Annotated in this window: 41 protein-coding genes, 7 pseudogenes and 1 riboswitch (1 of these 49 running past the window's edge); of the genes and pseudogenes, 19 read left to right on the top strand and 29 right to left on the bottom strand. The window is 66.4% G+C overall.

Going from position 1 to position 57671, the window contains the following annotated elements:
* The 4 genes from BST40_RS00235 to BST40_RS00220 all read right to left on the bottom strand — a co-directional run.
* A protein-coding gene (locus tag BST40_RS00235) for a PPE family protein (protein WP_083153083.1) crosses the window boundary here: on the bottom strand, window positions 1–819 show its 5' portion. The gene continues 288 nt to the left of window position 1, outside the view; 819 of the gene's 1107 nt are visible here — the first part of the coding sequence; its start codon is at window positions 817–819; the stop codon falls past the left edge of the window.
* Window positions 820–831: 12 nt separating this feature from the next.
* Window positions 832–1131, bottom strand: a complete 300-nt coding sequence (locus BST40_RS00230) for a PE family protein (protein WP_083153081.1) — start codon at window positions 1129–1131, stop codon at window positions 832–834.
* A 392-nt stretch (window positions 1132–1523) separates the two neighbouring features.
* Window positions 1524–2621 (bottom strand): glycosyltransferase family 2 protein, encoded by a 1098-nt coding sequence (locus BST40_RS00225; RefSeq protein WP_083153080.1) that lies wholly within the window; start codon window positions 2619–2621, stop codon window positions 1524–1526.
* A 9-nt stretch (window positions 2622–2630) separates the two neighbouring features.
* A complete protein-coding gene (locus BST40_RS00220; RefSeq protein WP_083153078.1) occupies window positions 2631–3767 on the bottom strand; it encodes an aminotransferase class I/II-fold pyridoxal phosphate-dependent enzyme in 1137 nt (378 codons plus the stop codon).
* Between the two features lie 245 nt (window positions 3768–4012).
* Here BST40_RS00220 and BST40_RS00215 point away from each other — a divergent pair, with 245 nt between their 5' ends.
* Window positions 4013–5224 (top strand): Rv1453 family transcriptional regulator, encoded by a 1212-nt coding sequence (locus BST40_RS00215; protein WP_083153077.1) that lies wholly within the window; start codon window positions 4013–4015, stop codon window positions 5222–5224.
* Window positions 5225–5364: 140 nt separating this feature from the next.
* Here the strand turns inward: BST40_RS00215 and BST40_RS00210 are convergent, their stop codons facing one another.
* The 4 genes and pseudogenes from BST40_RS00210 to BST40_RS33095 form a co-directional block, all read right to left on the bottom strand.
* Window positions 5365–6867 carry a Gfo/Idh/MocA family oxidoreductase gene (locus BST40_RS00210; RefSeq protein WP_142276694.1) on the bottom strand — a complete coding sequence of 501 codons (1503 nt, stop codon included), beginning with the start codon at window positions 6865–6867 and terminating at the stop codon, window positions 5365–5367.
* Window positions 6868–7210: 343 nt separating this feature from the next.
* Window positions 7211–8992, bottom strand: coding sequence for an N-acyl-D-amino-acid deacylase family protein (locus BST40_RS00205; protein WP_083153074.1), 1782 nt, complete (start codon window positions 8990–8992; stop codon window positions 7211–7213).
* 601 nt (window positions 8993–9593) lie between these two features.
* Window positions 9594–9812, bottom strand: a pseudogene (locus BST40_RS33100) (PPE family protein); the annotation flags it as partial.
* Between the two features lie 59 nt (window positions 9813–9871).
* Window positions 9872–9946, bottom strand: a pseudogene (locus tag BST40_RS33095) (PPE domain-containing protein); the annotation flags it as partial.
* 346 nt (window positions 9947–10292) lie between these two features.
* On the opposite strand from BST40_RS33095, the gene BST40_RS00195 reads away from it, so the two are divergent.
* A complete protein-coding gene (locus BST40_RS00195) occupies window positions 10293–11945 on the top strand; it encodes an amidohydrolase (RefSeq protein WP_083153166.1) in 1653 nt (550 codons plus the stop codon).
* A 29-nt stretch (window positions 11946–11974) separates the two neighbouring features.
* Here the strand turns inward: BST40_RS00195 and BST40_RS00190 are convergent, their stop codons facing one another.
* Window positions 11975–12283, bottom strand: a complete 309-nt coding sequence (locus tag BST40_RS00190) for a WhiB family transcriptional regulator (protein ID WP_023371166.1) — start codon at window positions 12281–12283, stop codon at window positions 11975–11977.
* A gap of 663 nt (window positions 12284–12946) precedes the next feature.
* On the opposite strand from BST40_RS00190, the gene BST40_RS00185 reads away from it, so the two are divergent.
* The 3 genes from BST40_RS00185 to BST40_RS00175 all read left to right on the top strand — a co-directional run bounded on the left by BST40_RS00185 (window position 12947) and on the right by BST40_RS00175 (window position 15289).
* Window positions 12947–13759 (top strand): hypothetical protein, encoded by an 813-nt coding sequence (locus BST40_RS00185; protein WP_075547123.1) that lies wholly within the window; start codon window positions 12947–12949, stop codon window positions 13757–13759.
* Between the two features lie 80 nt (window positions 13760–13839).
* The gene (gene sigD / locus BST40_RS00180) at window positions 13840–14415 is read left to right on the top strand and encodes an ECF RNA polymerase sigma factor SigD (RefSeq protein ID WP_075541136.1); all 576 of its coding nucleotides are present in this window, start codon (window positions 13840–13842) and stop codon (window positions 14413–14415) included.
* The gene (locus tag BST40_RS00175; RefSeq protein WP_083153072.1) at window positions 14408–15289 is read left to right on the top strand and encodes an anti-sigma-D factor RsdA; all 882 of its coding nucleotides are present in this window, start codon (window positions 14408–14410) and stop codon (window positions 15287–15289) included. The genes sigD and BST40_RS00175 overlap by 8 nt, the downstream gene beginning before the upstream one ends.
* A gap of 22 nt (window positions 15290–15311) precedes the next feature.
* Here the strand turns inward: BST40_RS00175 and BST40_RS00170 are convergent, their stop codons facing one another.
* The gene (locus tag BST40_RS00170) at window positions 15312–15725 is read right to left on the bottom strand and encodes a DUF5319 domain-containing protein (protein WP_023371174.1); all 414 of its coding nucleotides are present in this window, start codon (window positions 15723–15725) and stop codon (window positions 15312–15314) included.
* 176 nt (window positions 15726–15901) lie between these two features.
* Between BST40_RS00170 and guaB the strand changes: the two genes are divergently transcribed.
* The gene (gene guaB / locus BST40_RS00165) at window positions 15902–17521 is read left to right on the top strand and encodes an IMP dehydrogenase (RefSeq protein WP_075547181.1); all 1620 of its coding nucleotides are present in this window, start codon (window positions 15902–15904) and stop codon (window positions 17519–17521) included.
* Between the two features lie 9 nt (window positions 17522–17530).
* Window positions 17531–18658 (top strand): GuaB3 family IMP dehydrogenase-related protein, encoded by a 1128-nt coding sequence (locus BST40_RS00160; RefSeq protein WP_075547125.1) that lies wholly within the window; start codon window positions 17531–17533, stop codon window positions 18656–18658.
* 71 nt (window positions 18659–18729) lie between these two features.
* On the opposite strand, the gene BST40_RS00155 is transcribed toward BST40_RS00160, so the two are convergent.
* Both BST40_RS00155 and BST40_RS00150 read right to left on the bottom strand, forming a co-directional pair.
* The gene (locus BST40_RS00155) at window positions 18730–18930 is read right to left on the bottom strand and encodes a hypothetical protein (protein ID WP_075547126.1); all 201 of its coding nucleotides are present in this window, start codon (window positions 18928–18930) and stop codon (window positions 18730–18732) included.
* Window positions 18931–18937: 7 nt separating this feature from the next.
* Window positions 18938–19054, bottom strand: a pseudogene (locus tag BST40_RS00150) (antitoxin); the annotation flags it as partial.
* Between the two features lie 70 nt (window positions 19055–19124).
* On the opposite strand from BST40_RS00150, the gene BST40_RS00145 reads away from it, so the two are divergent.
* Window positions 19125–20861, top strand: a complete 1737-nt coding sequence (locus BST40_RS00145; protein ID WP_075547127.1) for a GMC oxidoreductase — start codon at window positions 19125–19127, stop codon at window positions 20859–20861.
* A 12-nt stretch (window positions 20862–20873) separates the two neighbouring features.
* Here the strand turns inward: BST40_RS00145 and BST40_RS00140 are convergent, their stop codons facing one another.
* A complete protein-coding gene (locus BST40_RS00140; protein WP_075547128.1) occupies window positions 20874–21764 on the bottom strand; it encodes a TauD/TfdA dioxygenase family protein in 891 nt (296 codons plus the stop codon).
* A gap of 58 nt (window positions 21765–21822) precedes the next feature.
* Between BST40_RS00140 and BST40_RS00135 the strand changes: the two genes are divergently transcribed.
* Window positions 21823–22386, top strand: a complete 564-nt coding sequence (locus BST40_RS00135; protein ID WP_075547129.1) for a TetR/AcrR family transcriptional regulator — start codon at window positions 21823–21825, stop codon at window positions 22384–22386.
* An 8-nt stretch (window positions 22387–22394) separates the two neighbouring features.
* On the opposite strand, the gene BST40_RS00130 is transcribed toward BST40_RS00135, so the two are convergent.
* From BST40_RS00130 to BST40_RS32800, 5 genes and pseudogenes are all read right to left on the bottom strand, one after another.
* Window positions 22395–24758 carry a glycoside hydrolase family 65 protein gene (locus BST40_RS00130; RefSeq protein ID WP_075547130.1) on the bottom strand — a complete coding sequence of 788 codons (2364 nt, stop codon included), beginning with the start codon at window positions 24756–24758 and terminating at the stop codon, window positions 22395–22397.
* Window positions 24755–25545: pseudogene (locus tag BST40_RS00125) on the bottom strand (beta-phosphoglucomutase family hydrolase). Before BST40_RS00125 ends, BST40_RS00130 begins: the two are co-directional and overlap by 4 nt.
* Before the next feature lie 289 nt (window positions 25546–25834).
* The gene (locus tag BST40_RS00120) at window positions 25835–26671 is read right to left on the bottom strand and encodes a methyltransferase domain-containing protein (protein ID WP_075547182.1); all 837 of its coding nucleotides are present in this window, start codon (window positions 26669–26671) and stop codon (window positions 25835–25837) included.
* On the bottom strand, window positions 26668–27483 hold the full coding sequence (locus BST40_RS00115; protein WP_075547132.1) for a class I SAM-dependent methyltransferase: 816 nt from the start codon (window positions 27481–27483) through the stop codon (window positions 26668–26670). Before BST40_RS00115 ends, BST40_RS00120 begins: the two co-directional genes overlap by 4 nt.
* 50 nt (window positions 27484–27533) lie before the next feature.
* A pseudogene (locus BST40_RS32800) lies at window positions 27534–29086 on the bottom strand (MFS transporter).
* A gap of 79 nt (window positions 29087–29165) precedes the next feature.
* Between BST40_RS32800 and BST40_RS00105 the strand changes: the two are divergent.
* Together BST40_RS00105 and guaA are read left to right on the top strand one after the other, a co-directional pair.
* Complete coding sequence (locus tag BST40_RS00105; protein WP_083153070.1) at window positions 29166–29813, top strand: winged helix-turn-helix transcriptional regulator; 648 nt, start codon at window positions 29166–29168, stop codon at window positions 29811–29813.
* Window positions 29814–29924: 111 nt separating this feature from the next.
* Entirely contained in the window at window positions 29925–31505 is a 1581-nt protein-coding gene (gene guaA, locus BST40_RS00100; RefSeq protein WP_089024953.1) for a glutamine-hydrolyzing GMP synthase, read from the top strand.
* Between the two features lie 92 nt (window positions 31506–31597).
* Here guaA and BST40_RS00095 read toward each other — a convergent pair whose 3' ends face one another.
* Complete coding sequence (locus tag BST40_RS00095) at window positions 31598–32251, bottom strand: hypothetical protein (RefSeq protein ID WP_371686876.1); 654 nt, start codon at window positions 32249–32251, stop codon at window positions 31598–31600.
* A gap of 109 nt (window positions 32252–32360) precedes the next feature.
* Here BST40_RS00095 and BST40_RS00090 point away from each other — a divergent pair, with 109 nt between their 5' ends.
* On the top strand, window positions 32361–33023 hold the full coding sequence (locus BST40_RS00090; protein WP_075547135.1) for a hypothetical protein: 663 nt from the start codon (window positions 32361–32363) through the stop codon (window positions 33021–33023).
* Window positions 33024–33025: 2 nt separating this feature from the next.
* Window positions 33026–34603, top strand: a complete 1578-nt coding sequence (locus tag BST40_RS00085; RefSeq protein ID WP_162877409.1) for a DNA polymerase Y family protein — start codon at window positions 33026–33028, stop codon at window positions 34601–34603.
* On the opposite strand, the gene BST40_RS00080 is transcribed toward BST40_RS00085, so the two are convergent.
* The 4 genes from BST40_RS00080 to BST40_RS00065 form a co-directional block, all read right to left on the bottom strand.
* Window positions 34594–35757, bottom strand: a complete 1164-nt coding sequence (locus BST40_RS00080; RefSeq protein ID WP_083153069.1) for an alpha-hydroxy-acid oxidizing protein — start codon at window positions 35755–35757, stop codon at window positions 34594–34596. The two genes, BST40_RS00085 and BST40_RS00080, sit on opposite strands and share 10 nt — an antisense overlap.
* Before the next feature lie 670 nt (window positions 35758–36427).
* Complete coding sequence (locus tag BST40_RS00075) at window positions 36428–39583, bottom strand: FAD-binding and (Fe-S)-binding domain-containing protein (protein WP_083153067.1); 3156 nt, start codon at window positions 39581–39583, stop codon at window positions 36428–36430.
* Window positions 39580–41400 carry a thiamine pyrophosphate-requiring protein gene (locus BST40_RS00070; RefSeq protein WP_075547138.1) on the bottom strand — a complete coding sequence of 607 codons (1821 nt, stop codon included), beginning with the start codon at window positions 41398–41400 and terminating at the stop codon, window positions 39580–39582. Before BST40_RS00070 ends, BST40_RS00075 begins: the two co-directional genes overlap by 4 nt.
* Window positions 41401–41547: 147 nt before the next feature.
* The gene (locus BST40_RS00065; protein ID WP_083153163.1) at window positions 41548–43344 is read right to left on the bottom strand and encodes a glycoside hydrolase family 15 protein; all 1797 of its coding nucleotides are present in this window, start codon (window positions 43342–43344) and stop codon (window positions 41548–41550) included.
* Window positions 43345–43376: 32 nt separating this feature from the next.
* Here BST40_RS00065 and BST40_RS00060 point away from each other — a divergent pair, with 32 nt between their 5' ends.
* Window positions 43377–44489, top strand: coding sequence for an enolase C-terminal domain-like protein (locus BST40_RS00060; RefSeq protein WP_075547139.1), 1113 nt, complete (start codon window positions 43377–43379; stop codon window positions 44487–44489).
* A 67-nt stretch (window positions 44490–44556) separates the two neighbouring features.
* Here BST40_RS00060 and BST40_RS00055 read toward each other — a convergent pair whose 3' ends face one another.
* Together BST40_RS00055 and BST40_RS00050 are read right to left on the bottom strand one after the other, a co-directional pair.
* Complete coding sequence (locus BST40_RS00055) at window positions 44557–44916, bottom strand: hypothetical protein (protein ID WP_240316579.1); 360 nt, start codon at window positions 44914–44916, stop codon at window positions 44557–44559.
* Entirely contained in the window at window positions 44913–45863 is a 951-nt protein-coding gene (locus BST40_RS00050; protein WP_089024959.1) for a nucleoside hydrolase, read from the bottom strand. The genes BST40_RS00055 and BST40_RS00050 overlap by 4 nt, the downstream gene beginning before the upstream one ends.
* A 33-nt stretch (window positions 45864–45896) precedes the next feature.
* On the opposite strand from BST40_RS00050, the gene cmaA1 reads away from it, so the two are divergent.
* Window positions 45897–46760, top strand: coding sequence for a cyclopropane mycolic acid synthase CmaA1 (gene cmaA1 / locus BST40_RS00045; protein WP_075547141.1), 864 nt, complete (start codon window positions 45897–45899; stop codon window positions 46758–46760).
* Window positions 46761–46810: 50 nt separating this feature from the next.
* On the opposite strand, the gene BST40_RS00040 is transcribed toward cmaA1, so the two are convergent.
* Together BST40_RS00040 and BST40_RS00035 are read right to left on the bottom strand one after the other, a co-directional pair.
* Window positions 46811–48817 (bottom strand): SDR family oxidoreductase, encoded by a 2007-nt coding sequence (locus BST40_RS00040; protein ID WP_083153161.1) that lies wholly within the window; start codon window positions 48815–48817, stop codon window positions 46811–46813.
* Between the two features lie 41 nt (window positions 48818–48858).
* The gene (locus BST40_RS00035; protein WP_075547143.1) at window positions 48859–49584 is read right to left on the bottom strand and encodes a histidine phosphatase family protein; all 726 of its coding nucleotides are present in this window, start codon (window positions 49582–49584) and stop codon (window positions 48859–48861) included.
* A gap of 93 nt (window positions 49585–49677) precedes the next feature.
* Here BST40_RS00035 and BST40_RS00030 point away from each other — a divergent pair, with 93 nt between their 5' ends.
* From BST40_RS00030 to BST40_RS00015, 4 genes and pseudogenes are all read left to right on the top strand, one after another.
* Window positions 49678–50547 carry a MaoC family dehydratase gene (locus BST40_RS00030; protein WP_075547144.1) on the top strand — a complete coding sequence of 290 codons (870 nt, stop codon included), beginning with the start codon at window positions 49678–49680 and terminating at the stop codon, window positions 50545–50547.
* A 327-nt stretch (window positions 50548–50874) separates the two neighbouring features.
* Window positions 50875–52211, top strand: a pseudogene (locus tag BST40_RS00025) (HNH endonuclease signature motif containing protein).
* Window positions 52212–52623: 412 nt separating this feature from the next.
* Window positions 52624–52804: riboswitch (cobalamin riboswitch) on the top strand.
* Between the two features lie 142 nt (window positions 52805–52946).
* Window positions 52947–54650, top strand: coding sequence for a PPE family protein (locus tag BST40_RS00020; RefSeq protein WP_083153064.1), 1704 nt, complete (start codon window positions 52947–52949; stop codon window positions 54648–54650).
* A 95-nt stretch (window positions 54651–54745) separates the two neighbouring features.
* Window positions 54746–55270, top strand: coding sequence for a bifunctional adenosylcobinamide kinase/adenosylcobinamide-phosphate guanylyltransferase (locus BST40_RS00015; protein WP_075547146.1), 525 nt, complete (start codon window positions 54746–54748; stop codon window positions 55268–55270).
* Window positions 55271–55336: 66 nt separating this feature from the next.
* Here BST40_RS00015 and BST40_RS00010 read toward each other — a convergent pair whose 3' ends face one another.
* Together BST40_RS00010 and BST40_RS29950 are read right to left on the bottom strand one after the other, a co-directional pair.
* Entirely contained in the window at window positions 55337–56764 is a 1428-nt protein-coding gene (locus BST40_RS00010; RefSeq protein ID WP_255246029.1) for an APC family permease, read from the bottom strand.
* Window positions 56765–56897: 133 nt separating this feature from the next.
* Window positions 56898–57671, bottom strand: a pseudogene (locus BST40_RS29950) (PE family protein); the annotation flags it as partial.

Raw genomic sequence — 57671 nt, 5'->3', positions numbered from 1 at the left:
ACCCGGCATTTTGATCGGAAAGCTGGTGGCCGCCTGCGCCAGCGGTCCCGCGGCCTGTGCGGCGGCCTGCCCAATCGACAGGAACGACCTCAGGACCGACGTGATGGACATCGTCGCCGACGTACTGCCCATGACGACCTCGACGGGGGTCAGCATCCCTTCTTCCACCGTGACCACCCCGGCGATCAACGGACGGGTGGCGAACCACTTCAGCAACGGCGGCACGGTGCTGATCAACTGTGACAACTTCACCGCGTTGCTGGCGGCCGCGTGACCGGCCGTCCGGCCGGCCACGTGGGCGACCTCCGGCGCTACGGCGAACGGGGTCAATCGGGTTGCGGCCGCCGCGGCGGCGGCATAGCCGTACATCGCGGCGGCGTCTTGGGCCCACATCGTGGCGTAGTGGGCCTCGGTGGCCGCGATCGCCGGCGTGTTCTGGCCCAGGACGTTGGTCGCCACCAGCGCCATCAGCAGCGCGCGGTTGGCCGCGATCTCCGCCGGCGGCACGGTCATCGCGAACGCCGCATGGTAGGCGGCCGCGGCTGCGGTGGCCTGCCCGGCGGTCGCCTCGGCCTGCCCTGCCGTGACGTTCAGCCACGCCAGGTAGGGGGCGGTCGCGGTCGCCATCGCCACCGATGCCGCACCTTGCCATGGCCCGCCAACCAGCCCCGAGATCACCGACCAGCACCGAGCGGCGGTGGAGTACAACTCGGCAGACAGCCCGTCCCAGGCCGCCGCCGCAGCCAGCAGCGGCCCGGAACCGACCCCGGCATACATGCGCGCGGAGTTGATCTCCGGCGGCAAAGCTGCGTAGTCCATCGCGGCCCCCGATCAGCCGAACGCAGCGGTGTTGGCGGCTTCGGCGGCGCCGTACGAGGCGGCGCTGGTGCCCAACGCGGTCACCAACTGGTCGTGAATGGCCGCGGCGTGGGCGCTGATCTCCTGGTACAGGACGGCGTGCGCGGCGAACTGAGCGGCGATCAGTGCGGAAACCTCGTCGGCAGCGGGTGGCACCACCGCGGTGGTCGTGGCTGTCGCGGCCGCGTTGTGCGCGTTCATCGCCGAGCCGATACCCAGCAAATCGGCTGCTGCGGCCACCAGCGCCGGTGGCTGAGTGGTCACGAAAGACATGCGCTTACCTCCCTCTGAGTTGACCTGTGAGCTGGTCCCTGAACTGGCCGGGTACTGGCCACGTGCTCTCTATGATCGAGACCACAGCACCGCCGCCCAAGGGCGAAATGACCCAACCCACCTCGATGGATGGTGCAAAAGTGTGCGCACACCGCACGAGCGGCGCCGACGTGGTCGCCGCCCGCGGATGCCGCAGGCCTGTGCCCACGCCCTGCGGTGTCTGGTCCGGTTGCGGGAATTCTCGGACTTCGTTGTCACCCTCGATGCGGCCTATCCGGCCGCGGCCACCAATCCCGTTGCACCGCTGTGCGATTCATTACAGTTACATCGCCCACCGCGCGGCGCTAGGGTGATTTCCGGTTCTTACCGGAATCCGTGCCACTACCCAGGTCTCATGGCAAAGACCCCGAATACGTCGGCTTGCTGAGCACTATCGGCCCCGCCCGAGTGCCGGTCCCGGCAGTGTCGGCCACACGTTGTTCCGCGGTGTGCCCTGCCGGCAACGCGTCCCCGCACCCGCACTGCGGCGTCGTGGCTGTGCGGCCAAGCTTGGCGCGCAACTTCGACAAGGTGAATCGATGGTTCTCGCCGTCGTAATAGAACCGCACCGGTCGGAACAGCAAATACACCAGCAGCAAAATGGCCATCGTCAGCAGCGCCGTCCAACTCTTGACGCCATGCGCCGTTGTCGTCCTGGTATACCGCGTGATGTACCGGTAAAAGTCAAGCACCGGGGCTTCCAACCGCCGGCCTGATATGCCTGCGACCATTGTCGGTTCGTACGCAATCTTCAAATCGTTCTTGAACAAGGTCAGGGCGAGGTCGATATCTTCGTGCAGTAGATCTTCGGGATCCCGATGGGCCAGCTGACGGATCGCTCGCCACGCCGAGTTCCGGATTGCCATATTGGCGCCTAGCAGAAACCGCTGATCTGTTGAGTGCCTCTCCAGATAGCTGCGAATCCGGTGGTCTCCCCAGAAACCGAACCTTCGCAAAGGCATGTCGTGATAGAAAACCGGACCGGTCGCCGCGGCCACGGCCGGGTTGGTGAATCGGCGGCGAAGTGTCTCGACCCAGTCGGCGGCGATGATGGTATCGGCATCGATACGGCCGATGACATCACTGCGCGCATGGTCGAATCCATGGTTGCGGGTCGGAATGAGCCCTTGATGCGCATTCTGTTCGAGCACCCGGATGTTGAGCTGCCGGTGGTGTTTTTGATATCGGCGCACCACCGCCAGGGTATCGTCGGTTGATTTGTTGTTGACCACGATGATCTCGTCGGGCGCGGATGTCTGGGCAATGCATGATTCCAGGCATCGGCCGATAATTCGGCTCTCATTATAGGCAGGGATAACTATTGCCACGGACGGCCGCGGCGACACGACGGGGGGCCGGATTTCCGCGACATGCGCGGGTCGGACGGCGGACAGCTGTCCGCCGTCCCAGTCATCCCGTCCGCGCGTCAATACCAACTGTGCAGCGCTCACGACATCTTCCTAACCTATAGCGATCTTGCCGAGATCGAGCAAATTGCTGGTCGCCTCCAAAAACTGGTCGTTTTCGTGTGGCAATCCGGCGGAAACGCGCAGATAGTGTGACAAACCCACGTCGCCGAGAAAGATGCCCGCGTTTGCATAGGCTTCCCAGACTGCATGCGCATCACCCAATTTCCCCAGGAGAAAGAAGCTGGTGTCGCTGTGGGGAATATCGAATCCGGCCATCCGGAGGGCGGTGACCATCCGGTCACGTTCCAGCAGAAGCTCGGGAACTTTAGCCAGGATCTCGTCGGCGCGATCAATGATCACCGCTGCCGCGGCTTGCGTCATCGATGACACGTGGTACGGAAGTCGCGTCGCGAGCAGCGTATTAATAATGTTCGGGGCAGCGATCATGTAGCCTAATTTGCCGCCGGCGAACGTGAACGCCTGGCTCAGGGTCCGGCAGATCACAACCTTGTCCGGGTACCGGTGTATGAGCTGGACCGCACTGTCTTTGGTCGACATTTCGATGAAGGCCTCGTCGATGACAAGTATTCCGGACCGTAGCCGGGACAGCACTTCCTCGAACATATCCATGCTGAAGCTGTCGCCCGTGGGATTGTTTGGATTCGCGATCACCACGACATCGGGCTGGCATCTTTCTATGGCGGTGAGGGCAGCGTCTATGTCGCGCTGCGGAAAATCGCGGGACGGCACGCTCCGCCATTGGGCGCCGACCCCTTCCGCGATCACCGGGAAATATCTGTACGACGGTTCCAAACCCAGTACGGTTCCGCTCGGCCCCGCGAACGCGCGAAAGATCTGCTGCAGTATTTCGTTGCAGCCATTGGCAACCCAGATGTTTTCGGCCGACACTGCGCTACGCACATGATTGGAGATGTATTCGGCCAATTTCGTTCGCAACACGGTCGCGTTACTGTCGGGATAGGTGTTGATGGCTGCGATTTGGCCTCGGACCGCTTCGATGACCGCGTTCTGGATGTGTGGTGCCAACGCGTACGGGTTGACCGGACAGTGCAAGCCGATCCCGCCATATCCGAGTAAGCCCGGAACGGGCCGTCTGAGTATGTGAATTCGGTCCGGTGATGTCGTCGTACCGCCGGGAATGTGCAGCGGAAGTGATGTGGTTTTCATATTTCCCCATTGGGTTACTCGGCGGCGGTCGGAAAGACCTCGATGGCGGAGCGGCCACCATCACACAATGCGCGCTCATCGCCGTGCCCGTGCCCGGCAAGTTGCTCACCACCGCCGCAGACGGCTATGGCTGCCGACGATCTGTGATCCATCATCGTTATCGGGCCGTTGCCGTCCAAGGGCTAAACCTCCCAATCGGGTCGGCAAATGGTGCAAAAGTGTGCACACGGGTCTAGGGTGAGTGGGTGGTATGGCAAAGTCCGTCGCCGCAGGTATGCGAGATGATTGGGCAGGGAGCGCGGATTGTCCTCAACGCTCCCCCCGAGTGGTTTGACGAATACGACCGGCAAACCATGGCGGCCAACCCGTCCATAGCCGTCGATCCCGTCCTGGCAGCGGCCGCCCGACGGAGCATTCGGTCCAGCCTGATGCATTGGGCCGCAGCCAATGTCAGCAATCCGGGCGCTCCGGTGCCGCCCAATGTGGGCCCCGAGCCACTGAGCATCGCCCGGGACATGGCGCGCCGCGGCCTGGAGCCGTTCACTTTCCGTCCGGCACTGACCGTGGGCTGGCGGCTCTGGATGGATATCGGCTTCCAGCTCGCCTCCGACCCCGACGAGCTGCGCGAGCTGCTCGATGTGTCCTTTCGGTCCATCAGCAACTTCATCGACGCCACGGCTGCCGGCATCGCCGCCCGGGTGCAACAGGAACGTGACGAATTGGCCCGCGGCACTCATGCCGAGCGCCGCGAAGTGACCGCCCTGATTCTCGACGGCGCCCCGATCAGCCGCCAGCGTGCCGAAGCGCGACTTGGCTACGCCCTCAACCGCGCCCACATCGGCGCGGTCATCTGGAGCGACGAACCCGACGGCGACCTCAGCCAGCTTGACCGCGTCGCTGACGCCTTCGGCGACGCCGCCGGTTTCGCGCGGCCACTGACGGTGATCGCGAGTGCGGCCACCCGATGGGTGTGGGTGCCCGAGTCCGCCCTCGATGTCGAGCTGGTTCGCCGGGCGGTCGAGGGCACTCCCGGCGCGCGAATCGCCATCGGCACGATCGCGAAGGGAATCGAGGGCTTCCGGCGCAGCCACCTCGAGGCGCTCACCACCCAGCGCATGGTGGCCGGGCTGCAATCCCACCAGCGGGTGGCGTTTTTCGCCGATGTCCAGTTGATCGCATTGATCACTCAAAACCGGGAAGCCGCAGAGGAATTCATCAAGAACACGCTGGGCGACTTCGAGTCGGCCGGGCCCGAGCTGCACAAGACGGTGCTGACGTACATCAACGAGCAGTGCAGCGTCGGGCGCACCACGAAACTTCTTTACACACACCGCAACACGCTGCTGCGTCGACTCGAGCGCGCTGAGCAACTCCTGCCTCGACCCCTGGAGCACAGCAGCGTTCACGTCGCCGTCGCACTCGAGCTCCTGCAATGGCGCGGCAAGCCAACCACCTAAGCTGCGTCGGGCGGTGGTGCCGGTCAATGTTGCTTATCTGGCGGATTCGGATCGGTGGCCACGGCGGTGCGGTGGATCGCTTCGACTGGTGAGCGGATTCGGGCTGGCGGCGGCGCGGTGCGCACTATCGGACAATTGGTCTATAGAATATCGACGGCATTGAAAGAAACGAATGGCGTCTCGCCTTTTGACTGACGGGCATGGTTTTTGTAGATTTCCGACAGCAATTTGTTCGCAGGCAAGTGATTCCGCAGCTCATTTTGCGAAGGAAGATCCTGCAATAGCTCGTCGAGCGTCTGTCTCCTGGCGTATTCATTCTGACCCATATATAGCTCGGCCTCATGTCCTTTCAGATCCATTTCCCCAAATTGAATCTTCTCAAATGCTTTGCCGCCGATGAGATTTGAATTTCGGAAGATGTAAATGTCAAAATGGTTTGCGCCGCCCGTATCATAGTGAGACAGACCTTGCTGCTTTGATTGCTGCGATTGGTACGAGTGAATTTGCACTGACGCCAACGGCCCGACATGTATGTTGATATATTCGTGCCGCAATCGTCCATTTGACTTGTATGTGTCGTCGGGCAGGATCGGCCAGGCACGCTGTGAAAATCCTGTCTGGATCAGTGATAACTGCGCAGTCGTCAATATTTTTCCGTGCTTCATCGCCTGCAACTGAGAATAGCTGTCAACTTCGCCAAATTCATGCAGTTTCTGATCGTGCATGTAGTCGCTGAACGCGGCGGCCGTCGCTTTCCCAAAGAAGCGCTCGTAGGTATCTTCAGTGATGGCTGTATGCTGATCGCCAGGACGAATGTACTGAGAAAACAACGTTATTGTATCAGGGGTTTTGCTGCTCGCCTGGCTGCTTAATCTAAGCAGGAGCGTCAGCAGGTCCACAAAATGATATCCAGAATGCATCAGTTTGCCATAACCATACTTATATGGGTGATTTTCGCGGTGCACAAATTCGTCCGGCATGTTCCACATACCATCGGAGTGATGGATAGAAATATATGTAATGGGAACGTCGTACTCTTTTATTAGAGCCTCCAGGACGTCAAAGACCTTTCGGTAACCAGCGTGGTTCCGACGCTGACTTTGCACCAAAACCCGTGAGTTTGGATGCTGGTCTGTCATCTCTGCCAAACGAGCAACATCGTTATAAATATTTTCCGCTGCCTCGATTGACGTCACCAGGCCAACTGGAGCTGTAACCGGCTTGTCGGTCATTACGTGAATACCACGCTTTATGCACTCCTCGATATATACTTTATGCGCTTTGGGTTCGGTTGCGATAAGGGCCTTGTTAATTTTGTGTTCTTTAAGACTGGCGGCCGCCAGCGGATCAATCGTTCCCGATCTGAGCTGAGTGTCTGCATCCAAGAATTCGACTCGCTTGGGTTGGATTTTCTGCTTTTCCAGGAATGCTGCAGCGGTTTCTTGCTGCGTCTTTAGCTCAACCAGCAGCTCAAAGCTTGCCGATGGATCGCCCTGGAAATATTCCGACAGATACGGGTAATACACCTTTCTAGCATGCGGTCCCAATCCGATCAGTGCGACTCGGTTGTTCATCGATCCTCCAACGTCAATAATTCCTATAACCCGAGCAATGCCGCGGTCACGCTTGGTCGGCGCAGACACGCCATCATCAAGCTTTCCGATCTACGATTGCGGTACTAGATCTGACCGGTCCACGAATTTCGCCAATTTGGCACAGCGAACCGATGCTGCCGGGCGGTCCCAGCAGCTCCGAATGGGGGGCCATATGGTCGGTAGTGCTCACCGTGTGCCGGAGGTCCACCCGGTCCGCCCGGCCCATGCCATCCGCCGCGTCCACATTGGTGTCGTGAGTATGGCGAAATTCACCACGCATTGGTGTAGCTCGTTGGTCCGGATTCAGTTGGTGCCCAATCCACGTCGGCCCGGCTGATCCTGGTGCGGCTCATCGTTGACAGGCTTGCGTCGTTATCTGTTGTGGTCGGCATCAATTCGTGTGGGTGGACGGCAGAAACGTCCCGTAGGCCGCAGACTGTCCGAGATCGGTTGCATACCCTGATGTTTGGGTGTAGGCGGTGCGGCCGTTGATGAGGACGGCGTGTACGGCATCGTCGTTGCGGTTGACCACGCGGTCCAGCCCGAAGGCGTCGGGGGCGGGCGCCTCGGAGACCTCGAAGACCTGGTCGGTGAGCCCGTCTGGGTCGACCACCACCACGTCCGCGCGTGCGCCGATGCGCAGCCGGCCGGCCTCGACACCCCACCAGTCGGCCAGATCCGAGGTCAGTTTGCGCACCATCTCACCGACGGTGATCTTGGGGCGCGGCGACTGTTCGGCCCGCTTGGCCATCGTCAGGGCGCGCAGCCCGAAGTTGTAGTTCGCCAGGCTGCGCAGGTGCGCGCCGGAATCGGCGAATCCAATATGGGTCCCGGGGCTTGCCAGCAAGTCGAGCACGATGTCGGGGCGGTGGTTGCCCACCACGGTGTACCACCGCAACTTGTCCCGCCAGGCGGCGGCCAGATCCAGGAACACCTCGGCGGGGTGCTGTCCGCGCTCGCGGCTGAGGTCTTCGAAGGTGCGGCCTACCACCGAGACATCGGGGCAATCGATGATGACGGCATCGTCGAAACGCCGGTTCCACAGGCCGTTCATCATGAATCCGCCCATGTCCTTGATGAACTGGGCGCGGAACTTCGGGTCGGTCAGCAGCGCGTACTGATCGTCGGCGGTGCGCAGGTTCCGCAGCGTGATGCCGCTGCTGAACTCCTCGAAGGCCGCGAAATCCACGCCGTCGCAGAAGATCGTCATCGGGCCGGGCAGTGCCTGAAATCGCATGTCGCCGTTGAGCACTCGATTGGTCAAGAATGCCAGCAGGCGCGTCACCCGGTGCAGCATGGGGTTGGACTTGAAGTCCATCGCGGTCAGCAGGCTGGTGCGCAGCGGCCGACGGCCGAGGCCGGCCGCGGTCAATGCGAACGCCAGCACGTTCACCTGCGTCTCGGCGTTGGGGGCGCTCTGCAGGATGCGGCCCCGCCGGCGCAACCGCTTGTGCAGCCTGCGGTATTCGCGCCAGCGTGCGAACGTCGACGGCAACGGTTCTGCCCACGCCCGGTCACCGGCCAGCTTGTCGCGACGAGTGGTCATCGTCGACAACCCCAGGAAGCCCTGGTCCAGTGCGTCCTCGAGAATGTGCTCCATTGACGCCATCTGGGTGTCGCTCGGCCGAAAGTGCTTGTCCGTGGCCGCTTCTAGGCCCAGCACTCCGACCCGCAGGTCGCTGTGACCCAGCATGGCCGCGACGTTGGGTCCCAGCGGCTGCTGTTGAAGCCATTTCCGGTATTCGCCCGGTGTGGTCCATGTCTTGCTCTGCTGCAGAATCGTTTTGATGCCCGAATGCGGGATGGCCTCCACCCGGGCGAACAGGTCCGCCGAATCGTCGGCGTCCACGGTGACCATGCTCAACGAACAGTTACCGGTAACCACCGTGGTCACCCCGTGCCGTACCGACTCGGGCAGCCCTGGGGCGGTGACGATTTCGGCGTCGTAGTGCGAGTGAATCTCCAGAAAGCCTGGCATCACCCATTTCCCGTCGGCGTCGATGACTTCGTCGAAGCTGCCCGGATTCAGCGCCTGCGCGGACATGTTGATCACCACGCCGTCGGCGATCGCGACGTCACGCACCGCCCCTGCCGCGCCGCTGCCGTCGAAAACCAGCCCGCGCGAAATCAGGATTCGTGGACCGGGCTTGCCGGCGGCTGCTGTGGTGTTCATTCGGCTAGATCCTTTCGGCCGGACCTCGGCGATACCGCCGGGCGCACTGAGCTGAGGTGCTCGAACTGCTCTTCATGATCGAGGTCGCGGCACCGCCGGCTGAAGGTCACAATGTCCCAATTTGCACGAATGGATGGTGCAAAAGTGTGCACGGCCGGTTAACCGGTTCCCGGCAACCCGCGCCGAACGACCCGAAATCGCGGCGGTTTCCGCGACCGCGGCGCCGACGCCGCGACTGTGGCCTACCCCGCGATCGGGGCTAACCAGATCAGGTAGCCAACATGATCAGCCGGCCGAGGCTCAGCACGCCTGAATTGGCGATCCCGGTGTTGAAGAAGCCCGAGTTGAAACCGCTGAGCATACCGCTGGGGAAGGGGCCCATGACGTCGGTGACACCGGTGTTGAAAAAGCCTGAGGTGACGCCGGTGACAAGCGACCCACCGGAGGCCGAATTGAAAAAGCCCGAAATACCATGACCATCAGCGGCGGTGTTTCCAAGCCCCGAATTGCCGACACCCGTGTTGGAGAATCCCGAGTTGCCGGTGGCGGCGAAGCCGACCGGACCCTGGTCGGTGGCGCTTCCGACGGCGGTGTTCAGATTGCCCGCATTCCAAAAGCCGGTATTGACGTGACCCGAGTTGCCGAAGCCGGTGTTTGTCTCGCCCGAGTTGAAGAAGCCGGTGTTGAGTTTGTTCCCATTCCAGCCGCCGGTATTGATCGAACCCGCGTTCCCAAAGCCGGTGTTGAGCAGGCCCGAGTTCGCAAAGCCGACGTTGCCAGCCCCCGCATTCCCGAAACCGAGGTTGCCGGTACCCGAGTTCGCAAGTCCGAAACTGTTGAGGTGCCCCGGATAGACGGTGTTGGTGCCCGAACTGAAGACGCCGCGTCCAGCATCGGCGCCGACCCCGCACCGGTGAACATCAGCAAAGAATTGATCTCCGGTGGCAACACCATGAAATTGGTCACGATGGTCCCCCTGTCAATATCATGCCGAGTTCTGCGGGCGACCCGGCACCGACGCGGGAGCGAGTAACCCGCCACGCACGCTACGCCGACGCTGACGTCAATATTGGCTTTTCGCCAGAATTCCGGCCGGAGCGATTCGCTGATTTCAGCGGGCGCCAAGACCACCTCGATCGAGCCGCACGATCGGTCCGGCGCTCGGGTGTGCGACCATCGGTTATTTAATATGCTGTGCGGCAACATTTTTCAGAACTCGGCGCAGTCGGTATCGACAACCGAAGTTGCGCGGATTGGTGAATGCCGCACTAAGATGGCTGGCGATCACAAGGAGGTCAACATGATGGGCGGAGCTGACGCCATCTATCTGAACGGTGACATCGTCACGATTGACGATGTGCAGCCAACGGCCGAAGCAGTCGCCATCAAGGACGGTCGCATCGTTGCCGTCGGGGCTCGCGACGACGTTGTACAACAACACCGAGGCCCGCGAACGCGCACCGTCGATCTCGCCGGCAAAACACTGCTACCGGGATTCATCGACCCGCACAGCCACTACATCAATTCGCTCACGGTGGCCAACCAGGTCAATGTGTTCGCGCCACCGGCGGGTCCCGGCGCCGACGTCGACGCCATCGTGGCCGAGCTGAAGAACTTCCGCGACGCGCGCGACATCGGTGAGGGCGAGGTCATCATGGGATACGGCTACGACGAGACGGTCATGCCCGAGGGCCGGACCCTGCATCGAGAAGACCTCGACAAGGACTTCCCGAACAACCCGGTGATGGTCGGGCACGTGTCGTTGCACGGCGCCGTGCTCAATTCCGCGGCCATGGAAAAATACGGCATTTCCGCGAGCACCAGCACGCCACCGGGCGGGGTGATCGTGCGCAAGGACGGCTCGGACGAACCCGACGGCCTGGTCATGGAAACCGCATTTCTGCCGATCTTTGCCTCGCTGCCCAAACCCACCCGCGAGCAAGAGGTCGAGTGGAGCATCGCCGGCCAAATGCTTTACGCCGCAGCCGGTATCACGACTGCTCACGAGGGAGCGACGCACGCGGCGGACATCGCTGTGATGCAACGGGCGGCCGCCGGCGGCGCCACCCTGATCGACATCGTCGCCTATCCGTTCATTCTCGATCTCGACGCGGTTCTCGAAGACAACCCGCCCGACACATTTGGGACCTACCACAACCGCGTCAAGCTCGGTGGCGTCAAAGTCACTCTCGACGGCTCGCCGCAGGGCCGGACCGCGTTCTTCACCACCCCCTACCTCGTCGACGGACCCGACGGACAGCAGAACTGGACCGGTGAGCTGCCGTTCCCGCAGGAAACCGTCGACGCCTGGTTCAAACGGGTCTACGACCTCGGTGTGCCGTTGAACATCCACGCTAACGGTGACGCGGCCATCGACGTCCTGCTCAAGGCACACGAATACGCCGCTGCCGGCGACCTCGCCAAAGACCGCCACACCACGGTCATCCACTCCCAGTTCGTGCGGCGTGACCAGCTCGACAAGTACGTCGAATACAACCTGATCCCGTCGCTGTTCACCGAGCACGCGTTCTACTTCGGCGACACCCACGTCCGGCTGCGCGGCCGGGAACAGGCGCATTTCCTCAGCCCGATGCGGACAGCGATCGACATGGGCCTGCGCCCGACCAATCACACCGACTTCAACGTCTCGCCCCTCGACCAACTATTCGTGGTGTGGACGGCGGTCAATCGCGTCTCTCGCAGCGGCGAGGTCATCGGCGCCGATCAGCGTGTCACGGCCCTCGAGGCGCTCAAAGCGATCACCATCAACGCCGCGTATCAGTACCGCGAGGAGCAGTCCAAGGGTTCGATCACCGTGGGCAAACTCGCCGACCTGGTGATCCTGGACGGCAACCCACTCAGCGTCGACCCGATGGAAATCAAAGACATCGAGGTCGTCGAGACGATCAAAGAGGGGCGCACGATCTATCGCAGACCGGTCGCCGCCGCGTGAGCACCGGTCGAGCTCGAAGAGCGGGCCCGTCACGCCGAGCGGCGGATGCCGCGGCTCCGCCCAATGCCGCCCTTGAGCAGCAGGTCGCGCTCGGATTCGGACAAGCCGCCCCAGACGCCGTAGGGCTCGCCCACGTCCAGCGCGTGGGAGCGGCACTGCTCGATCACCGGGCAGCGGCGGCACATTTCCTTGGCGCGCTGCTCGCGCAGCATGCGGGCGCGGCCGCGCTCGCCGTCGGGATGGAAGAACATCGATGAGTCGACTCCGCGGCACAAACCCTGCAACTGCCAGTTCCAGATGTCGGCGTTGGGCCCAGGTAGCTGCTCCGGCTGTGGCATTGCTCATTCCCTCTCTGCACGGCACATCCAAGTGGAGGTTAGGTTCGCGAACGCGCGAGGTGTGCAACTGATACTTCAGAGGAGTCACCGATGACTACCAGACAACGCTAAACGCTAGGGGGACTGCCGAATTTCCGTCAATAGCCCGCCGGAGCGGCCAAATACGTGTGTGTTGGACGAGAATTAACTCGGTGTTCATCTGCCGCGCATTGGGCGACGGCCAGGCGTGCTATCGAGACCGGTTAGAAATCTCATCTTCGCAGCTCAGCCGGCTGCTGTGAGCAAGCTGTAATTTGCCGTCAGATGGCTGTGAGTAATGTGCACGTAACACAGAAACCACAAACTTTTTACCACTCAAGGTGTGTGAAACCCTAATGTTCGCATCCTCAATCGTCGGCCGCCGCGTCGTGCGGCCTTTTCCTTATTTCACCCGCCACGCCGATTCGCCCACCACGCCGATTCACCCGCCACGCCGATTCACCCACCGGCGGATTTCGCCGGCCGCGGCGACGCCGGCCGCGCGGGTGGCGGTTGGGGCCGGGCCGCGGATCGCGCCGGCATGGGCTGCGGTCATGCCACGACGAGGTGGCAAGTCCGTCGGTGGCTTCAGACTAGGGTGCAGCTATCACCGCGCAGGAATCTCGACACACCTCGTCGACCGATATGGCGATTGATTCGATTGAGTCGCGGTTAGCCGATGCAGCCTTTGGTAGTAGCCCGGGCAGCTGGCCGCTACCGACGGCGACGACGCCACGACAGCTGTGGCTGCGTGCCGTGGCCGCCGGGGGACAAGGTCGCTACGGCTCGGCGTACACCGACCTGGAGTCGCTGCGACGACGCGTTCCGGAGGGCCGCTGGGCGTCGCTGGCGCGCAGCACTCAGGGGTCATTTCTGCGCCAGCTCGGCTGGCACACCCTGGCGCGGGGCTGGGACGGACGCGCCATGGCACTGGCAGAGGCAGATCCGCAGGCCCGCGCTGATGCGCTGATCGGACTGGCGGCCGACGCTCTGGGCGTCGGCCGCTTCGCGGTCTCGGCGACGTTGTTGACGCGTGCGGACGCGGTGCTCGATGCGGCCGGGTTGCCGCCCGACGTGGCGAACCGGCTGGCGGTACGCCGTGGCTGGGTGGCCGCGGAGTTGGCGATGGCCTCAGGTGAGGCGGCAACCGCCGTCGACCACGCGCAGCAAGCGGTCGAGTCGGCGCGGTCCGGCGGGTCGGCCAGACACCAGGTCAAAAGTGAGGTGGTGCTGGCGGCGGCGCTGTGCAGTGCCGGCGCCGCCGAGCGCGCTCGCGGCGTCGGTGATGAGGCGCTGGCGACTACCGGCCGGCTGGGTCTGACTCCGCTGCGCTGGGCGTTGGCTTGCTTGCTGATCGATATCGGGAGTGTCACGTTTTCGACGCGTCAGTTGCGCGAAATTCGTGATATCTGCGCAGATCAAGTACGGCGCGCCGGTGGGACCTGGCGTCCCGCTTGATTCGCCGCTCGACCGTTATTGTCAATCCGTGAGTTAGCCCGGGATGTGTCCGGTTCGTAACGTTGGAGATATCGCCGTCAATGACAATTGAAGGGGAACGTCTCGACGCGGTGGTTGCGGAGGCCGTGGCAGGAGACCGGAACGCACTTCGGGAGGTGCTGGAGACCATCCGTCCGATCGTGGTGCGATATTGCCGGGCGCGAGTCGGCACGATCGAGCGCAGTGGCCTCTCGGCAGACGATGTGGCACAGGAGGTGTGCTTGGCCACCATAACGGCGCTCCCGCGCTATCGGGACCGAGGCCGCCCGTTCCTGGCCTTCCTCTACGGCATCGCGGCGCACAAGGTCGCCGACGCTCATCGTGCGGCCGGCCGTGACCTTGCCTACCCCGCCGAGTCGGTTCCGGACCGCCGATCGGCCGACGCCGGCCCCGAACAGCTTGCCATCGAAGCCGATTCGGTGACCCGGATGAACGAATTGCTCGAGATCTTGCCGGCCAAGCAACGGGAGATCCTGATCCTGCGCGTCGTCGTCGGCCTATCCGCCGAGGAGACCGCGGCCGCCGTCGGCAGTACGACGGGAGCGGTCCGGGTGGCCCAGCATCGCGCACTTCAGCGGCTCAAAGACGAAATTGTCGCGGCAGGTGACTATGCGTGATTCCGGTTTCGATCGCCCCGGCTTGGACGACCTGGCCGGCACCGAGCTACTCCTCGACGCGCTCGCCAGCCGCGCCGACGTCACCCTCGACGATCCACACGAAGACGCGCTGGCCGCCCTGCTGGGGCAATGGCGCGACGATTTGCGGTGGCCACCGGCCAGTGCGCTGGTGTCGCCCGATGAGGCCGTCGACGCGCTGATCGAAGGAATCGCCGAGCGCCGGCGCTCTCGCCGCGCGCTGGCCGCCGTCGGGTCGGTGGCCGCGACGCTGCTCGCGCTCAGTGGATTCGGTGCGCTGGTGGCCGATGCCCGCCCCGGCGACACCCTCTACGGGCTGCACGCGATGATGTTCAACGAGCCGCGCGTCAGCGACGACCCGATTGTGTTGTCCGCCAAGGCCGACCTGGCCAAGGTCGAGCAATTGATCGCCCAGGGGCAGTGGGACCAGGCCGAAACCCAGCTGGCCGAAGTCAGCAGCACCCTGCAGGCCGTCAACGACGGCAGCCGACGGCAGAACCTGCTCAACGAGTTGAATCAGCTGAACACCAAGGTGGAAAAGCGCGATCCCAACGCGACTCTGCCACCGACCCCGTCGCCCCGGTCCGTGCTTTCCCGGGTCCTTGCCCCGAGTGACGCCCCGGTGACCTCGTCGGCCCCGCCGGCTCCCGACACCGAGCCGGCAGCGACATCAGGGGCACCGGAATCGACGGCGACCAGTCCGGTCACCTCCGAGATGTCGACCGGTAGCCCGGTGCCAACGTCGAAGCCGACGGCCAGTCCGTCGTCGCCGCCGCCCACCAGCACGCCGGGGTCTCCGGCCGCGGGCACAACGGAACCCGGCTCATCGCCGGCACCCGCCGGGGAACCAGGCTAGAAGGAGCTACCGGGCGGACCGCCTAGTGACGGCGGTGAAACCCGTCTGCGTCTGACGTCGCTTCGTTGAGCGAGGCATCGGCGTATCCGCGGCAGTAATCCCACGTGACGTAGGCGTCCGGCTCGGGATCGTAGGCCGGCTCGTGCGGGCGGACGGTGCCGTCGATCAGCAGCTGCAGCAAGTTGGCCCGCAGCATGTCCCAGTCGTGGTAGTGGTCCTGCTGGCACTCGTCGCAGCAGACCACCAGGCCGCGAATCCCCTTGTGCGCCAGCAGAGCTTCGTAGACGGCGAGGTCGGCCAGGTCGGCCTCTACCGCCAGCCGCTCCTGCTGATCGAGGGGCTGACCGGGCTCGACGGCCTCCAGCGCCGCCGACGGGTCACAGGGGTCGTCGGCAAACGGATCGGGCGGCAAACCCGGCGGCAGGTGGTCGCGCACGCCTCTACAGTACGCAGCCAGGCGGCCATCGCGCCAGAAATTCAGTGGGCGCGCCGTGCGGGTCGGACCCACCCGCGCCGCAACCCCATCTCGCGCGCTTCGCGGCCTGCGTCGTCGCCCGGGCCGGAGCCGATAGGATGGATTTCTCACTCCGCATGCGTATGGAGGGCCCCCCGATGTCCCGTGGCATGTCTCGCCTGGAAGAAAGCTCCGACCTGGTCGGCAGCCCCTATGTGCGCGACGCGCAGGTCGGTGGCCTGACCGGTGACCCGGTGCCGACCGGTGGTGACGATCCGCACAAGGTGGCCATGCTGGGGCTGACCTTCGACGACGTGCTGCTGCTGCCGGCGGCTTCCGATGTGGTGCCGGCCACCGCCGACACCTCCAGCCAGCTCACCAAGAAGATCAGGCTGAAGGTGCCGCTGGTCAGCTCGGCGATGGACACCGTCACCGAATCTCGGATGGCTATCGCGATGGCCCGGGCCGGCGGCATGGGCGTGCTGCACCGCAATCTGCCGGTCGCCGAACAGGCCGGCCAGGTCGAAATGGTTAAGCGCTCCGAGGCCGGCATGGTCACCGATCCCGTCACCTGCAGGCCGGACAACACCTTGGCCCAGGTCGACGCGCTGTGCGCCCGGTTCCGGATCTCCGGGTTGCCGGTGGTCGACGACGACGGTGCGCTGGTCGGCATCATCACCAATCGGGACATGCGCTTCGAGGTCGACCAGGGCAAGCAGGTAGCCGAGGTGATGACCAAAGCCCCGCTCATCACTGCCCAGGAGGGGGTCAGCGCGTCGGCCGCGCTGGGTCTATTGCGCCGGCACAAGATCGAGAAGCTACCCGTCGTGGACGGGCGGGGCCGGCTGACCGGCCTGATCACCGTGAAGGATTTCGTCAAGACCGAGCAGCATCCGCTGGCCACCAAGGACAGTGACGGCCGGCTGCTGGTCGGTGCCGCCGTCGGTGTCGGCGGCGATGCGTGGGTGCGCGCCATGATGCTGGTGGACGCCGGGGTCGACGTGCTGGTCGTCGACACCGCGCATGCCCACAACCGGCTGGTGCTCGATATGGTCCGCAAGCTCAAGGCCGAAGTGGGCGACCGGGTCGATGTGGTCGGCGGCAACGTCGCCACCAGGTCGGCGGCCGCGGCCCTGGTCGACGCCGGTGCCGACGCGGTGAAGGTGGGCGTGGGCCCGGGCTCGATCTGCACGACCCGGGTGGTGGCCGGCGTCGGCGCACCCCAGATCACCGCGATCCTGGAAGCCGTTGCGGTGTGCCGGCCGGCGGGCGTGCCGGTGATCGCCGACGGGGGACTGCAGTACTCCGGCGATATCGCCAAGGCGCTGGCCGCGGGCGCGTCGACAACCATGCTCGGTTCGCTGCTGGCCGGCACCGCCGAGGCGCCCGGCGAGCTGATTTTCGTCAACGGCAAGCAGTACAAGAGCTACCGCGGCATGGGATCGCTGGGAGCCATGGCGGGCAGGGGCTCAGGCGCGGCGGCCAATTCCTATTCCAAGTCGTACTCCAAGGACCGCTACTTCGCCGACGACGCGCTGTCCGAGGACAAGTTGGTGCCCGAGGGGATCGAGGGCCGGGTGCCGTTCCGCGGCCCGCTGAATTCGGTGATCCACCAGCTGACCGGCGGCCTGCGCGCGGCGATGGGCTACACCGGCTCGCCCACCATCGAAGTGCTGCAGCAGGCGCAGTTCGTCCGGATCACGGCGGCCGGTCTCAAAGAGAGCCACCCGCACGACGTCGCCATGACCGTCGAAGCGCCCAACTACTACGCCCGCTGACGGCGCATCATGGTCGAGATCGGCATGGGCCGCACGGCACGGCGCACCTATGAACTCAGTGACATCAGCATCGTCCCGTCGCGGCGGACCCGTTCGTCGAAAGACGTGTCCACGGCCTGGCAGCTCGACGCCTACCGGTTCGAGATCCCGCTGCTGGCACACCCGACGGATGCCCTGGTATCGCCGGGGTTCGCGATCGAACTGGGCCGGCTGGGCGGGCTGGCAGTGCTCAACGGCGAGGGACTGATCGGCCGGCATGCCGACGTCGAAACCAGGATCGCGCAACTTGTCGAGGCTGCCGAGAAGGAACCCGAATCCTCGGCGGCGATTCGGCTGCTGCAGGAACTGCATGCGGCGCCGTTGAACCCCGAGTTGCTCGGCGCCGCCGTGGCCCGCATCCGGGAGGCCGGGGTGATCACCGCGGTGCGGGTCAGTCCGCAAAATGCCCAGTCGCTGACCCCGGTGCTGCTGCAGGCGGGGATCGACCTGCTGGTCATCCAGGGCACGATCGTCTCGGCCGAGCGGGTAGCCAGCGACGGGGAGCCGCTGAACCTGAAGACCTTCATCGCCGAGCTCGACATTCCGGTGGTCGCCGGCGGTGTGCAGGACCACCGCACGGCGCTGCACCTGATGCGCACCGGCGCCGCCGGCGTCATCGTGGGCTACGGCTCCACGCGGGGGGTGACCACGACCGACGAGGTGCTGGGCATCAGCGTCCCGATGGCCACCGCGATCGCCGACGCCGCGGCCGCGCGGCGCGAGTACCTCGACGAGACCGGCGGCCGCTACGTGCACGTGCTGGCCGACGGCGATATCCACACCTCCGGCGAACTGGCCAAGGCCATCGCCTGCGGGGCCGACGCGGTGGTGCTCGGCACGCCGTTGGCCGAGGCCGCCGAGGCGCTGGGCCAGGGCTGGTTCTGGCCGGCCGCGGCGGCGCACCCGTCGTTGCCGCGCGGGGCGTTGCTGCAGATCGCGGTGGGTGAGCGGCCACCGCTGGAACGGCTGCTCAACGGGCCGTCCGATGACCCGTTCGGCACCCTCAACCTGGTCGGTGGGTTACGCCGGTCGATGGCCAAGGCCGGTTATTGCGATCTCAAGGAGTTCCAGAAGGTCGGCCTGACGGTCGGCAGCTGAGCCGGCCAGCAGACGCAGAATCGCACGCGCGGGCCCCGCGCTGTGCGATTCTGCGTCTGCTGGCGGGTGGTCTACAGCGGCGTCAGAAACTCGACGTCGCGCCCTTCCCCCAGAGCGACCAGGGCGACCAGGGTGGCGCCAAAGGTGATCAGGCGAATTCCCCGGCGGCGGGCCAGCGCCAGCAGGTGCGCGTCGATCACCTGGCGGTCCACCTGGTGGATGTGTGAATTCCACGCCAGCGCGACCAGGGCATTGACATCGAGCAGCGCCACGCCCGGGTCAGTCCTCGTCGGCGGCGCGCCGAATCATCTCGGGGGTGACCGGTGGTGTGCCGGCCGAAACCCGGATCACGGGCAACTCGTCGTCGGTCTCGACACGCGCGGGGGTGAGGCCACGGCACCATCAGCCCGCCGGTGGCGGGGTGGCCCCTTGACGGGGCGAGTGTAAAGAAGGTCATACTGCATCGATGAAGCCGGATTACGACGTCCTGATTATCGGTTCAGGTTTTGGGGGCAGCGTCAGTGCGCTGAGGCTGACGGAGAAGGGCTACCGGGTAGGTGTGCTGGAGGCGGGCCGCCGGTTCTCCGACGAGGAGTTCGCCAAGACGTCCTGGGATCTGCGGAAGTTCTTGTGGGCACCCAGATTGGGTTGCTATGGCATCCAGCGTATCCACCCGCTGCGCAACGTGATGATCCTGGCCGGCGCCGGGGTGGGCGGCGGGTCGCTGAACTACGCCAACACCCTGTACGTGCCGCCGGAGCCGTTCTTCAAGGATCAGCAGTGGCAGCACATCAGTGACTGGCGCGACGAGCTGATGCCGCATTACGAGCAGGCGCAGCGGATGCTGGGCGTGGTGAAAAATCCGACCTTCACCGACGCCGACCGCATCGTCAAGGAAGTCGCCGACGAGATGGGATTCGGTGACACCTGGGTGCCGACGCCGGTCGGGGTGTTCTTCGGCCCCGACGGCACCAAGGCGCCGGGCAAAACCGTGCCCGACCCCTATTTCGGCGGCGCCGGGCCGGCCCGCACCGGCTGCATCGAATGCGGTGAGTGCATGACCGGCTGCCGCCACGGCGCCAAGAACACGTTGCTGAAGAACTACCTTGGGCTGGCGGAATCGGCTGGGGCGCAAGTGATTCCGATGACGACGGTGAAGGGATTCGAACAACGGGCCGACGGGCTGTGGGAGGTTCGCACCGTGCGCACCGGCAGTTGGACACGCCGCGACCGGCGCACCTTCACCGCCACGTACCTGATCTTGGCGGCGGGCACTTGGGGCACCCAGCATTTGCTGTTCAAGATGCGCGACAAAGGCAAGTTGCCCCGAATTTCCCAGCGCCTGGGCGTGTTGACCCGGACCAACTCCGAGTCGATCGTCGGCGCCGCGCGGCTGAAGGTCTCGCCGGACCTGGACCTGACCCACGGGGTGGCGATCACGTCGTCGATCCACCCGACACCGGACACCCACGTCGAGCCGGTCCGCTACGGCAAGGGATCCAACGCGATGGGGCTGCTGCAGACGCTGATGACCGACGGTACCGGTCCCGAGGGCACTGAGGTGCCGCGCTGGAAACAGCTGTTGGTGCAGGCCGGCGAGAATCCGCGCAAGATGATCCGGCTGCTCAACCCCCGGCAGTGGAGCGAGCGGACCGTGATCGCGCTGGTGATGCAGCACCTGGACAACTCGATCACCACGTTCACCAAGCGGGGGAAGCTCGGTATCCGCTGGTATTCCAGCAAGCAGGGACACGGCCAGCCGAACCCGAGCTGGATCCCGATCGGCAACGAGGTCACCCGCCGCATTGCCGCCAAGATCGACGGCGTAGCCGGGGGCACCTGGGGCGAGCTGTTCAACATCCCGCTGACGGCGCACTTCCTCGGTGGCGCGGTGATCGGGGACAGCCCGGAGAACGGCGTGATCGACCCCTATCACCGGGTCTACGGCTATCCGACGCTGTTTGTGGTCGACGGTGCCGCGATCTCGGCGAACCTCGGTGTCAACCCGTCGCTGTCCATCGCCGCTCAGGCCGAGCGCGCCGCGTCGCTCTGGCCCAACAAGGGCCAAAACGACCAGCGGCCGCTGCAGGGGGATGCCTACCGTCGGCTGGAGCCCATCGAGCCGGAGCATCCGGTGGTGCCCGCCGGCGCGCCGGGGGCGCTGCGGTGGCTGCCGGTCGATCCGGTCAGCAAGACAGGCTGATCAGCCGGCTCCTCAGCCGGCCAAAGCCAGCGGTGCCCCGCTGACCACGCGGCTGCGCCGGCCGTGCACGTCGACGGGCACGTCGCCCATCAGGGTGACCCGGTGCATCAGCCGATGCTGGTCGTCGTAGTCGTCGATGGCCCGGTGCTGGGTTGCCCGGTTGTCCCAGATGGCGACATCGCCCGGCTCCCAGTTCCAGCGAATCGTGTTCTCCGGCATGGTAATTCGCTGTTGTAGTAGTTCGAAGAGCACGCTTGACTCGTGGCTGTCCAGGCCGACGAAGTTGCGCACGAAGCTGCCGGCCAGCAGGGTGCGCTCACCGGTTTCCGGGTGCACCCGCACCACCGGATGCTCGGTCTGGAAATCGGGTTTCTGAAACGCCTGCCGGTGCGCCCGCTGGGCCTCGGTCAGTGGTTCGGCATGCAGGTAGTCATGGCGGTTGGTGTGCAGCGCCCACAGGTTTTCGGCCAGGCACTTGAGCGGTTCGGGCAGTCCTTCGTAGGCCGCCGCGGTGTTGGCCCACAGCGTCGACCCGCCGTAGCCGGGCAGGGTGACCGCGCGCAGCACCGAGGCCGAAGGGTAGTTGGCGGCGAAGGTGACGTCGGTGTGCCAGCGGTTGGCCTTGCCGTATTCGGAGTTGATCGGGGTGATGATCGGCGCGTTCTCGGCGGCCAGAACAGAGGCGGCCGGGTGGCCGATTGGGGTGCCCAGCAGGCCGGCGAATGCGAGCTGCTGTTGGTCGTCGAGGTGGTGCTGGTCACGGAAGAAAATCACCTTGTGGGTCAACAGCGCGGTGCGGATTTGCTCGACCGCGGCCGGTGGGAGGTCGCCGCCAAGGCGGACGCCGTCGATTCGGGCACCGATACGGCTGCTCAGTTTGTGCACTGCAATCAAGTTGGTCATTGCTGTCATCCTCGAGAAGACCGGTGTAGTCAATTGACTACACCGGTAGTGTAGTCGCATGACTACACTACCGGCAACCGATCGCCTGGCGGCACCCTCGGGGCGCGACGAGGTGGCCGCCGCGGTTTTGGAGGCGGCCGCCGACCTGTTCGCCGAACGCGGTCCGGCCGCAACGTCGATCCGGGACATCGCCGCCCGGTCAAAGGTCAACCACGGGTTGGTGTTTCGGCATTTCGGGACCAAGGAACAGCTCGTCGGCGCCGTGCTCAATCATCTCGGCGCCAAGCTGACCGCGCTGCTGCGCTCCGGGGCACCCGCCGAGGCGCTCGACCGCGCGCTCGACCGCCAGACGCGGGTGTGGGCCCGGACACTGCTCGACGGATATTCGGCCGAGCAACTGCAGGCGCGTTTTCCCAACCTCGCCGAACTGCTCGACTATGTGCGAACCCGCCACCACGACGATGCCAGCGCGCGCCTGGCCGTCGCCAATGCCGTTGCGCTGCGGCTGGGTTGGCGGCTATTCGAGCCTATGCTGCGTTCGGCGACCGGTGTGCAATTGTCGGACGACGAACTGCGGCGCGCGGTGCAAGCCGAGGTCGAGCGGATACTCGAACCGCGCTGAGCCCCGCCTCAGTGGCCGGCGATGCGCCGGCGGTGGACCGGTTCGCGGCCCGGCGGCTGCGGCGGAGGCGGTAGTAGCGGCTTGCGCGGGCGCACGGCAATGGTCGACGGCGACGAGGTGTCCAGTTTGATGTCCTCGCCGGCGTGCCGGATCGTCAGCTCGCCGCCGGGCCCGTCGCGCAGCGTGTAGGTGACGTCGGAGTGATTGGCGTCGACGGTCACCCCGAAATCCCGCCACCGCAGCCGGAAGCGCAGCCGCGAGATGCCGTCGGGCAGTTGGGGATCGATGGACAGCACGCCCTCGTCGTCGCGCAGCCCGCCGAAGCCGCCGACCAGCGCCGTCCAGGCGCCGGCCAGCGAGGCCATGTGTAACCCGTCGCGGGTGTTGCGGTGCAGGTCGCGAAGGTCGATCAGGCCCGCTTCATAGGCATAGTCATGGGCCAGCTCCAGGTGTCCGACCTCGGCGCACATCACCGCCTGGGTACAGGCCGACAGCGACGAGTCACGCACCATCCGCCGCTCGTAGTAGTCGACGTTGCGCGCCTTCTGTTCGGCGGTGAAGGCATGGCTCTGGAACTGCATGGCCAGCACCAGGTCGGCCTGCTTGATCACCTGCGCGGGGTAGAGCCGCACGTAAGCCTCGTGCAGCAGCAACGGGTAGGTGGTATTGGCCTCGAAGTCCCACTCGGCGAACGTGGTGAACCCTTCACACTGCTGGTGAACCCCCAGCTCCTGGTCGTAGGGAATGTTCACGGCGTCGGCGGCGTCGCGCCAGGCGGCCATCTCTTCGGTCGTGACGCCCATGGTTTCGGCCGTCTCCGGGTGGCGTAGGCAGGCGTCGGCGGCGGTAACCAGGTTGTGTGCGGCCATCAGGTTGGTGAAGACGTTGTCACGCACGACGGCGGTGTACTCGTCGGGGCCGGTGACCCCGTCGAGATGCCACACGCCGTGCCGGTCGTGGTGGCCGAGCGAGAGCCACAGCCGGGCGGTTTCCACCAGTACGGCCAGGCCGCAATCCTTTTCGAGCGTGTGGTCGCCGGTGACGGTCCGGTACCGCTCGAACGCCATCGCGATGTCGGCGTTGATATGCCAGGCGGCCGTGCCGGCCGGCCAGTAGGCCGAGCACTCCTCCCCGCGGATGGTCCGCCAGGGGAACGCGGCGCCGTCGAGGCCGAGCTCGGCGGCCCGCTCCTTGGCCAGGTTCAGCGTCGAGGCCCGCCACCGCAGCGCGTCGGCGACCGCGTGCGGCGCGGTGTAGGTCAGCACCGGCAGCACGAAACCCTCGGTGTCCCAGAAGGCGTGTCCGTCGTAGCCGGTGCCGGTGAGGCCTTTGCTCGGGATGGCGCGGCGTTCGGCGCGCGCGCTGGCCTGCAACAGGTGGAACAGCCCGAACCGGACCGCCTGCTGGGACTCGGGATCGCCTTCCACCTCGACGTCCGCGTTCTCCCAGAAGTCGTTGAGGTAGGCGCGTTGCGCATCCAGCAGCCCCTGCCACCCGCTGTAGCGCGCGCCGTGCAGCGCCCCGGCAGCCTGGTCGCGCAGCGCCGGGCGGGAGCGCAGGCTGGACCAGCCATACGCCAGGTATTTGACGATGCGCAGCTTCTGTCCCGGGCGCAGCCCGCAGATCACCGTGGTCCGGGCCAAGTCGGCGCGGGCGTCGGTGGTGATTTCGACCCGGCCGGGAACCTCGACCTCGTGGTCCATCGCGGCGGCCATCATCAGGGCGCTGCTGCGGGTGCGGTGCATGAGAAGCGCGCCGCACTCGGTGCATTCGTGGTCGACGGCCTCCAGTGGTTTCTCCAGGATCGCCGACACCCGCGGGTCGGCGGAGGTCTCCGGTTGGTCCTCGTTGGTGACGAGTTCGGATTGCACTGTGACAAGCGAGAATTCGCCGACGGCCTCCACCACGTACTCAATGGCGGCGGCGGCCCGGTGGGCCAGTGACACCAGCCGGGTGGATACCACCTTGACCTGCTTGCCCGCCGGCGACTGCCAGTGGGCCCGGCGGGTCAGTGTCCCGGCGCGCAGGTCGAGAACCCGCTCGTGGGAGATCAGCGTGCCGTAGCGGACGTCGAACGGCTCGTCGTCGACCAACAAGCGCAGGATCTTGCCGTTGGTGACGTCGACGACCGTCTGGCCGGCCTCGGGGTACCCGTATCCCGCCTCGGCGTAGGGCAGCGGCCGGATCTCGAAGAAGGAGTTCAGGTAGGTGCCGGGCAGGCCGTACGGCTCGCCCTCGTCGAGGTTGCCGCGCAGGCCGATGTGTCCGTTGGACAACGCGAACAGCGATTCCGACTGCGCCAGCAGGTTCAGGTCGAGCTTGGTCTCGCGAACCCGCCACGGTTCAACGGGGAAGGCTTCTTCAGTAATCATGACTGGAGCAGTTCGGCGAGATCGTTGACCACCACGTCGGCGCCGTTGCGCCGCAAGTCCTCGGCCTGGCCCACTCGGTCGACACCTACCACGAACCCGAAATTACCGGCCCTTCCGGCCTGCACGCCCGACAACGCGTCCTCGAATACGGCGGCTGTGTCCGGGTCGGCGTCGAGCAGCTGGGCCCCGCGCAGGAAGGAGTCGGGGGCCGGCTTGCCGGCGATGTGCTCTTCGCGCAGCCGGACGCCGTCCACCCGCTGCTGGACGAACCGGTCCAGGCCGGTGATCTGCAGCACGTCGCGGGTGTTGGCGCTCGACGACACCACGGCGATGCCCAGCCCGGCCGCCGCGACCGCTTCCAGATAGCGCCGCGACCCGTCGAACACCTCGACCCCCTCGTCGCGCAGCACCTGCTGGAACATGTTGTTCTTGCGGTTGCCCAGCCCGTAAACCGTTTCGGCTTCGCCGGGGTCGTCGGGATTTCCGTCGGGCAGCTGGATTCCCCGGCTGTCCAGGAAGGACCGCACCCCGTCCTCGCGCTTCTTGCCGTCGACGTACCGGCGGTAGTCGGTGGCCGGATCGAAGGGGACGAAGGGTTCCCCGGTGCGCTCGGCCCGCTCGGACAGGTACGCGTCGAACATGGCCTTCCAGGCCTTGGTATGCACGCTGGCGGTATCGGTGAGGACACCGTCGAGGTCGAACAAACAGGCACGCACCTTCTCCGGCAGACCCAGCACAGGCAACCTCGCTCCCGCTCACAGTTATTTGGGTGATACCAGTCCACCATCTCACCCTGGCGATGACGGCACCTTAGCGCGTGACCCTGACACGTTCATGTGGATCGGGCATCCCGGCGCCGCGGGTCCGAGTTGAGGCGGACGGCGCCGGCGCGCCCGCGGAGGTGGCGAACATGGTGGCGGCGCGGTTACCGCCGCGGCCCCGGACGACCCGGTGAGTGGCGATCCCGCGCGGTGCAATGATCCGACAATGATCCGAGACCTCGACGCCTCAAACGACGCGTCAGCGCTGGTGCCGATGGGTGCGCTTCGCAATGGAAACCCTTTGGCGGCAACGAGTTAACTGATTGCCCCGGCTCTGGCCCCGGCTCCGGCTCTGGCGATCCCCCGGATCGCTCGCAGCCGTCCGTCAGCGAGCGCACGGGTGAGGTTCTCGGCCTTCTGTGCGAAGTCGGCGACGAAGGCGTGCAGCCCAAGCGGGTTGGCGGGCAGTGACAGCAGCAGCTGCATCGTCGCGGTGGCCTGCTCGGTGAGATCGCTCCAGTGCTCGACCGCGAACCCTGCCGACTCGACGACGGCGCGCAACTCGCCGGCAGTGACCAGGTGGCTACGTCCGGGTTGGTCGGCCCAGGGCAGCGGATAATCGAGTTCACCCGGCTCGCCAATAGTGATGTCCCACAGGGCAAGTCGGCCACCGGCGACGGTTACCCGACGCGTTTCCCGGTAGAGGCGGGTCTTGTCGACCACGTTCATCTGGACATGCTGGCTGAAGACAACGTCGAAAGTGGCTTCGGCAAAGGGTAGTTCGGTGACATCTGCCTGCCAGACGCTAATCCGCTCGTCGAGCCCGACAAGTCGATTGAGCCAACGATTGGTTTGGCAGTACTCATCGGTCAGGTCGACAGCGGTCACCCGGCACCGGCACCGATCGGCGACGAAGCGGGCGGTACCGCCGATCCCGCTGCCGGCGTCGAGAACCCGCATGTCGGCGGTAATCCCGATCAGGTCCACCAATTCCGTGGTGGCAAAGCGGCCCATCGTGTGGAAGTCCTCCAGCATGGTCAGGTCCGCGGGCCGCAGGTGCTCGAGATCTTTTCCGGCGGCCAGCAGAGCCTGCCGGATATTGGCCTGAGTCAGGCCAGTCGAATACTGGGTATGGATCTGGCTGTCGGTCATTTCGGCACCCGGGCCCACGCGGTGATCAGCGGAGGCATGGTGACGACGGCGTTGACCGCCAACATCTCGCGGCGGAATCTCGGCACGAATTCGTCGATGTCGGCGAGCTCGTCGATGGCGAAGCCCAGCCGTTGTGCTGTCGGAGACACCAACCGCCATACTTCGGCGGCGTAGGCCAAGATCTCGGTGTCGGCGGCGGTACCGATGGGGGTGCCGAGGGTAAGACGTGGTGCGCCCAGACCGGCGTCCTGAAACACCGTGTGCAGGCTGGTGCCGAAACTCGGCGGCAGCCCGATAGCCTCGAAGGCGCGGGCGATCCGCGTCGTCACGCGCCGAAAGAGCGGCAGCTCCGGAACGCTGCGGGTCCCGGTGATGTCGTTCTCGGAGAAGGCGATTATGCCGCCGGGGCGCACCAATGAGCTGAGGTGTCGCAGCGTGGCGGCCGGGTCGGGCAGGTGCATCAGGATCAACCGGCCGACGACCGCGTCGACTGGTTCGTCCTCGCTGACCGCGTCGATGGCGGCTTGCTTGAATCGCACTGTAGGCAAACCTTGTTCGGCGGCACGGGCGCGGGCGAGCCCGATCATCTCGGGCGCGGCGTCCACGCCGAGAACGGTTCCGGTGGGGCCGACCAGCCGGGCCGCGATGAACGACACGTCACCGGGCCCGCAGCCGACATCGAGTACCCGCATGCCCGGCCGCAGCCCGGCGAGCCGGAGCGCATGCTCGGTGTAGTCGTTGTACAGTCGTCCCTGCAGCAGCAACCGTTGCACCTCGATGTCGTTGTGGCCCAAGACATAGGTGCTACTCATCGTGTTGGTCTCCTGTCTTCCGGGGTTGTGGTGTGTTGAGTCGCAAGCCGTTACGTTCGCGTCAGTGCAGTTGCCGGGGTGGGCGCGGTTGGGTGTGGCGCGCGTGCCGGCAAGAACACCGCGACGACGACGGCGGCGGCCAGCGCGATGCCGGCGCAGACCAGGGATCCGGCCTGCAGGCCGTCGAGGAAGGCGCGGTCGACAGTGCCGCGGACGGCGACGGCATGGTCTGCCGGCAGCCGCCCGATCACGTTGTAGGCGGCCGCGATTGAGTGCCGCATGGCTGCGCGGACGTCGGCGGGCAGCGTCGTCAGCGCCGCGCTGGCGCCGAGCCGGCCCGAATACACGGACGCGAAGACGCTGCCCACGATGGCCACGCCGAGGGTACCGCCGAGTTCGCGGGTGGTGTCGTTGACGGCCGAGCCGACCCCGGCCTTGTCCGCCGAAAGGGAGCCCATGATCGCCTCGGTGGCCGGTGCGGTGGTGAGGCCGAGCCCGCCGCCGAGCAGCAGCATCTGCATCGCGATCTCGCGATACGGCGTGGCGGCATCGGCCGTGGACGCCCAGGCCAGGCCCGCGGCGAACACGCCCAGACCGGCGGCGACGACGGCGGTGGTGCCGACCCGCTCGACCAGCCGCGGCCCCAGGACGCTGGCCAGCGCGATCGACAGCGCCACCGGCAATAGCCGCACCCCGGTCTCGAATGCCCGGTATTCCTTGATGAATTGGAAGTACTGGGTGATGACGAAGATGAACCCGAACAGCGTCAGGAAGCCTGCGGTCACCGCCAGGCTGCCGCGGAGAAACGACGGTCGGCGAATACCGACACGTCCACCATCGGGTGGCCGCTGCGCCGTTCCCACAGCGCGAAGCCAACGAGAACCGTGGTGGCCAAAGCGAATCCGATGGCGGTTCGGGTGCTGGTCCAGCCCCAGGTGGGTGCCTCGATGACGGTGTAGACCAACACCGTGATACCCACCGCGGACAGCAGCAGGCCGGGGACGTCGACCCGGGGTGCCGCCGGGTCGCGCGAGGTCGGGACGAACAGCATTCCGCCGGCGCTGGCGATGATCGCGATGGGGATGTTGACCATGAAGATCGAGCCCCACCAGAAGTGTTCGAGCAGCCAGCCGCCGCTGATCGGCCCGACGGCCACCCCGACGCCCACCATGGCCGCCCACACACCGATCGCCTTGGCCCGGGGGACGGGGTCGGTGAAGATGTTGGTGATCAGGCCCAGGGTGGTCGGGAAGATCACCGCCGCGCCGACACCCATGGCGGCCCGCGCCGCGATCAGCGCGTCCGCCGAATTCACCTGTGCGGCAACGCCGGAGGTGATCGCAAACAGGACGAGGCCGGCGTTGAGCCAGCCGCTCCTGCCGTAGCGGTCGCTGAGGCTGCCGGCCGACAGCAACAGGCCGGACATCACCAGGGTGTAGGCGTCGACGATCCATTGCAGCTGCGCGGTGTCGGCGCTCAGTTCGCGCGACAGCGTGGGCAGGGCGACGTTGACGATCGTGGCGTCGACGCTGATGACGAAGACGCCGAGGCAGATGACGGCGAGCGCCGGAACGGGATGGTTGCGGAAGGCCGGAAGAGTCATGGACAAGATAGTAAAGTTATAAGACAAGATAATCAAGTATATGGTGGAAAAAGATGTCTACTGTCGATAGGCTGGCGCAATGGCGACCCGCAACTACAACCAGAACTGCCCCATCGCGCGCGGGCTCGACATCCTCGGTGAGCGGTGGACCCTGCTGGTCCTGCGTGAGTTGGTCGGCGGTCCCCGCCGCTACGGCGATCTGCGCGCCGCACTGCCCGGCATCGCCACCAACCTGCTTGCCGAGCGGCTCAAACAACTACAGGACTTCGGGCTGGTCGAGCGCACCGACTTACCACCTCCGATCGGGCGCACCGTCTACACCCTCAGCGACGTCGGTTGGCAGCGGGTGCCTCCCGTCCTGGGAAGCATCGCGCGGTTCGGACTGGACCTGCTCGATCCCGTCGACGACGGCCAGGTGTCGCCGTTGAACGGATTTTTGGCCGGGATACTGCTGGGCTTCGACCCGCTGAAGGCCGCGGGTGTGGAGGCGACCTGCCGCGTCGAGGTCGACGGCCGCCGGTTCGAGTTCGCCGTGACACACGGCCGTCTCGGCGGCGCGCGCGGCGAGCCATCGGTCACGATCACCGCCGACGCGGCGGATCTGGTCGCCGCCCGCCTCGGTGCCGGTGAGGCCGACCGCCAGGCGGCGCTGCGCCGAATCCGATTCGACGGCGACCACGACGCGATCGACGCGGTGCGCCAGGCATTTTCGTTGCCGTCCGGCTAGCAACGAGATTGGCGGCATGGTGCCCGGCCGCGCGGCGGGTCGGAGGGCGCGCAGTGCGGCCGGGCACACCGTGCGGCGGGAACCGGGTGGCGGCACCACTAAACTTGCGGCGTGGCGAAACCTGACGATCCCGAAGCAGCTGGACATGTGCCGCCGCGGCCGGTGTTGGTAGTGGACTTCGGTGCGCAATATGCCCAATTGATCGCCCGCCGGATCCGAGAAGCCCGGGTTTTTTCGGAGGTGGTTCCGCACACCACCGCCGTCGAGGAGATCAAGGCCCGTAATCCGCGGGCGCTGGTGCTGTCCGGCGGACCGGCGAGCGTCTACGCCGACGGCGCTCCCAAGCTGGATCCGGCGCTGTTCGAGCTGGGTCTGCCGGTGTTCGGTATCTGCTACGGGTTTCAGGCTATGGCACAGGCGCTCGGCGGGACGGTCGCCCACACCGGCACCAGTGAGTATGGCCGGACTGAACTGAAAGTCCTTGGCGGCAAGTTGCATTCGGACCTGCCACAGGTCCAGCCGGTGTGGATGAGCCACGGTGACGCGGTGACAGCCGCCCCGGAGGGATTCGAGGTGGTGGCCAGTAGCGCGGGGGCGGCGGTGGCTGCCTTCGAGAACCGGGAACGGCGCCTGGCCGGTGTGCAGTACCACCCGGAGGTGCTGCACACTCCGCACGGGCAACAGGTGCTGGGCCGGTTTCTGCACGAGTTCGCCGGGATCGGCGCGGAGTGGACGCCGGCCAACATCGCCAGCGCGCTGATCGAGCAGGTGCGTGTGCAGATCGGCGATGGGCATGCCATCTGCGGTCTGTCCGGGGGAGTGGATTCCGCGGTAGCCGCGGCGCTGGTGCAGCGCGCGATCGGGGACCGACTGACCTGTGTCTTCGTCGACCACGGCTTGTTGCGCGCCGGTGAGCGTGCGCAGGTGGAGCGTGACTTCGTAGCCGCCACCGGGGCCAACCTGGTCACCGTCGACGCGGCGGACACTTTCCTGGCGGCGCTGTCGGGGGTGCACAACCCCGAGGGCAAGCGCAAGATCATCGGCCGGCAGTTCATCCGGGCCTTCGAGGGTGCGGTGCGAGATGTGTTGGACGGGCGTGAGGTTGAGTTCCTGGTGCAGGGCACGTTGTATCCCGACGTGGTGGAATCCGGCGGTGGCAGTGGCACCGCGAACATCAAGAGCCACCACAATGTAGGCGGCCTGCCCGGGGACCTGAAGTTCAAACTCGTTGAGCCGCTGCGGCTGTTGTTCAAAGATGAGGTGCGCGCGGTGGGACGGGAGTTGGGTCTGCCGGAGGAAATCGTTGCGCGCCAGCCGTTTCCGGGACCGGGCCTGGGTATCCGGATTGTCGGTGAGGTCACCGCGGCCAGGCTGGAGACGCTGCGGCGCGCGGACACGATCGCGCGTGAGGAACTGACCGCCGCGGGTTTGGACAACCAGATCTGGCAGTGTCCGGTGGTGCTGCTGGCCGATATCCGTTCGGTCGGTGTGCAGGGCGACAACCGCACCTACGGGCATCCGATTGTGCTGCGCCCGGTATCCAGTGAGGACGCCATGACCGCCGACTGGACCCGGGTGCCCTACGAGGTGCTCGAGCGGATCTCGACCCGCATCACCAACGAGGTGCCCGAGGTCAACCGCGTGGTGCTGGACATCACCAGCAAGCCGCCGGGCACCATCGAGTGGGAGTAGCCGGGAGTCACTTCACATCGGGGTCGGGCACCGAAATTGCCGCCACGGTCGTGGCCCGGACATCGACCGCAGCCATGGCGGCGATCTCGGCGTTACGTCTGGACGAGTTCGCGCCTGCCGTAGTCGATTGTGGCCGCGGCCCAGGACCCGCCGGCCTGCTCGACGAGTTGGCGGGCGATATCGAGATCGCGGTTGGCGGCGACTAGTAGCAAGGTGTGGTCGGCCGTGGTGACAGATCCGCCCAGCAGTCGCTGGCGTGCGGCCGAATCGGCCATCAACGCATCGCCGAAGCGCGCGATGTCAATGTGGGGCACCGCAATGAGGATCGCGTCGGCTTCGGGCGCACCTTGCGGAAGGTATTCGAAGGTCAGCGCCGTTTCCTGGTGGAACTGGCGATTCATCGCCTCCGCGGCGATGTGCAGCGCGGGTTCGTCGACCACGCAGAGATGGAACTGGCGGGCGCGCTCGTAGGCGATCTGCTGCAGCGTAGCCGACCAGAACACGCCGTCGACCAAGGTCGATCCCGTCACCTCGGCGCCGGTCTGGGCGATGGTTATCGCGGCTTGACGCTCGAAGGGCTCCAGGTCGTCGTGCAATTGGCCGGCTGCCTGGGCATCGGGACCGGTGATGACCCAGGTGTTGTCGGTGGCGAACAGCTCCGCCGGTTGACAGGATCCGGCAGCGCTGCTGGCCGGTGCGAAAACGCTGCCCGAACACACCATCAGCCACACCAGCACCGAACGCACACAGCAGCTTCTCACGTTGCTTGACGGCTGTCGCCGGGTGGGTGTTTACTCGACTGTATCGAACATACATTCGAAAATATGAGTTCAAGAGCTGGTAGGAGGGCGAGTCATGACTGCGGCTTTCGCCTCCCGCCCACCGCATGGAAGCCGTGCTGAGCAGCTGGAATCGTTGCGCCGGCAGATCGCCGTGCTGTCCGGAAAAGACCTCGTTCGTTCCGATGACCTGCTGCCGGAATCGGAATCCACGCTGGCCGTCCCGGAGTTGCCGGCACTGCTGCCCCGGGGAGCGGTGGCGATGCTGTCCGGAGCCCGTTCGCTGCTGCTGAGCATGGTGGCCGCGGTGACGGCGGCCGGGGGCAACGCCGCCATCGTCGGCCAACCGGATATCGGGCTGCTGGCCGCGGTGGAGATGGGAGCCGACCTGAGCCGCCTCGCGGTGATACCGGATCCCGGGACCGATCCGGTGGAAGTGGCCGCAGTGCTCCTCGACGGCATGGATCTGGTGGTCCTCGGCCTGGGCGGATGCCGGGTGACGCGGACCCGGGCGCGGGCCGTGGTGGCGCGGGCTCGCAACAAGGGGTGCACGCTGCTGGTCACCGACGGCGACTGGGAAGGGGCGTCAACCCGGTTGGAAGCCCGGGTCTGCGGCTATGAGATCACGGCGGGCAGCCGGGGCACACCCACACCCGGATTCGGGCGGATCAGCCGGGTGCGGCTACAGGTCAGCGGATGCTCGCGGGGGCAGCCGGTCGACCGAGTGCGAATGGGGTGAACCTGGTGGCCTCGTCCCGAGTGCTGGCGATCTGGTGCATGGACTGGCCCGCGGTCGCGGCGGCCGCAGCCGCGGGCCAGCCGGCGACGGCTCCGGTCGCGGTCACTTTGGCCAACCGGGTGATTGCCTGCTCGGCGACGGCGCGTGCGGCCGGAGTACGCCGTGGGCTACGGCGCCGGGAGGCGGCGGCCCGTTGTCCGCAATTGCACATCGCGACCGCCGACGCCGACCGCGACGCTCGTTTCTTCGAAGGGGTGATCGCGGCGGTAGATGATCTGGTGCCCCGCGCCGAGGTGTTGCGGCCCGGGCTCTTGGTGTTGCCGGTGCGTGGCGCGGCGCGGTTTTTCGGGTCCGAGCAGCAGGCGGCCGAGCGGCTGATCGACGCGGTGGCGGTGGCGGGCGCCGAGTGTCAGGTCGGGATCGCCGACGAATTGTCCACCGCGGTTTACGCCGCGCGTGCCGGTCGCGTCGTGGAGCTCGGGCAGGACGCGCGGTTCCTGTCGGCGTTGTCGATCCGCCAGCTTGCCACCGAGCCGAGCCTGTCCGGGCCGGGGCGAGAGGAGTTGACGGATCTGTTGTGGCGGTTGGGGATTCGGACCATTGGTCAGTTCGCCGCATTATCCCGCACCGATATCGCATCCCGGTTCGGAGCCGACGCGGTGGCCGCGCACCGGTTCGCCCGCGGTGAACCCGAACGTCTTCCCTCCGGACGCGAACCGCCGCCGGAACTCGACGCCGTACTGGACTGCGATCCACCGATCGACCGGATCGATGCCGCGGCATTTGCCGGGCGGTCGCTGGCCGGAATGCTGCATCAGGCGCTGATGGCCGCCGGCGTGGGATGTACCCGACTGGCCATTCACGCGGTGACCGCCAACGGCGAAGAGCGCAGCCGGGTGTGGCGCTGCGCCGAACCGCTGACCGAGGATGCCACCGCCGACCGGGTGCGTTGGCAACTGGACGGATGGCTGACCAACCGGACCGCCCGCGACCGGCCCACCGCGCCGGTGACACGGCTGCGGTTGCAGGCGATCGAGGTGGTGTCCGCCGGGGCGCTGCAGTTGCCGCTATGGGGTGGCCTGGGTGAAGAAGACCGGCTGCGGGCACGTCGGGCGCTGGTGCGGGTGCAAGGTCTGCTGGGCCCGGAGGCGGTGCAGGTGCCGGTGCTGTCCGGCGGTCGCGGGCCGGCCGAGCGCATCACGTTGACCCCGCTGGGCGACGAGCCGGTGCCGCAAGCCGACCCGAGTCAGCCGTGGCCGGGCCAACTACCCGAGCCGTCGCCGGCGGTGCTGCTCGACGATCCGGTGGAACTGCTTGACGCCCAAGGTAATCCGGTACGGGTAACCGGCCGGGGGATGTTCTCCGCCGACCCGGCGCGATTGACGTCCCGTGGTCGAGACGATCGGCTGCGTTGGTGGGCCGGACCATGGCCGGTCGACGAGCGGTGGTGGGATGACCGGCCCGAAGCCGGTCAAGGGGGAAGCCGCACCGCCCGCGCCCAGGTGCTGCTGGAGAGTGAGCGCGCGTTGCTGCTGTGCTACCGCCAGCGGCGCTGGTATCTCGAGGGAAGCTATGAGTAAACCTCGACGCGTTGTAATGCCTCGGGCGTCAGGTCCTTGCGGGAGGGATAGCCGTCGACCGCCATGATCAGGTCCGCCTCGGCCAGCAGCGAGCGCAACACGTGCACGATGCCGTCGACACCGCCAAGCGCCAGCCCGTAGGCATAGGGCCGGCCGATCCCCACCGCGGTTGCTCCCATCGCCAGGGCCTTGATGATGTCGGCGCCGCCGCGGATGCCCGAGTCGAACAGCACCGGCAGCCCGTCGGCGGCTGCGAGCACACCAGGCAGACAATCCAGTGCGGGCAGTCCGCCGTTGGCTTGCCGGCCGCCGTGGTTGGAACAGTAAATGCCGTCGACTCCAAGGTCTTTGGCGCGACGCACGTCGTCGGGGTGACAGATGCCCTTGACCATCAGCGGCAAGTCGGTCTGCGACCGCAGCCACTCCAGGTCGTCCCAGCGGAACGGGCCGCCGAAGATCGGTAACTTGCGCACTGCCGCCTCTGTGGCGTCCTCGCCCGGCTGCAAACTGGCGCGAAAAACCGGATCGGAGGTGTAGTTGCTCAGGCAACCGCTGGGCACCTGCGGGTAGTTGCCGGCACTCAGGTCGCGCGGCCGCCAACCGGTGACCCAGGTGTCGAGGGTGACCCCGATGGCCTTGAAGCCGCATGCTTCGGCCCGGCGCACCAGGCTGGTGGCCATCTCGCGGTCCGGTGGCGTATACAGCTGGAAGAATCCGGGCGTGTCGCCGAGTGCGGCGGCGACGTCTTCCATCGGGTCGGCCGTCAGTGTCCCCACAAAGAACGGCACCCCGGTGCGGGCCGAGGCCCGTGCCGCGGCCAGGTCGCCGTGGCCGTCCTGGGCGCACACACCGATGACACCGATGGGGGCCATGAAGACCGGGGACGACAACCTGATGCCGAACAACTCGATGGACAAATCGCGTTCGGTGGGAGCAATCCCCATGCGGGGGAACACACCCCAGCGTTTGAAGGCTTCGACGTTGGCGCGCTGGGTGTGCTCGTCTCCGGCGCCACCGGCGACGTACCCCAGCACTTTCGCCGGCATGGCCGCCGCTGCCTTGGCCTCTAGCTCGGCGAAGTCGATCGGGTACGGCGGCTGGCGGCCGGCCTGTCCCTGTTGATAGAGCTCGTTCTGATATTCGGCGAACCCCATGGCCTTCGGATACCCCGCGAGCTGTTGGCCAAACGACGCCGCCGTGCGGTCGGCAACGGTTCTCGGCGACGGCGTCGCCGCCGCGGGTTCGCTCGGCGACGCCCTGGAGTCGGCTGCACCACACCCGTCACACCTACCCCGGCGCCGAGGCGGGTGTGCAGTTTGCCCACCTCGTCGCGACGACGCCGTTGGGCGCCATGGCTTGTCGCCGTGAGCGGTCGTGGGGCAGCAGCTCCGGTATGGGGAGATGGAAATCGCGTGCTGATGCGGTTGGTTGCGGGGCTGATGGCGCCGAGTGTGTGCTGGTGGCGCCGAGTGTGCCGTCAGGGCGGCCGATCGCGGCGGTTCCCGCCCTAGATACACAGTCAAAGCCGTCACTGCACACTCGAAACCGGCGGCCTGACAGCCGATTCGGTAAGAACGTGAGACATTCCCGGACGCCTGCCAGCACGAGCGGTTTGAGCGACGGTGTGGTATCGGCGCGCGGAAAACAGAGCCAGGCATCCAAGGCTGCGCAAGAAGACATTGTTGACCAGCAGCATTCGTGCTGCCCATGAAATTTTCGAGTGAGCCGGTTAGGACGAGCATCCCGGACCGGCCGCGTCGCCTGTGATCGGTGTCACAGCGGCGGTATGCAATACGTCGGGCGGTGCCGTCGCGGGGCCCCCTCCTAGGAGGCTCGGCGGCCGGTCCAAAATTTCCGCGCCAGGGCGGCGCCGCCCACCGCTGCGGCGCCCAGCGCCGCCGTCGGAACCGCCGCCCGGGTGGCGCGGGTGCGCGAGTCCGGCGCGGGCCGGCCCGGGGGAGCCGCGGAGCCGATGTCAGCCGATGCGTTGGCCATGGCCATCAGTTGCCCCAGGTGCAGCGCGTTCGCCGATCCCGAATCGCTGATCTGGGTCTGGCAGGAGAATCCGTTGGCCACCACAAGCGCATCGCGATTTTTCCGGATGGCCGGCAACAGCGCCCGTTCGCCACATTCGAGCGAAAGCTGGTACTTGCCTTGCTCGAATCCCCAGGACCCGGCCAGCCCGCAGCACCCGCCGGAGACCGGTTGGACATCGATGCCCATCTGCCGCAGCACTTGCTGATCGGCGTCGACCCCGTCGGTGGCCCGCTGGTGGCAGTGACCCCACAGCAGCGCCCGCGCGCCGGCGACTTTGGGCACCTCGACGTCGAACTCGGTGAAGAACTGCGCGAAGTGATAGCTGTTGCGCGCCAACCGGTCCGCGTCGTCGTCGTTGGGCAGCAGTTTGGGAAGTTCGTCTTTGAAGACCGCCAGGCAGCTCGGCTCCATCCCGACAATCGGTGTGCCAGCACGGATTTCGCTGCGCAGCCGCCCGATGACATGCCGCAGGTAACGCTCGGCGATGTCGAGGAAGCCGTAGTCATACAGCGGGCGGCCGCAACAGATGTGGCCCATGGGCATCACGACCTGCCAGCCGGCCGCCTCAATGGCTTGCACGCAGGCCACCCCGACATCGGTGTGCAGCCGGTTGTTGAAGGTATCGGGAAACAGGATGACACGCGGACCCCCGGAGTTGACTACTGGTCGGGCGAAAAACCACTGTTGCAGCGTCATCGGCGCGAAGGTGGGCAGCGGCCGACGCCGGTCGATTCCGGCTATCGCCTTGGCAATTCGGGACAGGACCGGCGTTTGAGTGGCGAAGTTCGCCAACTCCGGCATGGCACTGGCCAACCTGGCGGCCTGATCGATAAACCCGAACGCGTAGGCATACCGAGGGCGCCAGCGTCGCAGCGACCGGAAATGATGGTAGAGGAATTCGGCCTTGTAGGTGGGAATATCCACGTCGACCGGGCAGTCGCTGGTGCAGCCCTTACACGCCAGGCACAGATCCAGTGCGTCGGCCACCTCGGCAGACTGCCATCCGTCGGTGATCACCTCGCCGCGCAGCATTTCGAACAGCAGCCGGGCCCGTCCGCGGGTAGAGTGCTTCTCTTCCCTGGTCACCTGATAACTGGGGCACATGGTGGTCTGCGCCTCGGGCACCCGGCACTTGCCGACCCCGACGCAGCGCAGCGCCGCATGCGAGAAATCGCCATGGTCCTCGGGGTAGGCGAACTTCACCTTGGGCCGCGGCGGGTTGTAGTCGGTGCCCAGCTTGAGGTTCTCGTCGAACCGATAGGGATCTATCACCTTGCCCGGGTTCATCTTCCACTCGGGATCCCAGATCAGTTTGAATTTTCGCATCGCTTCGAGCAGCCGCGGGCCGTACTGCTTGCCGAGCAGTTCGGCGCGCTGTTGCCCGTCACCGTGCTCGCCGGACATCGAGCCGCCGTAGGAGGCCACCAGATCGCCGGCGGCTTCCAGGAAATTGCGATAGGTCTGCAGCCCGTCCCGGTGGCGCAGGTCGAACTTCACCCGGGAGTGGATGCATCCCTGACCGAGGTGTCCATACATGGCGCCGCGCAGCTGGTACTTGGCGTACAGCTGTTGTAGATCGCGCACATAGTCGCCGACGCGCCGCCACGGTACCGCGGAGTCCTCCCAGCCCGGCCAGTGGTTGCCGCTGTCGATGGGAAAAGCGGTGGACCCCAGGCCGGCCTCGCGGATTGCCCAGAGCTCGGCGCTGTTGCCGCCGTCCTGCTTGCTGCGGGCCAGCACGATGCGGTCGTCATCGACCCGCTTTTTCTTCCTCAGCCACCGCACGAATTCTTCGGCGCGGTCCAGTGATTCGCCAGGATCGTCGGAGCCGAACTGCACCATCAGCCAGGCGCCGGTGGAGTCCGGACGCGGTAAGGCCGCGCGGCCGGCCGGGTTGGTGCCGGTCAATTCCTGATCATGCACCAGCAGATGGTCGACGGCCTCGAGGCCGATCGGTTTCCACTCCATCATCTCCGGCGCCATGTCGCCGGCCTCGCCGAGGGATTCGAAGTGGACCACGACCACGGTGCGGTGCGTCATGGCCGGGGTGAGCATCACCGTGGCGGTAAGCGCTACCGCACAGGTACTTTCGGTGCCGACCAGAGCGCGGGCAACGTTGAATCCCTTCTCGGGCAGCAACTCGTCGAGGTTGTAGCCGGAAACCCGCCGCGGCAGCTCGTCCACCGAGGGGAAGCCGTTGCGGATGTCGTCGGCGTACTCGTTACGCAAATCCCTTAGCGCCGCATAGATTTCGCCCTTGCGGCCGCCCGCGGCGATGATCGCGTCCAGATCCTTTTCCTCGTCGACGCCGACGGTGAACCGCGCGCCCTCGTAAGTGACGATGTCGAGCGCATAGGTGTTGTCCGACGTTCGCGGTCCCGGCCCGTAGAACTGCGATTGGATCGAGTGCACGCCGCACGAGTTGTTGCCGATGTTGCCGCCCAGCGTGCACCGCGAATGCGACGACGGGTCGGGCCCGAACACCAATCCGTATTCGCCGGTGGCCTTGTTGAGCTGCTCGTTGATCACTCCGGTCTGCGCGGTGGCCAGCCGGCACTGCGGGTCGATGTCGACGATGTCGGTGAGATATTTCGAAAAGTCGATCACCACAGCGACATTGACCGTCTCACCGGAAAGGCTCGTCCCGCCGCCGCGGCACAGCACCGGGGCGTGGTAGGCGTGACAGGCCCGGATCGTGTGCACGACGTCGTCGAGCGTCTTGGGGATCACCACACCGATCGGAACCTGACGGAAGTTCGACGCGTCGTTGGCGTACATCGCCAACGTGGCGGTGTCGAAGCGCACTTCGCCGCTGACATGGCGGCGTAGCTGGTTTTCCAGCCCGGTGACGTTGACCTTGTCGACGGTGGCCATTCCGGCCACGAAACGGCTGTCCGGCCGGGCCGGGATCGTCCGCTCCTGGTCGGCGCGAAGCAGGCTCATTCCTCCCCGTCCTCAGAGCTCCGCCCGCCAACGCTTTTGATCGACTCGGTGAACTCGTGCATTTTCTGCTTGGCGCCCTTCTTGGTGATGCTGACCCGGTCCGGGTCTTTCAGCACCGCCTTGGCGGTCTTTTTCGCCATCATCGTCTTGATGTGCGGCGGGACGGGTGGAATGTCCTTGTCGACGACCACCTCCAGCACCACCGGAGTGCTGGCCGCCAGCGCCCGGTCCCAGGCCTGGCCGATCTTGGCCGGGTCGTCGCAGCGAATCCCCGTCAGCCCCAGCAGGTTCGCGAACTCCGCGTAGGGCACGTCTGGAATATATTGGGATCCTTCGAATTTCGGCTCTCCGCCCATCGCCCGCTGCTCCCAGGTCACCTGGTTGAGGTCTTCGTTGTTGAAGACGCAGAAGATCAGCGGGCCGTCGGAAAGCCGGTCCTTATAGCGCTTGACGGTGATCATCTCGGCCAGCCCGTTCATCTGGAACACGCCGTCACCGACCAGCGCGATCACCGGACGTCCGGGATGGGCCAGTTTGGCGCTGATCGCATACGGCGTGCCCGGTCCCATGGTGGCCAGATTCCCGGCCAGCGAAGCGGCCATGCCCGGGCGCAGCCGCAGGTGGCGGGCCCACCAGTTGGCGACCGAACCCGCGTCGGTGGTCAGGATCGCGTTGTCGGGCAACCGCTTCGACAGCTCGTGCACCACCAGCTCCGGGTTCAGCGGATCGGCCTTGTCGTGGGCCCGCTTGTCCAGCACCGCCCACCACTGTTTGACCTCTTTTTCGATCTTGTCTTGCCACGACCTGTCGTCCTTGCGTTGCAGCAGCGGAATCAGCTCGCGCAGCGTGTTTTTGGAGTCCCCGACCAGGTTGGCCTCCATCGGGTAACGGGTTCCGATCATCCGGCCGTCGATGTTGATCTCGACGCCGCGGCATTGCCCCTCCTTGGGTAACCATTCCGCGTAGGGGAAGCTGGTGCCGATGAAGAACAGGGTGTCGGCGTCCGACATCATGGCCTGGCTGGCGGTGGAACCCAACAGCCCGATCGGGCCGGTGACATAGGGCAGGTCGTCGGGGAGCACGGCACGGCCCAGCGAACTCTTGGCCACCCCGGCGCCGAGCAATTCCGCCGCCTGCACGACCTCGTCGGCGGCCTCGGCCGCACCCTGCCCGACGACGATCGCCACCTTGTGCCCGGCGTTGAGGATCTGCGCCGCCTTCTCGAGTTCGGACTTCGGCGGAATCACCCGGGGCTTGGTCCAGCCGATGCTGCTGAACACCGCGCCGTGCATCCGCGGCGGCGAGGGCACCGCGTCGGATTCACCCACATCCTCGGGCAGGATGATGGTCGCCACCGTCCGGTTGTTCAGCGCCACCTTGCATGCTCGATCCACCAGATGCCGCGCCTGTTCGGGTGCCATGCAGGTCTGGACGAAGTCCGAGGAGACGTCCTTGTACAGCGAATTCGGGTCGATCTCCTGCTGGAACGCCGCGCCGAGTGACATCCGCTTCTGCTGACCGACGATGGCGACCACCGGATAGTGGTCGAGCTTGGCGTCGTAGAGGCCGTTGAGCAGATGGATGGCCCCGCCGCCGGAGGTGGCCAGGCAGCAGCCGATCTCGCCGGTGAACTTGGCGTGCGCCGTGGCCATGAAGGCGGCCATCTCCTCGTGCCGCGGCTGGATCAGTTCCGGGTCGCCGCCGGCCCGGTCCAAAGCGCCGAGCATCGATAAGATCCCGTCGCCGGGGTATCCGAAGATTCGGTGAATTCCCCACTGTCGCAGGCGATCAACGATAAAGTCGGCGGTCTTGGGCATGGTGCTCCTCCGGTTCGGCAACTACGCGGGTGGACCACCGGATCGTCACCGCCGACCGGTCGGGGAACTTGCAGCGGCGACGATTGCCGGTGGTCACAATGTGGGTCTACCCGTCGCTTCGCGAGTCAAACGGCCCAGATGGCCGAGTTATCCGGTCCCGGTGCCGACGCATGGCCCGTACCCGTCGGTCAGCCGATGCGCCGCTTCGAACAACAGCGCATGGACGAAGGCCTGGGGCAGGTTGCCGCGCAGTTGGCGCTGACCGATGTCGAATTCCTCGGTGAACAGGCCGGGCGGACCGCAGGCGGTGCGGTTTCGTTCGAACCAGCGCACGGCCGCCAGGTTGTTGCCCTGCTGATGATCGGCCAGCGCCATCAGGAATCCGCAGAGCAGAAAGGCGCCCTCGGCTTCGCCGAGTGGTTGCTCGCCCGGTTGGAACCGGTACACGAACCCGTGCCGGCCGAGGTCGGTGCGTACCGCCTCCACAGTGGCGACGCTTCGCGGATCGGTCGCCGGGATCGCGCCGCGAATCGACGGTATCAGCAGCGCCGCATCGATTCGCGGATCATCCGGCGCCCGTTGCCAGCGTCCGTAGCGGTGCAAGCAATCGGAATTGGTATCGGCGACAAGCTGATCGGCCAGACGCTGCCATTGCGAGCCCTGCCGCGGCGGCGCCACCTCGCTGATACGCCGCAGCCCCGCCGCACACGTCAGCCGGGAATGAGCCCAACGCCGGTCGTCGATCTCCCATATTCCGGCGTCGGGTTCGCGCCAGCGCCTTTCGATGGACTCCACCAGGGTCTGCACGGCGCGCCAATGCCCGGTGTCCAGCCGATCGAGGCGCCCGGCGGCGGCCAGCAACAGCAGCGCCTCACCGAATGCGTCCAGCTGGAATTGGTCGGTCACCCAATTGCCGGTCTTGACGGTGCCGCCGGGGTAGCCCGGCAGATCCAGGTCCTGTTCTTCGGGCACCAGGTCGCCGGTGATGCAGTAGGCCGGCTTGAGGCCGGGACCGTCGGCCAGGACGCGTTCGCTGACGAACCCGACGGCGTCGTCGATCAACGGGTGGGCTCCGGCGGCGGCGACAGCTTGTCCGGCGTAGCACTGGTCGCGGATCCAGCAATAGCGGTAGTCGTAGTTGCGGCCCTGCTCGGCCCGTTCCGGCAGCGACATGGTGGCCGCGGCCACCATGCCCCCGCCGCTGCTGGTCATTCCGCGCAACACCGCGTAGGCGGTCTGCGCGTCGGCGTCGGCCAACGAGCCCGATATGGTCGGAACCGCTGCCGCCCAAGCACTTTCGGTGTCCCGCCAAGCGTCGTTGGGCCGGGCGGCGGCGGTGGGCAGTTGCTGATCGGACAGCTCGAGGACCAGGTCGTGATCGCGTCCGGGAACCACCTCGATCACCGCCTGCAGCGGGCCGTCGCCGGGTCGGGTGGCATCGCCGGCCCCGGTCCAGCGGAACCGGTGCGGCCCCGAGCGCCCGGTCCACACCCCGTCGCGGCAGCGCAACCCCGACATCGGCGTGGCGCCGAAGCCGGCGCGCACGTCGAGCGCGACCCGCATCCGCGCCGGCCGGTCCAGGGCGCGGATGCGGCGCAACACCACCGCCGTGCGCGGGTCCCCGGGGAACGCCAGCGCCTCCCGGCACTCGACGATCCCGTCGGTGGTCACCCAGCGCGACCGCCAGATCAGTGACCCCTGCTCGTATCGTCCGCCCCACACGAACCGCGGATGATCCGGCGAGACGGCGTACACCCCGTTGCCGCCCAGCAGCGAGCCGAACACCGCCGGGCTGTCCCACCGCGGCAGGCACATCCAGCAGCAGTCCCCTCGCGGTCCGATGATGATTCCGCGTTCCCCGTCGGCGAGCAGCGCGTATTCGCGCAACACATGCGGCGACAGCAGTTCGGCCACCGGTGGTCTGTCGTCCACGCGAAGCGGCATACCCCGTTTGGGTTGCGGGTAGTCACCCGGGCATGACATTGCGCGCGGGTGAACCCATCCCAGTCGAATCCGTCGAGGCCTCCGCCTACACGATTCCCACCGACGCCCCGGAGTCCGATGGCACCCTGGCCTGGGACTCGACCACTTTCGTCCTGGTGAGTGTGCGGGCCGGCGGCCAGGTGGGCACCGGTTACACCTACGGCGGCACCGCGGTGGCGACGGCGGTGGGCGCCAAGCTCGCCGACGTCGTGACCGGTGCCGACGCCTTGCAGCCGCCGGCCAGGTGGGCGCAGATGCAGCATGCGGTGCGTAACCTGGGCAAGCCGGGCGTGGTGGCCTGTGCGATCTCGGCGGTCGACATCGCCCTGTGGGACTTACGGGCGCGGTTGCTCGACGAACCGCTGGTTGTCGCGCTCGGCGCGGTCCACGACGCCACCCCGGTTTACGGCAGCGGCGGCTTCACTTCTTACGACAACGACACGCTGCGCGCACAGCTGTGCGGGTGGGTCGAGGCCGGCATTCCGCGGATCAAGATGAAGGTGGGTAGCGACCCGGATGCCGACCTGGGCCGGGTGGCGGCGGCCCGGTCGGCCATCGGCGACGACGCCGAACTGTTCGTCGACGCCAACGGCGCCTACCACCGCAAACAAGCGCTGCTGTGGGCGCGGCGCTTCGCCGACTACGACGTGCGGTGGTTCGAAGAGCCGGTCAGCTCCGACGATCTCGACGGCCTGCGCCGGCTGTGCGAGCACGGACCGGCCGGCATGGACATCGCCGCCGGCGAATACGGCTATCAGCTCCCGTATTTCCACCAGATGCTGGCTGCGGGCGCAGTGGACTGCCTACAGGCCGACGTCACCCGCGCCCTCGGCATCACCGGTGTCCTCAAGGTCGCCGCGCTGTGCGACGCGCGCGGCATGGACCTCTCGCTGCACTGCGCCCCACAGATCAGCGCCCACGTCGGCACCGCCGTGTGGCACCTGCGCCACTTGGAGTACTTCCACGACCATGTGCGCATCGAGGGACTGGCGTTCGACGGCACCATCGACCCCGAACCCGACGGTCTACTGCGTCCGGACCGCGGCGCGCCCGGGCACGGCTTGACGGTCAAACACGCCGATCTGGAGGACTATCGGGTCGCGTGACGTCGCGCCGCGCTGGCCGCCGAGCGTGACGTCACTGCGAAAATTCCGCGCGAAACTCGCAGTGACGTCACGCTGGGCGCGTCCCTCGCGTGGTGTAGAGGTGATGCCAGCCCAGCCCCGCCCAGACTGCCGCGACGAGCCCGTCGGCGACACCGCCACGGATTCGGCGACGGTCGAGCGCGGCCAGCCCGAATGCGGTCAGCGAGTGCACCGTGTCGACCCACACGCCGGCCGCCAGCATCACCGGGCTGGGATCCAGACCCGACGCCAGTGCCTGCACCAGGTGACGTGCCCCCAGCACCCGGGTGACGACGACTGCTTTCCGATCGACGTGAACCCCGTGAATCCGGTTCAGCACCACAGTGGGGGCGGTGAGCAGCACGGCGCCCCACCCGGCGCGCAGCAGCTCGATGCGGCGAACTTTCATGTGCTCCCAGTTACCCGGCGCGCGAACGTTCCAACCCGCGCGACGAACCGGTCGAAGAACACCCCCGGGTCGACGTCGATGCCGACCTGCGCGTTGGGTGCTCGCTTTCCCGACCAGTCGGGCACCGCTCTGCCGCGGGCCGGGGTTTCGGTCACGTCGACGTCGACAGTGGCGCGCCGGGTGGTGACCAGTTCGGGATCCAGGGCGATCGCGGCGGCCAGCGGATCGTGCAGGTACGCCAGATACCCGCATCCGCGGTCCCGGTGAGACTCGAAGTAGAACCGCATGGTGTCCTCGATGAACCGGGTCAACGGAACCGACCGGCCGCAGGCTGCCGTCAGCCGGGCCAGGATTTGCGGCGTCATCGCCACCTGCTGGGTGAGGTACACGCTGCAGAGGATCGGAAGCGCTTGCGGCTCAACGGCTTCAGCGGACCATGCGGCCAACACCTGGGCTGCTGCCTCGGGGTCTGCCTTGATGTTCCACTCGGCGGCCGTCTCGCCTTCGAAAGCGCCGCCCATGATCACCAGCCGGCGCAACAGTTTCGGCAGCTGCGGTGCGGCGCGCAGCGCCAGCGCCAGGTTGGTCAGCGGGCCGGTGACCAGTCCGATCAGGTCCCCGCGATGGTTGTGCGCTGCGTGCACCCACGCCGTCGCGGCATCGTGACCGGTGGCCCCGCGATCGGTGGCCGGCAGTTCGGCATAGCCTAAACCCTTGGGGCCGTGGATGTTTCCACGGCTTGGATGGTCGGCGCCTTTGGACACCGGTATGTGGGGGGCGCGGCACAATTCGAGCAAGCCCAGGTTGTTGGCGCACACCTGGTCCACACCGACGTTGCCGCCGGTCGATGCGATACCGACCAGATCCGCGTCGGCGCTGGCCAGCACATAGATCAAGGCGAGCGCGTCGTCGATGCCGGTGTCGACGTCGGCGAAAACCGCGCTCACCGCGGTAAGGATACGCCCGATTAGGCTGACCCAATGCCCGATGATCTGAAACCACACTTCGAGGATGTGCAGGCGCATTACGACCTGTCCGACGACTTCTTCCGGCTGTTCCTCGACCCGACCCAGACCTACAGCTGCGCGTATTTCGAGCGCGACGACATGACACTGGAAGAGGCGCAGATCGCCAAGATCGACTTGGCGCTGGGCAAGCTTGGATTACAGCCGGGCATGACATTGCTCGACGTTGGCTGCGGTTGGGGCGCCACCATGATGCGCGCGGTGCACACCTACGACGTCAACGTTGTCGGTCTCACCCTGAGCCGCAACCAGGCCCGCCATGTCGAGCAATTGATCGCCACCTCGGAAAGCCCGCGCATCCAGCGGGTATTGCTGCAGGGCTGGGAGCAGTTCGACGAGCCCGTGGACCGGATCGTCAGCATCGGCGCCTTCGAGCATTTCGGGCATGAGCGCTACGACGCGTTCTTCGCGCTGGCGCACCGGCTGTTACCCGATGACGGCATCATGCTGCTGCACACCATCACCGGGCTGCACCCGAAAGAAATACACGAACGCGGCCTGCCGATGTCGTTCACCTTCGCCCGGTTCCTCAAATTCATTGTCACCGAGATCTTTCCGGGCGGGCGGCTGCCGTCGATCCCAATGGTCCAAGAACGCGCCACCGCAAACGGTTTCACCGTCACCCGGGTTCAGTCGTTACAGCCGCACTACGCGAAAACCCTCGACATCTGGTCGGCGGCATTGCAGGCCCACCAAGACCAGGCCATTGCCCTGCAATCGCGGGAAGTCTACGAGCGATACCTGAAGTATCTGACCGGCTGCGCCGAAATGTTCCGCATCGGGTACATCGACGTCAACCAATTTACCTGTGCGATGTGACATCCGCTGCTACCGCGATCCGGCGCCGTTGAAGCCGCCGAACCGTCGGTCTACCAATGCAGGCCGGGCACCAACCGTGCCAGCTGCCGGACCGGCCGGGGTGTCCGGATGCCGCCGGTGACGGCACGCGCCGGGCGCTTCGGCATACGTCTCGGGGGCATCGCCGGGGCGGACGGCAGTCCTTGAGCCGCAGCCGAATCGGGGTAGCCCAGGTACAGCTGGTGCAGAATGCGCCGCGAAACCTTGGGCGCGAAGTGGTTGCCGGCCTCGGCCAGCGTGCCCAGCGGGGTGTCGATCCGCGCCGGCTTCTCGATCAGCGCGCGCACCACCATGGCCGCCGCATGCTCAGCGCTGATCGCCCGCATCGGGTTGAGCCGCTGTGACGGGGTGATCATGGGTGTGGCCACCAGCGGCATGTGGATGTTGGTGAAGGTGATGTGGTCGGAGAGCGTCTCGGAGGCGACCACGTCGGCGAACGCGTCCAGCGCCGCCTTGCTGGGCAGATACGAGCTGTACTTCGGGTTGCGGGCCTGCACCCCGGCGCTGGAGACGTTGACCACGTGACCGAACCGGCGCTCGCGCCAGTGGGGCAGCAGCGCCAGCACCATCCGCACCGCGCCGAAGTAGTTGACCGCCATGACCCGTTCGTAGTCGTGGAGGCGGTCGGTGGAGTTGACCACCGAGCGGCGAATCGACCGGCCGGCGTTGTTCACCAGATAGTCGACATGGCCGAAGCGGCCCAGGATGTCTTTGACGGTGTGCTCCACCGACGTCGAGTCGGTGACATCGCAGGTGAAGGCGTGCGCCTGCCCGCCTCTTGCCCGGATCTCGGCCACCAGCCGGTCCAGCGCGTCGGCGTTGCGGGCCAGCGCGAACACCGTTGCGCCGCGCTGCGCGACGGCGATGGCCGACGCCCGCCCGATGCCGCTGGAGGCCCCGGTGATGACGACGTGCCGGCCATGCAGCGGTCCTCGTGGATCGTCGCGGCGGGCGCGATCGGGATCGAGGTGCTGCGCCCAGTACCGCCACAGCCGGGGTGCATACGCCGCGAACTCGGGAACTTCGATCCCGGTGCCGTGCAACGCCTTCCGGGTTTCGTCGGCGGCGAAGGTGGGCTGGAGGTCGACCAGGCCGAAGATTTCGGCGGGGATGCCGAGCTGGGCGGCGGCCATGTTGCGCAGCACCTTGGCCCGCCCGCGCACCTTCAGCACCGGGGCGGCCACCGAGCGGGGCAGTGTCCCGCGTAGCGGCGGCAGCCCGGCCGCCGGGGCTACGCCGCGGTAAATGCCGCGCAGGCCAATGGTTTTCGGTGCGGTGAGGTGAAACGTCCGACCATCGAGACCGTCGGCGTGCATCAGCGCCACCAGCGCGTCTACGACATAGTCGACCGGGACGATGTTGGTGCGTCCGGTGTCGGGCAACAGGATCGGGGTCAGCGTGGGCAGTAGCGCCAACTTGGCCAGCACCCCGAAGAAGTAGTACGGCCCGTCGACCTTGTCCATCTCGCCGGTGCGCGAATCGCCCACCACCACCGCCGGGCGGTAGATGCGGTAGCGCAGCCCGGGCGCCGAGCGCACCAGCTGCTCGGCTTCGAACTTCGTTCGGTGATACGGCGTGGGCAGCGGTTGGCCGACGCCGAAGTCGTCCTCGGTGTACTCGCCGGTGAAGTCGCCGGCCACCGCGATCGACGACATGTGGTGGAAGGTGGCGTCCAGCCGTCGCGCCAATTCGCTGACGGCCCGGGTGCCCGCCACGTTGGTGGCGCGCTGCTCGGGCTCGCCCGCGGTGATGGCGGTGCGGTGGCCGATCGCCGCGCAGTGCACGACATGGTCCACCCGGCCCAGCTCGTCGAGCGTCTCATCGCTCAGCGCGAGTTCCGGAAGCTCGCCGACCAGCGGCTTGACCCGCTCACCCCAGTCGGCCGCCAGGCGCTCGAAACGTCCCAGCGACTGACGGCGGACCAGCACCCACACCTGCGCGTCGGGCCGGGTATCGAGCAGCCGGGAGATGACCCGGCGACCAATAAACCCGGTACCGCCGGTAACGACATATCGCATGCAGCCCATCGTGGCGGCTGGCGGCAGCACCCGTCAACCGGTCAGGTGAAGTTGCGGATGCCATCCCAGTCCACCAGCTTCCAGCCGTCGATCGGGTTGCCGGTGACCACGACCCGACCGATGTTGGGCAGCGGATGGTTGTTCAACAGGTTGAGCTTGGGGTTCTTCACGTTCATCAGCGTCCACACCATGATCGCCGTGCCCTGGGAGAACACCACCGGCTTGTTGTGGCCGCTGTCGTAGATCTTGCGAATGGCACTGCTGAACCGGCTGTTGAATTGGTCGCCGGTGATCGACCCCGGGATGCAGTGCGTGGCATCGCCGTTGATCCAACCCGTAGGCGCCAGCAGATACGTCGAGTTGGCCCTTGATTCGGGTTCGCCGTTGTACCAGCCGGCATTGATGGACTGCAGATCGTCGATGATCTCGACCTGCTTGCCCATCTCGCTTGCCAACGGTGCGGCGGTCTGCTGGGCTTCGGCCATCGGCGAGGAGTAGATGCTGTCGAATTCGTTGTGCGCGACCTGATGGGCGAGCTGCTGGGCTTGTCCCTTGCCGTCGGCAGTGAGCCCGGTGCCGGGTATCTCGGTGTTGATCACTCCGTCGGCGTTGGCCTGCGATTGCGCGTTGCGGATGAAGGTCACGGTGATGTTGCGGGCCTGCGTGCCGCCGCCGCCGCAGGCGCCGACGATCATGACCGAGGCGAGCACAGCTAGGACGTGGGAGGTTTTCCAGGTCATCTTCCAGATCATGGTGCGCTTGGCCATGGCGATAGCCTGCCCTGCCGATGCCGTCGCTGGGAAGGGTTTGCGATGGTTGAGTGCGGAAAAGCTTCGATTTGGAATCGAGAGGAGACTCGCATGGCCATTGACCCCGGCGCCGTCGGTGCGGTGACCGAGCCGATGTTGTTCGAATGGACCGACCGGGAAACGTTGCTCTACGCACTCGGAGTGGGTGCCGGGACCGAGGACCTGTCGTTCACGACGGAGAACAGCCACGGTATTGCCCAGCAGGTGCTGCCGACCTACGCGGTGATCTGCTGCCCGGCCTTCGGGGCGGCGGGCAAGGTGGGAAAGTTCAACTGGGCCAAGCTGTTACACGGCTCGCAGACCGTGCGGCTGCATGCGCCGCTGCCGCCGGCCGGAAAGTTGTCGGTGGTCTCCGAAGTGGCCGACATCCAGGACAAGGGCGAAGGTAAGAACGCCATCATCATGCTGCGCGGCCGCGGGAGCGACCCGGACAGCGGCGCGCTGATCGCCGAAACACTGACCACCCTGGTGATCCGCGGCGAAGGCGGCTTCGGGGGGGAGCCGGGTCAGCGGCCGGCCGCCCCGGAATTCCCCGACCGCGAGCCCGACGCCCGGGTCGCCCTGCCCACGCGTGAGGATCAAGCGTTGATCTACCGGCTCTCCGGCGACCGCAACCCGTTGCACAGCGACCCGTGGTTCGCGCGGGAGATGGCCGGCTTTCCCAAACCAATCCTGCACGGGCTGTGCACCTACGGCGTGTCCGGACGCGCGCTGGTCGCCGAGCTCGGCGGCGGCGTGGCCGCCAACATCACGTCGATCGCGGCGCGGTTCAGCTCGCCGGTGTTCCCCGGCGAGACGCTGACCACGCTGATCTGGCGCACCGAGCCGGGCAAGGCGGTGTATCGAACCGAGGCGTCCGGGCTGGCCGGTTCCGAGGCGCGAGTGGTCCTCGACGACGGCGCGGTGGAATACGTGGCGTAGTTGTCGCGCCCGTATGTTCGTCGGGGCTGGCGTGCCAGCTCATCGCTGGCGTGGCTGAGGCTCGCCCCACGTGTGCTCATGGCGGTCTTTGGGCCGCGGATTCATACGGTCAGTGCGTTGGCCACGCTGGTGCGCGGTGCCGGTGACTGCGCGCCGGACGCCGCGGACATTGATGCCACGGTTTGCGGAGCGCCGTCCCTGTCGTGACTTGGGTAACGCGAGCTGGGCGGCACTCGGTCGTGAAACGCGATATCGCCGCCGATATCAACAGGTTTGGGCCTTCGCGCCGATCAGAACGTGTCGGTGCCCCCTCGTAGAATCCGGGGTATGTCAGCGAGCACGCGTGAGGAGATCGTGGCGGTCCTCGATGGGCTCGACGACACCCAGAAACAGTTGTGCGGGTTGACCTTTGATGCGCAGACGATCCCGGAGCTGCTGCGGGTGATGGAGCGCCTGGAACGCCGGGAAACGCTGATCAATCAACTGCGCGCCCGGGCCAGCGAGGAAGACCTTGGCGGCAAACTCCCCGCGGCATTGGCCGAGCGGCTGCGGATCACCAAAAGCGAAGCCAACCGCTGGATCGCCGAGGCCGAAGACCTCGGCCAGCGCCGGGCGTTGACCGGGGAGCCGTTGGCGCCGAAGCTGACGGCGACAGCCGCCGCCCAACGCGCCGGGATGATCGGGGACGCGCACATCCGGGTGATCCGTGACTTTGTCTCCCATCTGCCCGCCGCGGTGGACCCCGGCACCTTCGTGGCCGCCGAAAAAGACTTGGCCGGCAAGGCGTGTGACTTCCGCCCCGACCAGGTGGCCAAGTACGCCCATGAGTTGATGGCGTTGCTGCACCCCGATGGCGACTACTGCGATGAGGAACGCGCCCGCAAACGCGGCCTGGTCCTCGATCGACAGGAATACGACGGTATGTCGCGCCTCAGCGGCCTGATCACCCCCGAACTACGGGCGTTGCTCGAAGCCGCCTGGGCCAAACTGGCCGCCCCCGGCGCGTGCCATCCCGAGGACGACACCCCAGTCTTGGAGCCCGACCCGGGCCGCCGCGACACCCGCAGCCAACCCCAACGCCAGCACGACGCGCTGATCGCCGGCCTGCGCGCGCTGTTGGCCTCCGGGGACCTGGGCAGCCACAACGGGCTGCCGGTGTCCATCGTCGTCACCACCACGCTGAAGGATCTGGAAGCCGCCGCCGGGCGGGCCCGCACCGGCGGGGGCACCCGGGTACCCATGTCGCAGCTGATCCGCTGGGCCGCCACGTCGCATCACTATCTCGCGGTGTTCGACCAGGCCAAGCCCTTGGCGCTGTTTCACACCAAACGGTTCGCCTCGCTGGCGCAGCGACTGATGCTGCTGGCCCAGCACGGTGGCTGCACGAAGCCGGGTTGCGACGCCCCGGCCTATCACAGCCAAGCGCATCACGTTTCGGGCTGGCGCAACACCCACTGCACCGACATCAACGACCTGACTCCGCCTTTTGGGGGCCTTTGGCCCCAGACAATCGTCTCGCCGAAAAAGGTTGGACGACTCGCAAGAATGCAAAAGGTGACACCGAATGGCTCCCGCCGGCCCACCTCGATCACGGCCAACCGCGGGTCAACACCTTCCATCATCCCGAGAAACTCTTCGCGCCCGACGACGACGAACCCGATTGACGGGGTCGGTCAGCCTTCGGGCACCTCCCGCGACGAATCCGCATGCGCACAACGACTTCGAGCCAGCCCGGCGGGCATTGGTGTGTGCGATTCCCGCACGCGCCCACCCCATGCTCTGCTCGACCGGCGGCAGGACGCCGTACTCGTCGGGACCAGCCTGACCCCCGACGAACTTTCGGGCGCGACCACTCAGCCGGCCCTGGTGTTTGATAGGCGAAAGTGCCTGTCCCGCTGGCTATCTGCTACGGCTGCCGGCTTTGAGCGGGTACATCGCGGCGGCGTCGCCTGATGCCGTGACATCAGGTGGGGAAACGCCCTGGGCTGGACCCAGTGTGGTGGATAGGTAACCGCGCCGCCCCAGATCGGGTACTCCTTGCCGGCAGACGCAGGTGCGCGATGGGATGGCGACGGTGCTGCCGGGGTGCGATGATGTTGCGCGTAAGGCGATGACGAATGCAGGAAGCCGGTGCGAAACCGGCGCGGTCCCGCCACTGTAATCGGGGAGCGACCCTCATCGGCCACGGCCACGGGCTGGAAGGCGAGGCGAGCGGCGATCCGAGAGCCAGGAGACTCGCGTCATCGCGTCCGGCGAGCCTGGGGCGGTGTACCCCGGAGAGAGCGAACCGTCATGACGCATTCGAATTTCCGGCCGCCCGGCTGTTGCCGTCCTCGTCCAAACGCTGATCGGGTGCCGGCGGTGCACTGCGCACGCCGGCCACTGGCGGGCGGCTGGCGATGAGCGCCCCCATCTGGTTGGCCGCACCCCCGGAGGTGCATTCGGCGCTGCTCAGCAGCGGCCCCGGCCCGGGTCCGTTGCTGGCGTCGGCGGCAGCATGGGATTCGTTGAGCGCCGCCTACGCCGAGACGGCAGACGAGCTGGCCGCGGTAGTGGCCGGGGCGCAGGCGGACAGCTGGGCAGGTCCGAGCGCCGAAGACTATGTGGCCGCCCATGTCCCTTATCTTGATTGGCTGACGCAGGCCAGCACCGACAGCGCCGCAATGGCCGCTCACCAACAAACCGCGGCCACCGCATACACCGCCGCAGTGGCTGCGATGCCCACGTTGGCTGAGCTGGCCGCCAACCATGCCGCGCACGCGGTATTGACGGCGACAAATTTCTTTGGCATCAACACCATCTCGATCGCGCTCAACGAGGCCGACTACGTACGGATGTGGGTGCAGGCCGCCGCCGTCATGGGCACCTATCATGCGGTCTCGACTGCGGCTATTGGCGCCGCACCGCAGGCCGCGCCGGCGCCGCCGATCATGAAAGCCGACGCGGAGCTGGTCAGGGCCGCTGAGGCAGGGATGTCGAGTGCGGACCCGCTGCGCCAGTTCGAGCAATGGCTGTGGCAGATGTATACCGCCTTCTACAACAACGTCATTCAACCGTTTGTCGATTGGCTGGCGAACCTGCCGTTCTTCCACACGATGTTCGCGGGGATCGACCCTTACCTGGTCATACTCGGCAACCCGCTTACCTATCTGAGCCCGTTGAACATCGCGTTCGCACTCGGCTACCCGATGGATATCGGCACGTATGTGGCCCTGTTGTCGCAAACCTTTGCGTTTATCGGGGCAGATCTCGCCGCGGCCTTCGCTACGGGTAACCCGGTGACGATCGGTTTCACCATTTTGTTCACCAGTGTCGAAGCCATCGGCACGGTCATCACCGACACGATTGCGCTGCTTAAGACGCTGTTGGAGCAGACTGCGGTGCTGCTGACGGTGGTGGCGCCGCTGCTGGCTGCCCCGTTGGTGCCGTTGGCGGCCGGTGCTGTGCTGACACCGATCGGCGCCAAAGGGCTAGCGGCACTGGCTGCCGTGCCGCCACCGTCGCCACCCGTCACACCAACCACGCCGCCCCTTGCGGCCCTCGGCACCGGCGCCCCGAGCTCGACCACGGCCCCGGTTCAGGCGTCCGTGGAGGTGACCGTCGCGGCGCCCACGCCCGGACCACCGCCGCCGGCCCCCACGGCGCCACCGGTGAGCGATGCCGGGCTGGGTGTGGGGATGGACAACTTCGGCTACTTGGTGGGTGGGCTGAGCGCGGATGCCAAGAGGCCCACAACCGCCAGTTCCCGAAGGAAGGCACCAGAACCCGACAGCGCCGAGGCCCCGGCGGCCGCGGCCACACCTCAGGAAAAGCCTCGACCGCAGTGGCGTCGACGGGTGAAAGCCAAACGGCTCGGCCGCGGTTATGAATACCTGGATGTGGGCCCGGACGCCGACGACCCGACCGAGCTGACCACCTCGGCGGCACCAGACCAGGGAGCAGCGCCCCTGGGGTTCGCCGGAACCACGCAACTGGCCGGTTCCAAACCGGCCGCAGGATTGATCACGCTATCCAACGAAACATTTCCGAGCAGCCCGGGCGCGCCGATGCTGCCGGGCACGTGGGGCGTCGATGCCGCGCCGCCCCATGACTCACCTTCGTAGGGGGGATCTTGTCGCGGCGGGGCAGCCATCGACGTCACCAGCCGCCCCGACGGCCATCATCGGTTGCGCGCGAACGACGTGCTTACGATGACGCGATGCGGATACTGGTCACCGGTGGCGTCCGCTCGGGAAAGTCCAGGCATGCCGAAGCGTTGTTGGCCACTGCCGTTGAGGCTGTCTACATCGCGCCGGGCCGCGGCGCCGATGGCAGCGACCCGGACTGGGATTCCCGGGTCGCACTACACCGCGCGCGTCGCCCGCCGACCTGGCTGACGGTCGAAACCGCGGACGTCGCAACGGCTTTGTCCAACATCCGGTGCCCTGTCCTGGTGGACTGCCTGGGCACGTGGCTCACGGCTCTGATGGATCGTGAGGCGTTGTGGAACACGACGACCGCCCAGGCCTACGCTGCGGTCGGGGAACGACTGGACGAGTTGTGCGCGGCACTGGCCGAAGTATCCGATGCGGTCGTGGTGACGAATGAGGTCGGCTTGGGTGTGGTACCCGCCCATCGTTCGGGGATGATATTCCGCGATCTGCTGGGCACGATCAACCAACGGGTGGCAAACGTGTGCGACGAGGTGCACTTGCTGATCTCGGGTCGTGTCCTCAAGTTGTGAATCATTGCGCGACGCTCGATGCGGGTGTCGAGTGCCCCGGCCGGTTGCATCCTGCGCCCTGGGGCACTAGCTCAGCTCCGTCCCGGCGCCCAGCGATTCGCAGGTTCGGTAGTAGTGCAGATAGGCGATCGCCGGTACCACCAGGAACGTGATCACCAGCAACGCGATCGAGAAATAGTTGGCGCCCCCCTGCGGTGTGGCGAAGATGGTCCGGTAGTCGAAAGACACCGCCAACGCCACCGAGACGATGACGGCAGCTACCGGTAATACTTTGTCGGTCAACAAGTTTCGCTTCGCCGCCGCCGCCTGGTTGCCGGCTGTGTCCCGAGCCAGGGCGACCAGAGCGACCGGGACGATGATGAACTGGATAAACCGGGCGATCACCGCAAGCCCGATCAGGTTCACGCTGTCAAAGCGAAGTGCCAGTGGGAAAGCCAAGGCCAACGATGCCGTGATCGCGAACGCGATCATCGGGACGCCGAATCGGTTCTGCCTCGACAAGCGTGCCGGCAGGATCCGGGTGTCCGACAGCGCTGTCCATACCCGCGGCGCGCCGAACGAGGCGGCTACGTTGATGCCGAACATCGAGACCAAGGCGCCGAGGACGACGGTGGTGCGTAACGGACCGTCGTCGATGGCCGCCGCCAATCGCACCGTGGCGTCGGATTCGACAACCTTGTCCGATCCCAGCAGCATCGCCACCGCGACAGCAAGCACGTAGACGGCGCCGACACCGAGGATCGCGACCGGTATGGCTTTAGGCAGCGTCCGCTCCGGCTCGTGCATCTCCTCGGCGGCGTTGGCGATCGATTCGAAACCGGTAAATGCGTACAGCGCCGCGATGGTGGCAAGGATCAATCCCGAGACGGCACCGTGAGCAAGCTGGATCCCGCCGAACAGCGCATAGGGGGCCGGTTGGTAAACGCCTGACGCACTTGCCGTTCCGTAATGGCTCGGGTGATGTGTGACGAGGAGCCACAGGCCACCGATGATAAAGACCGACAGCGCCGAAATCTTGCCTATCGTCGAGGTTCCGTTTGCCCATTTGATTGCCCGGTTACCGAAAATATTGATGACCAACAGCACGACGATGAACCCGAGGAACACCAACGTCTTCACGCTCAGCAGCTCGCTGGCGTCAGCCCAATTCTTCTCCGGGAAAGTCACTTTCAACAATGTCGAGACGAACAGCGACGCCAGCACGCCCCAGGCGATGGACGCGACGATGGCATGGGTCACACCGACATAGATGCCGATTTTCTGCCCGAAAGCGGCTGTCGTGTAGGCATATGATGCGCCATTGGTTTTGACGTATCTGGCAGCACTGGCAAAGACCAGTGCCATGATGCCCGCGAAAAGACCCGCCAGGATGTAGGCGACGGGCGCCCACGGTCCCGCGAGCTTGATCACCGTACCGGGGGTAAGAAAGATGCCGGCTCCGATTATCGAGTTGATCCCGAGCATCACAACGCTCCGGAAGCCAAGTTTGCCGATCGCGGGTCCTCCTCATGACAGCCGTTGCACGTAGTGTTAGCACTCGTTTGTTAGCACTGGACGTGCGACGGTGCCATAGATTGACGCGGGGCGCACTTATTGCGGGTTACCGCCCGCCGTTGCCGGGGTTGCGTTAAGTTCCGTTGGCGCCGTGGGTCCCGGGTACGCCGAACAACGTTCCGCCAGTGCCGCCGGCGGCGCCAATCCCGCCGGTTCCGGGGTTGGCGCCGACGCCGCCGTTGCCGCCGTTGCCGCCGTTGCCGCCGGTGGTACCGGTGTTATTGCCGCCGTTAGCGCCGGCGCCGCCGTCACCTCCGATGCCGCCCTTGCCGCCGCTGCCAGCCGTGCCGCCATTGGCCGCGCCGCCGGTGCCGCCCTTGCCGCCGGCCCCGCCCTGGCCGCCCTGGCCGCCGGCGACAGGTGCGGTTGTGGAGTTGGTGCCGGCGCCGCCGCCGCCGCCTTTACCGCCGTTGCCGCCTTGGCCACCGTTGCCGGCGGTGCCCGCGGCGCCGGTGGTCGATCCGAGGCCGCCCTTGCCAGCGTCGCCGCCTTGGCCGCCGGCGCCGCCGGCGCCGCCGGCCTGACCGGTTGCCCCTGGCGTAGCGCCGTTGCCGCCGTTGCCGCCGTTGGCACCTTGGCCGCCTTGGCCGCCGGTGCCGCCTTGGCCGCCGGCGCCGGGGGTGCCGGCGGTGCCGGTGCCGGCGTTGCCGGCGTTGCCGCCGGTGCCGCCTTGGCCGCCGTTGCCGCCTTGGCCGCCGGTGCCGCCGGTGGCGCCGGCGGCGGCGACGGTCGTGTTGTTGGCGCCCTTGCCGCCGGTGCCGCCCACGCCGCCGGTGCCGCCGTTGCCGGCGGTGCCATCAGCACCAACAGTGGAGCCGAGGCCGCCCTTGCCGGCGTCGCCGCCTTG

It is taken from the genome of Mycobacterium persicum, from assembly GCF_002086675.1.
Taxonomy (GTDB): Bacteria; Actinomycetota; Actinomycetes; order Mycobacteriales; family Mycobacteriaceae; genus Mycobacterium; species Mycobacterium persicum.
The sequence above is the reverse complement of the archived record's forward strand: the minus strand, read 5'-3'. Positions and strand labels throughout refer to the sequence as shown.

What these genes read in the sequence shown, in the direction of transcription:
- BST40_RS00230 (WP_083153081.1), bottom strand. Translation starts at nt 1,131, where the DNA reads ATGTCTTTCGTGACCACTCAGCCACCGGCGCTGGTGGCCGCAGCAGCC.
- BST40_RS00220 (WP_083153078.1), bottom strand. Translation starts at nt 3,767, where the DNA reads ATGAAAACCACATCACTTCCGCTGCACATTCCCGGCGGTACGACGACA.
- BST40_RS00205 (WP_083153074.1), bottom strand. Translation starts at nt 8,992, where the DNA reads ATGAACACCACAGCAGCCGCCGGCAAGCCCGGTCCACGAATCCTGATT.
- BST40_RS00195 (WP_083153166.1), top strand. Translation starts at nt 10,293, where the DNA reads ATGATGGGCGGAGCTGACGCCATCTATCTGAACGGTGACATCGTCACG.
- BST40_RS00190 (WP_023371166.1), bottom strand. Translation starts at nt 12,283, where the DNA reads ATGCCACAGCCGGAGCAGCTACCTGGGCCCAACGCCGACATCTGGAAC.
- BST40_RS00185 (WP_075547123.1), top strand. Translation starts at nt 12,947, where the DNA reads ATGGCGATTGATTCGATTGAGTCGCGGTTAGCCGATGCAGCCTTTGGT.
- sigD (WP_075541136.1), top strand. Translation starts at nt 13,840, where the DNA reads ATGACAATTGAAGGGGAACGTCTCGACGCGGTGGTTGCGGAGGCCGTG.
- BST40_RS00175 (WP_083153072.1), top strand. Translation starts at nt 14,408, where the DNA reads ATGCGTGATTCCGGTTTCGATCGCCCCGGCTTGGACGACCTGGCCGGC.
- guaB (WP_075547181.1), top strand. Translation starts at nt 15,902, where the DNA reads ATGTCCCGTGGCATGTCTCGCCTGGAAGAAAGCTCCGACCTGGTCGGC.
- BST40_RS00160 (WP_075547125.1), top strand. Translation starts at nt 17,531, where the DNA reads ATGGTCGAGATCGGCATGGGCCGCACGGCACGGCGCACCTATGAACTC.
- BST40_RS00145 (WP_075547127.1), top strand. Translation starts at nt 19,125, where the DNA reads ATGAAGCCGGATTACGACGTCCTGATTATCGGTTCAGGTTTTGGGGGC.
- BST40_RS00140 (WP_075547128.1), bottom strand. Translation starts at nt 21,764, where the DNA reads ATGACCAACTTGATTGCAGTGCACAAACTGAGCAGCCGTATCGGTGCC.
- BST40_RS00135 (WP_075547129.1), top strand. Translation starts at nt 21,823, where the DNA reads ATGACTACACTACCGGCAACCGATCGCCTGGCGGCACCCTCGGGGCGC.
- BST40_RS00130 (WP_075547130.1), bottom strand. Translation starts at nt 24,758, where the DNA reads ATGATTACTGAAGAAGCCTTCCCCGTTGAACCGTGGCGGGTTCGCGAG.
- BST40_RS00120 (WP_075547182.1), bottom strand. Translation starts at nt 26,671, where the DNA reads ATGACCGACAGCCAGATCCATACCCAGTATTCGACTGGCCTGACTCAG.
- BST40_RS00115 (WP_075547132.1), bottom strand. Translation starts at nt 27,483, where the DNA reads ATGAGTAGCACCTATGTCTTGGGCCACAACGACATCGAGGTGCAACGG.
- BST40_RS00105 (WP_083153070.1), top strand. Translation starts at nt 29,166, where the DNA reads ATGGCGACCCGCAACTACAACCAGAACTGCCCCATCGCGCGCGGGCTC.
- BST40_RS00090 (WP_075547135.1), top strand. Translation starts at nt 32,361, where the DNA reads ATGACTGCGGCTTTCGCCTCCCGCCCACCGCATGGAAGCCGTGCTGAG.
- BST40_RS00080 (WP_083153069.1), bottom strand. Translation starts at nt 35,757, where the DNA reads ATGGGGTTCGCCGAATATCAGAACGAGCTCTATCAACAGGGACAGGCC.
- BST40_RS00075 (WP_083153067.1), bottom strand. Translation starts at nt 39,583, where the DNA reads ATGAGCCTGCTTCGCGCCGACCAGGAGCGGACGATCCCGGCCCGGCCG.
- BST40_RS00070 (WP_075547138.1), bottom strand. Translation starts at nt 41,400, where the DNA reads ATGCCCAAGACCGCCGACTTTATCGTTGATCGCCTGCGACAGTGGGGA.
- BST40_RS00065 (WP_083153163.1), bottom strand. Translation starts at nt 43,344, where the DNA reads ATGCCGCTTCGCGTGGACGACAGACCACCGGTGGCCGAACTGCTGTCG.
- BST40_RS00060 (WP_075547139.1), top strand. Translation starts at nt 43,377, where the DNA reads ATGACATTGCGCGCGGGTGAACCCATCCCAGTCGAATCCGTCGAGGCC.
- BST40_RS00055 (WP_240316579.1), bottom strand. Translation starts at nt 44,916, where the DNA reads ATGAAAGTTCGCCGCATCGAGCTGCTGCGCGCCGGGTGGGGCGCCGTG.
- cmaA1 (WP_075547141.1), top strand. Translation starts at nt 45,897, where the DNA reads ATGCCCGATGATCTGAAACCACACTTCGAGGATGTGCAGGCGCATTAC.
- BST40_RS00040 (WP_083153161.1), bottom strand. Translation starts at nt 48,817, where the DNA reads ATGCGATATGTCGTTACCGGCGGTACCGGGTTTATTGGTCGCCGGGTC.
- BST40_RS00035 (WP_075547143.1), bottom strand. Translation starts at nt 49,584, where the DNA reads ATGGCCAAGCGCACCATGATCTGGAAGATGACCTGGAAAACCTCCCAC.
- BST40_RS00030 (WP_075547144.1), top strand. Translation starts at nt 49,678, where the DNA reads ATGGCCATTGACCCCGGCGCCGTCGGTGCGGTGACCGAGCCGATGTTG.
- BST40_RS00020 (WP_083153064.1), top strand. Translation starts at nt 52,947, where the DNA reads ATGAGCGCCCCCATCTGGTTGGCCGCACCCCCGGAGGTGCATTCGGCG.
- BST40_RS00015 (WP_075547146.1), top strand. Translation starts at nt 54,746, where the DNA reads ATGCGGATACTGGTCACCGGTGGCGTCCGCTCGGGAAAGTCCAGGCAT.